Below are 57,671 nucleotides of genomic sequence, written 5' to 3' on the forward strand. Positions count from 1 at the left end.
GGGCCTCAAGCCCCCAATCCCTGCAATCTCAAATGCCGCCGCAACCGGAAAACTGACTCCTGCTCAATCGCTTAGAGCCTTGTTCACGGACGACTACTTCCGTCAGGTCCGCGCATCCGCCGGCGCCCGCTGCTTCAACAGCCGCGCGCACACGAAACCGAGCGCCACCATGATGGCGGCGCTCGCGAACAGGGTCGGCATCTTGCCGCCATGCTGCAGGCCAAGGCCATAGGCGAGCGGCCCGACCGTCTGCCCCATGAAGAAGAAGAACGAATGCAGCGACAGCGCGGTCGCGCGTGCCTCGACCGAGAGTTCGCTGGCAAACATCTGAAGGCAGCCATGGGCGATGTAGAAGCCCCATCCCATCACGACGAGATTGAGCGCCTGCACTTCCCAGCGCGGGCCGAAGGCGACGACAACGAGCTGCGAAGCGACCAGCGTCATGCCCGCGATCATCATGCCCTTCATGCCCAGCCATGGCAGCAGGCGCGACACAGTCAGTGTGTAGAACAAGCCGCCGACCGCAAAGCCCGCGATGACCATGCCCGCGATCGAGAACGAGGTCTGACCGAGCTCGAACAGGAACGAAGCGATGTAGGGAAACAGGCCGAGCACGCAACAGCCTTCGACGAACACGGCCGAATAGCACACGTAAGCATTTGGATTGGTGAAGATGGTGCGATAGCCCGCTTTCAGCGCCGACAGGCTCGTCTTCGGCGGATGCTTGACCTTGGCGCCACGAAAGCCGGCGGCAACCGCGATCGACGCAACGATCACGAGCGCGCCGAGCACCGCCAGCACGCCGCGCCAACCGAGGAAGTCGCCGATCAGCCCGGAGGCCGAGGCGCCGAGGAGATTGCCGGTCATCGCGCCGGCGAGCGTGCGGCTGATCGCGACCTGGCGTTTCTCCGGACCGACGAGATCGCTGGTCAGGCTGAGCGCCACCGGAAACACGCCGCCCGAGCCGATGCCGGCGAGGATACGGGTTGCGAACAGAACAGAGAACGAGCTCGAGAGCGCCCCCAGGATATTGGCAAGGCCGAGCAGCGCGAGGCAGCCGATCATCAGCCGCGTCTTGCCGAACAGATCGGCGGCGGCACCGACGATCGGCTGGATGATCGAGAAGGTGAAGGCGAACACCGCGGCAAAGCCCGCAGCCGTCGCGATACTGACGCCAAAATCCTCGGCGACGTGCGGCAGCACCGGATCGAGCGCGCGCGCGGAGAGCGCCGCGGCAAAGCTTGCACCGGAGATGACGTAGAGCGCGGCCGGCAGGCCGTGATCGTGCGCCCGCGCCTCGCCTTGCTGCATCAGCGCGGGTCGGCTTTGGTCGAATCCTTGGCGAGCGTGTCGAACGCCATCAGCCTTCGGATCAGCCCTTCGAACTCGCGCAGCGGCACCATGTTGGGTCCGTCGGACGGCGCGCTGTCGGGGTCGGGATGAGTCTCGATGAAGACACCGGCAACACCGACAGCGACGGCTGCGCGCGCGAGCACCGGCACGAATTCGCGCTCGCCTCCGGAAGACGTCCCCTTCCCGCCCGGCTGTTGCACCGAATGAGTGGCATCGAAGATCACGGGTGCGCCGGTGGTGCGCGCCAGGATCGGCAAGGCGCGCATGTCGGAGACCAGCGTGTTGTAGCCGAAGGACGCACCACGTTCGGTCACGAGCACGTTGGGATTGTTCGCGCTCGTGATCTTGGACACGACATTGGCCATGTCCCAGGGCGCGAGAAACTGGCCCTTCTTGACGTTGACGACCTTGCCGGTTGCGGCGGTCGCCAGCAGCAGATCGGTCTGGCGACACAGGAAGGCCGGGATCTGCAGGATGTCCACCGCTTGCGCCACCTCGGCGCACTGCGCGGCGTCGTGCACGTCAGTCAGGACCGGCAGGCCGAGCGACGATCGGATTTCGGCGAAGATCGGCAGCGACTGGGCAAGCCCGAGGCCACGCGCAGCCGACGCGCTGGTGCGATTGGCCTTGTCGAATGAGGTCTTGTAGACGAGGCCGATCTGCAGTCGCGCGGCGATCTCCTTCAGTGCGGAGGCCACCTCCAGCGCATGCTGGCGGCTTTCGAGCTGACACGGCCCGGCAATGATCGAGATCGGCAGATCATTGCCGAATTTGACCTTGCCAATGGTGACGACCGGCGCCGCTGACGTCGAAGAGCTCAAGGCAAATCCCTCGTTTCGGCGCGACCATAGCCGCGATGAAGGGCGGATCAACCCCATTCGGCCTAGGCTCCCAGAATATCAGGGTTGCGCCCAGGCTCCCGGCGACGCCCGAGCGCCGGCCGCCTCTACTTCACCGCCGAGAAGGCGGTCGGCGCCAGGATCTGGCTGACAATATTGCCGACAATCTGCCCGTCCGCCTCGCTCTCGGCGCGCCCTTTCATCCAGTCCGGATCGGTCATGAAGGCGGCCCACTTCTTCTCGCGCTCGGCGAGCGACTCCCAGGCCAGGAAATAGGTCAGCTCCTGGTTGGATTCACCGATCAGGGTCGTGAAAAACCCGGCCTGCCTGATGCCGTGCTTTTCCCACACCTTCAGCGTGACGGTCTCGAACCGCTTGAGCAGCGCCGGCAGGCGCCCGGGCACGCAGCGATAGATGCGCATTTCATAAATCATTCTTGTTCCTCCCTGATCAGGTCCGGGGGTTATAACGGCTGGCCCTGACGGTGTCTTGAGGCCCGCTCGGCCGCCCCCGGTGGCGTTCCGCGCATGGCTAGGGTCCGCTCAAAGTCCCCGTCCCGCAGCCGGTTCCCGCAATGCTGCCGCAATGATACGGCCGCTAGATTGGCGCGATTGAGGTTGAGGTGCGGATCATGCGGATTTTGCTCGTCGAGGACGAGGCCGAAATGGCGGACGCGCTGGCGTCGGCGCTGAAGCGCTACGACATGGTGGTGGACCACGCCCCCACGCTCGCGGAGGCGGAAGAGGCCATTTCTGCCGACGTCCACGCCGCCGTCCTGCTCGATCGCCAGCTTCCCGATGGCGACGGTCTCACCCTGATCCCGAAACTGCGGGCGCGCGCCGACGGCGTGCCGATCATCGTGTTGACGGCGCGCGGCGAACTCGCCGATCGTGTCGCCGGACTGGACTGCGGGGCGGATGATTATCTGTCAAAGCCGTTCGCGGTGGAGGAATTACTGGCGCGGCTGCGCGCCGTGCTGCGCCGGCCCGCCGGGATGCAGCCCGACATCATGCACGCCGGCCGCCTCGCTTTCGATTTCGGCCATCGCGAGGCAAGCATCGACGGGGCTCCCCTCGAGCTGCCGCGACGCGAGCTCCTCGTGCTGGAAGCCCTGGTCCGCCGCATGGGCCGAACCGTGCTGCGCTCGGCGCTGGAAGAAGCCGTCTACAGTTTCGACGACGAGATCCAGTCGAATGCGCTCGATACACACGTGTCGCGACTGCGCCGCAAACTCTCGGAAGCCGATGCGCGCGTGGAGATCCACGGCATCCGCGGCGTCGGCTATCTGCTGAAGAAGCTGCCATGAGCAAGCACCACGATCCCTATTGCCTGCGCTCGCGGCTGAGCTGGCGCCTGCTGTCGCTCCAGGCGGTGCTGCTCACGGCGCTCGTTGCCGTCATCGTCGGGGCGTTGAGCGCGTCGGGGTTCGCGATCGCCGGGCGCGACGAAGATCGCGTGATCGAAATCGTCCAGCGCGCGCTCGCGCGCGACGCGCAAGGCGACCTGGTCCTGCGGTCGACGACCGAGCTGAAACAGTTGCGCAGCGAGACTCCCGATCTCTGGTTCCTGGTCCGCGACAGGCAGGGACGTTCGCTCAGCGAAGGCGCCGTGCCGTCCGAGTTCGCCGCCATCGGCAGCAGTCTCGACCAGATCAGCCAGGCGCGGCTCGGCTGGCAGCTGTTCGAGGACGATCCGCGCAAGCCCCCGGCGCGGCTGAAGCGGGTCGACACCGACGCCGGCAATGTGCAAATCATCACGGCGACGCAAGGCAAGCTCACCGGCGCCAAGGCGTTGTTCATGACGTCGCTTGCATTGCTCGGCGTCGCCCTGCCCGGCCTGCTCCTCATGGGAACGGCGACGTTCATCGCGACGCCGATGATCGTGCGGCGCGCCTTTAGGGGGATCGATGCGACGGCCGACCAGGCGCGGCGCATCGACATCCATCAACGCGGCGCGCGGCTGTCGCTGGACCGGATTCCGCTGGAGGTCATGTCGCTCGTGACCGCGGTCAACGACGCGCTGGCGCGGCTAGACCAGGGCTATGCCCGCCACAAGCGCTTCGTCGCCGATGCCGCACACGAGTTGCGCACGCCAATTGCAATCCTGAACACGCGGCTGGAGTCGCTTCCGGCGGGGCCGGAGAAGACCCGGTTGCTGGAGGATTCCGCGCGGCTGGCTACGCTTGCCGAGCAACTGCTCGACATTCAGCGCCTCGACCGCTGCGGTCATCCCTTCACGCGCATCGACCTCGTCGCAATCGCGCAAAGTGCGGCCGCAGATCTCGCGCCGCTGGCCATTGCCGCCGGCTACGAGCTGGCGCTCGATGCCCCCTCCACGCCGGTCGAAACGATCGGCGATGCGGCGGCGCTGGAGCGCGCGCTGACCAACCTCGTGCAGAATGCGATCCAGCACGGCCCTCGCCGCGGCACCATCGGCATTCGTGTCACTAGGCCCGCGAGCATCGAGGTCACGGACGAAGGCGTCGGCATTCCGGCCGATCAGCGCGAACAGATATTCGAGCCGTTCTACCGGCTGACACCGCTCGATCGCGGTGCCGGCCTCGGCCTCAACATGGTGCGCGAGATCGTGCTCCTGCATGGCGGCCACATCTCGGTCGCGGACGGAGCGATCGGCGGCGCGTGCTTCAGGATTTCACTGCCGCCAGTCCGGGAGAATTGACGCAATCGGCACGCGGCACGCAATGCTGTCGCAATGCACGCAAGCGATTGTTCGGCCGCCTCACCTCTGACCTGCGAGGCGCAACCAAGATGCCGGAGTGCGCATGCCCAACGATTTCCTCTCGTTCTTCCTGTCATGGATGTCAGCCCCGCGTCGCGTCGGCGCGATCGCGCCGTCAGGCGCGGCGCTGGCCGATCTCATCACCCGCGAGATCACCGCATCGACCGGCCCTGTTCTCGAGCTCGGCCCCGGCACCGGCGCGTTCACCTACAAGCTGCTCAAACGCGGCGTGCGCCAGCAGGACCTCACGCTGGTCGAATACGGCTCCGACTTCATGAAGCTGCTACAGATGCGTTTCCCCAACGCGCGCGTCTTGTGGATGGATGCGGGGCGGCTGGCAGCGGAACGCCTCTATGACGGCGCACCCGTCGGCGCGGTCGTGAGCGGCCTGCCGCTGCTCAACATGTCGACGCGCAAGGTCGTCTCGATCGTCGGTGGCGCGTTCAGTCATGTCCGCCCCGGCGGCGCGTTCTACCAGTTCACCTACGGCATGAGTTGCCCGATCCCGCGGCCCGTGCTCGACCGGCTAGGCTTGCGCGCAAAGCTGGTGGATCGTGCCCTGCTGAACGTGCCGCCGGCCGCCGTCTACAAGCTGACGCGACGACCGCAGATGAAGCTCGTCACGGGATCGCTTGCGCCTGATACGTCAATGCCGGCTGCGCCGGAGCCGATGCTTCTCGCACGTGACTGCACCGCCACGCCCTGAGCCGCTTACACCAGGCGGCTCTGCACCATCGCCGCACGAATGAACGACGCGAACAGCGGATGCGGCTCGAAGGGGCGCGACTTCAGTTCGGGATGGAACTGGACGCCGATGAACCAGGGGTGATCCTCGTACTCGACGATCTCCGGCAGCACGCCGTCGGGCGACAGGCCCGAGAATTTCAGCCCGTGCTGCTCGAGGCGATCCTTGTAGGCGGTGTTGACCTCGTAGCGATGGCGGTGGCGCTCGGAAATCTCGGTCGCGCCGCCGTAGACCTCCGAGACGCGGCTGCCGCGATTGAGCGCCGCCGGATAGGCGCCCAAGCGCATCGTGCCGCCGAGATCGCCGGCGTTGGTGCGCTTCTCGAGCTCGTTGCCGCGCAGCCATTCCGTCATCAGGCCGACCAGGGGCTCCTTGGTCGGGCCGAACTCGGTGGAGTTGGCCTCCTCGATCCCGACGAGATTCCGAGCTGCCTCGATCACCGCCATCTGCATGCCGAAGCAGATGCCGAAATACGGCACGTCGCGCTCGCGCGCGAACTGGGCCGCTCGGATCTTGCCTTCGGCGCCCCGCTGGCCGAAGCCGCCGGGCACCAGAATGCCGTTGACGTGCTCGAGGAACGGCGCGGGATCTTCCTTCTCGAAGATCTCGCTTTCGATCCAGTCGAGATTTACCTTCACCTTGTTGGCGATGCCGCCATGCGAGAGCGCCTCGATCAGCGACTTGTACGCATCCTTCATGCCGGTATATTTGCCGACGATGGCGATGGTGACGTTGCCCTCGGGATTGCGGATGCGCTCGTTGATCTGCTGCCAGCTCCGCAGCTCCGGCGGAATCCGCGAGCCGATGCCGAAGGCGGCAAGCACTTCGTCGTCGAGGCCTGCGGCGTGGTAAGCCTGAGGGACAGCGTAGATGCTGTCGGCGTCGCGCGCCTCGATGACGGCGCTCTCGCGCACGTTACAGAACAGCCCGAGCTTGCGCCGTTCCTCCTTCGGGATCTCGCGATCGGTACGGCAGAGCAGGATGTCCGGCTGGATGCCGATCGAGCGCAGCTCCTTGACGGAGTGCTGCGTCGGCTTTGTCTTCAGCTCACCGGCGCTCGGGATGTAAGGCAGCAGCGTCAGATGAATGTAGATGGCGTGATCGCGCGGCAGCTCGTTCTTGAGCTGGCGGATCGCCTCGAAGAACGGCAGGCCCTCGATATCGCCGACGGTGCCACCGATCTCGACCAGCACGAAGTCGTAATCGTCGTTGCCGTCGAGGACGAAATCCTTGATGGCGTTGGTGACGTGCGGAACCACCTGGATGGTCGCGCCGAGATAATCGCCGCGCCGCTCCTTGGAGATGATGTCCTGGTAGATGCGCCCGGTCGTGATGTTGTCGGCCTTGGTCGCCGGGCGCCCGGTGAAGCGCTCATAGTGACCGAGATCGAGGTCGGTCTCCGCGCCGTCATCGGTCACGAACACTTCGCCGTGCTGATACGGCGACATCGTTCCGGGATCGAGGTTGAGATAGGGGTCGAGCTTGCGGAGGCGGACCTTGTAGCCCCGGGCTTGCAACAGGGCACCGAGTGCCGCTGAAGCCAGACCCTTGCCGAGCGAAGAAACCACGCCGCCGGTGATGAATATGTACCGCGCCATGGGGCTTAACCTCTAATCCCTCGAATTCGATTCGCCAAAGCGATTCGTATTCCGCCCCAAACATTTTGCGGGGCTGTGGGTGAGCCAGAACTAAGAGTGGTGACAGAGCCTTGATGGGGATTGTTGATGCAGGACGGTAGAAGCCGCCCTGCATGGCCCCCCTGCTTTATTGCGAACGCGGTACCTGCGGGCCGCTCGGTGCCGGAGCCTGCTGCTGCTCGTCGGCCTTCTTCAGCGAATCCAGGATGCCGCCCGAGGTCGGCGGAGCGATTGGTCCGCCACCGGCCGGCTGGGTCTGCGACGCCGGCGCGCCGATGATCGACGACGGCTTGCGGTCGTAGCCGGCATACCAGGACAGGAACAGGCTGGTGAGGAAGAAGCCAACGGCCAAAATTGCGGTGGTCCGCGTCAAAAGGTTCGCGGTGCCGCGGCTCGACATGAAGCCTGCGCCACCTCCCATGCCGAGGCCCCCGCCTTCCGACTTCTGGAGCAGGACGGCGCCGATCATGACGGTGACGATCATGAGGTGAATGACGATGACAACAGTCTGCATAGTGTCCTTCCGTCACAAGCCGACAGCGCCGAGACGGCGGCCAATCGTGCTTCGCGGGTTTTCCTGAAGTTGCGCGGTGTTACACGATCGGAGGGGGCATTGCCACCCCCGATCCGCCGGGTCCTAAGGTTTGGAGTTAGCTAGGGACAGCCCTGCGCAATCGCAAGGAAATCGGCCGCCTTCAGGCTGGCTCCGCCGACCAGTGCGCCATTGACGTTCTTCACGGCCATCAGCTCCGCCGCGTTCGACGGCTTGACCGAGCCGCCATAGAGGATGCGCATCCCGGCGCCGTCGGCCTTGAACCGGGAGGTCAGGAATTCCCGGATAAAGCCATGAATCTGCTCGACATCCCCCGAGGTCGGGGTCAGGCCAGTGCCGATCGCCCAGACCGGCTCATAGGCCACGACCAGATTGGCGGCAGTCGAGCCATCCGGCAGCGAGCCGTTGAGCTGACCGCGCAGGATATCGAGGGTCTGGCCCGCATCGCGCTGGCCCTGCGTCTCGCCGATGCAGACGATGGCAGTCACCCCGGCGCGCCAGGCGGCCTCAGCCTTCTGCCGGATCAAGGCATCGCCCTCGCCATGGTCGGCGCGGCGCTCGGAATGGCCGACGATGATCGCGGTCGCACCCGAATCCGCCAGCATTTCGGCGGCGATATCGCCGGTATGGGCGCCGGAGGCCTTGGGGTGGCAATCCTGGGCCCCCACCGCGACCTTCTTGCCGCGTGCCTTCTCGGCAAAGGCAGCGATCAGGGTCGCCGGCGGGCAAACCAGCAGGTCGGCTTTGCCGGCCACCTCTGCCGCGCCATTGAGCATGGCGTCGAATTCGGCAGTCGAGGCCTTCAGGCCGTTCATTTTCCAGTTGCCGGCGATCAGGGGGCGGATGGCATCGGTCATGTCAAATTCCAGCAAATTTCGGTTTGTTCATGCGCTAGCAGAGGTCCCGTGGCAGTTCCAGAGACCAGGGGCTTTTGACCGCAGGGATCGAAAGCCTGCTAGACCCGAGGTTGCGGGGGGAAAGCCACCACTTTATGATGATTGATCAATTTGGTGACGCGCTTTTGCGGAATCTGCATTAAGACGCGCTCCCGTTCCCCTCCTGCCAAACAAGTTGGACCAAATGCTTCGAGGAATGCGCAAGGCCTCATCAAACTGGCTCGGCAAGACCATTATGGCCGTTGTGATGGGCGTGCTGATCATCAGTTTCGGCGTTTGGGGCATTGCCGACATCTTCAAGGGTTTTGGGCAATCCACCGTGGCCAAGGTCGGCGGCACCGAGATTTCCCTGAACGAGTTCCGCCAGATTTACACCGATCGCCTCCAGCAGATCAGCCGCCAGTTCGGCCGGCCGCTGTCGCCTGAACAGGCGCGCGCCTTCGGCCTCGACCGTCAGGTGCTCCAGCAGACGATCGCGGAGGCCGCCCTCGACGAAGAGGCGCGCCGGCTCGGGCTCGGCCAGTCGGACGACCAGATCCGCCAGCTCATCATGAACGACCCGAACTTCAAGGGCGTCGGCGGCAACTTCGATCCGAACCGCTTCCAGTCCGTGATCCGCAATTTCGGCTACACCGAGCAGCGCTACGTCTCCGAGCAGCGCAAGGTCTCGCTGCGTCGGCAGATCACCGGCACAATCGGTGCCGGTATCGAGCCGCCGAAGGCGATGCTCGACGTGCTGACGCGCTTCCAGAACGAGCAGCGCGCCATTGAATTCGTCAGGCTCGACGCAGCCCAGGCAGGCACCATCGACGCGCCATCGCCCGAGGCGCTCGCCGCCTATTTCGAGGATCACAAGGTCCAGTTCCGCGCGCCCGAATATCGCAAGATCGCGTTCGTCGTGGTCTCGCCGGAGGAGATCGGCAAGTGGAGCGAGGTGTCGGACGAGGACGCCAAGAAAGCGTTCGAGCAGCGCAAGGATCGGCTCGGCACGCCGGAGAAGCGCCAGATCCAGCAGATCGTATTTCCCAACGCCGCCGAGGCGCAGGCCGCACGCGAGCGGCTCACCAGCGGGACGTCGTTCGAGGACCTCGGCAAGGAGCGCGGACTGAGCGCGTCCGACGTCGATCTCGGGCTCGTGACCAAATCCTCGCTCGATCCCGCAGTTGGAGACGCTGTCTTCGCGCTTCCCGCCGGTGAAATCAGCCAGCCCATCCAGGGCCGTCTCGGCACGTCGATCGTCAAGGTCGAAAAGATCGAGCCGGGCGTGGAGGCGAATTACGCGAGCGTTGCCGCCGACATCAAGCGCGAGATCGCCACCGAGCGCGCGCGCGTCAAGGTCGCCGATCTTCGCGACAAGATGGAAGACGAGCGCGGCGGCGGTGCCAGCGTGATCGACGCGGCGCAGAAGCTAGGCCTCACTGCCGTGACGATCGACGCCGTCGACCGTTCCGGCCGCGCCCCGAGCGGCCAGCCGGTCTCCGGCATTCCGCAGGGCCTCGACGTGGTGTCGCAGGCCTTCAACACCGATGTCGGCGTCGACAACGACTCGATCTCGTTCAAGGGCGGCTATGTCTGGTACGACGTGCTTGCCATCACGCCGTCGCGCGACCGCAATCTCGACGAGGTTCGCGACCAGGTCGAGGCGCGCTGGCGCCAGGACCAGATCGCGACCAAGCTGAAGGCCAAGGCGACCGAGATCGTGCAGAAGCTCGAATCAGGCGGCAAGCTCGCCGACGAAGCAGTCGCGATCGGCGCCAAGGTCGAGACCGCCAGCGGCTTCAAGCGCGACGACTCGCCCGCCAGCGTGCCCGCAACCGTCGTGTCGGCCGCCTTCCGCGTCGGCAAGGACGGCGTCGGGCAGACGGCAGTGACCGGCGGCACCGAGGTGATCGTGTTCCGCGTCACTGAGATCATCGATCCCACGGTCGATGCCGGGTCCGAGGCGATCAAGAAGCTGAAGGACACTCTCGACCGCGCGCAGACCGAGGAGCAGGTCGCTTCCTACGTCAACAAGCTTGAAACCGACATCGGGACCACCATTAATCAGGCCGCCTTCGCGCAGGTGACCGGCGCGAACCAGTGAGTTGAAAGCACGCGATGGACGACCTGAAATCGATCATTGGAAAAGTGGCGACCGGCGCCAGCCTGTCGCGTGACGAAGCGGCGTCCGCCTTCGACGCCCTGATGTCCGGCGAAGCCACGCCTTCGCAGATGGGCGGCCTCTTGATGGCGCTGCGGGTGCGCGGCGAGACCGTCGACGAGATCACCGGCGCGGTCATGGCAATGCGCTCCAAGATGCTGACCGTGGCGGCACCGCCCGAGGCCGTCGACATCGTCGGCACCGGCGGCGACGGCTCCGGCTCGGTCAACGTCTCGACCTGTGCCTCCTTCATCGTCTCGGGCACAGGCCTGCCGGTCGCCAAGCACGGCAACCGCGCGCTGTCGTCGCGCTCGGGCACCGCCGACGTGCTGGCCTCGCTCGGGGTGAAGATCGATCTGAGGCCCGAGCAGGTCGGTCGCTGCGTGCGCGAATGCGGCATCGGCTTCATGTTCGCCCCCGCCCATCATCCCGCCATGAAGAACGTCGGCCCGACCCGGGTGGAGCTTGCCACGCGCACGATTTTCAATCTGCTCGGGCCGCTGACCAACCCAGCCGGCGTGAAGCGGCAGATGGTCGGCGTGTTCTCCCGGCAATGGGTGCAGCCGCTGGCGCAAGTGCTCAAGAACCTCGGCTCCGAATCCGCCTGGGTCGTGCACGGTTCCGATGGCCTCGACGAGATCACCCTCACCGGTCCGACCTTCGTCTCCGCGCTCCACAATGGCGAGATCCGGAATTTCGAGGTGACACCGGAGGACGCGGGCCTGCCGCGCTGCGAGGCCGGTGCACTCAAAGGCGGCGACGCCGACGCCAACGCTATCGCCTTGCAGGGCGTGCTCGACGGCAAGCCGAGCCCCTACCGTGACGTCGCGCTGATCAACGCCGCTGCCGCATTGGTCGTGGCCGGGCGTGCCAGGGATCTCAAGGAAGGTGTCGTGATCGGCGCAAAATCACTCGACAGCGGAGCGGCGCGCGCGCGGCTGAAACATCTGATCGCGGTCTCTAACGACTGAGCCTGACATGTCGGACATCTTGACCAAGATCGAAGCCTACAAGCGCGAGGAAATCGCTGCGGCCAAGCGCGCGCAGCCGCTGTCGGCGGTGGAGGCGAAGGCCAGGGCGCAACCAGCACCGCGCGGCTTCCTGCGCGCGATCAGGGCCAAGCACGCCAATGGCGACTTCGCGCTGATCGCGGAGGTGAAGAAGGCCTCGCCGTCAAAGGGCCTGATCCGCGCCGATTTCGATCCGCCGTTGCTTGCCAGGGCCTATGAGGCCGGGGGCGCTGCCTGCCTGTCGGTGCTGACGGACACGCCCTCGTTCCAGGGCCATCTCGACTTCATGGTGGCGGGCCGCGCGGCAACGTCACTGCCGGTGCTGCGCAAGGATTTCATGTTCGACACTTATCAGGTGGCGGAGGCCCGCGCGCACGGCGCCGACTGCATCCTGATCATCATGGCGGCGCTCGGTGATGCCACGGCCAAAGAGCTCGAGGACGCCGCCATCGCCTATGGCATGGACGTACTGATCGAGATCCACGACCGCGCCGAGCTTGACCGCGCGCTGAAGCTGCGTTCGCCGATGATCGGCGTCAACAATCGCAATTTGCGCACCTTCGAAACCACGCTTGCGACCAGCGAAACATTGGCTCCGCTCATACCCGGGGATCGGCTGATGGTCGGCGAGAGCGGTATCTTCACGCCCGCCGATCTCGCCCGGCTCGAGCGCGTCGGCATGTCGACCTTCCTGGTCGGCGAGAGCCTGATGCGGCAAGCCGACGTTACCGCTGCGACGCGCACACTGCTGGCGCGCGAGACCGCGCGCGCCACAGGCACGAACTGATGGCGCGTCAGCCCGCAAAGGCCAAACCGACCAAGACCGGCCCTGCCCTCACCCATATCGGCGCTTCCGGCGAGGCGCGGATGGTTGACGTGTCGGACAAGCCCGCGAGCGAGCGGCTCGCGGTCGCGGAAGGACGCGTCGTCATGACCAGGGCGACGCTTGACCTGATCGTGTCCGGCAACGCCAAGAAGGGCGACGTGCTCGGCACCGCCCGCATCGCCGGCATCATGGCCGCCAAGCGCACCGCGGAGCTGATCCCGCTCTGCCATCCGCTCGCGCTGTCGAAGGTGACGGTCGAAATCGAGCCCGACGCAAAGCTGCCGGGCTGCCTCGTCCGCGCCAGCGTGAAGGTCACGGGACCGACCGGCGTCGAGATGGAAGCGCTCACCGCCGTCTCGGTCGCCTGCCTCACCATCTACGACATGATCAAGGCGGTGGAACGCGGCGTGCGCATCGAAGGCATCCATCTGGTCGAGAAGCTCGGCGGCAAGTCCGGCCATTACCGCGTCTGATTGCGGCTAATCTATTTCGCCTCGCGCTGCCGCTCGCGATAGGCACGCGTCTTCATCCGATTGCCGCACAGAGTCGACATGCACCACCGCCGCGTCGATGGCTTCGACCGATCGAAGAACACCCGCCGGCATTCCTCAGAGGCGCACATCTTCAGCCGGTCCAACGTTCCCACAAGCGTTGCGTTGTGCAACTCGATGGCGATAGCCGACAGGCCGGCGAGCGCATCGTCGCGTATCGCCGATAATACTGCGCCGCAGCCAACCCGCGCCTCCACCCGCAACGGAAACGCCGCGAGCGCGTCACCGAGCGCGCCGAGAACCTCCTTGTTCCGGCGCCGCTCGGCCGGCTCGCATTGCAGATAGGCGCGTAGCGCTTCGCGCAGCCGCAGCGCGGTCGCGAACATTGCGGGCGTGATGCGCCCGCCGCCGAGGCCGCGCTCCTGCATCCAGTCCGCGAGCTGCTTCATCCCGGCAAGTTCGTCGCTCTGCGGGTGCTCCACCCCGAAATGCGAGAAGTGGCGAACATCGAGCGTGTTGGCGAAATCGTAGATGTTCGCCAACGCGTCGGGAACCTGGAACTTGCGTGACTCTTTCGACATCGGAATACCCGGAGAATTGGAACACCAGTAAAACATATTTACCGGTTGACAGCAACAGACACCAGTATATTTATTATACAGGTGTCTGCATCTCATCGAAATCGAGCGAGGTTGCGATGACAAAATGGAGAACGCCATGGCCGAAGCCCCGCACTATCTCGAACTCATCGAGCTTGCTGCACGCCTCGAGGCGCGCGAAATCTCCGCGTTGGAGGTGACGCGCGCGCAACTCGACCGTATCGACGCCCTGGACCATGAACTCGGCAGCTACGTTCACGTGATGCCGGAAACGGCTATCGCCGAGGCGAAGGCCGCGGACGCTGAGATCGCAAATGGCCAGTATCGGGGCCCCCTGCATGGCGTGCCGATTGCGCTGAAGGATCTGTTTTGGACCAAGGGCATTCCGACGGCGGCCGGCACCACGCTTCATCGCGATTTCCGTCCTGGTGAAGATGCGACCGTCACGCGCAGGATCAGGGATGCAGGCGGTGTGGTGCTCGGCAAGTTGCAGCTCACCGAGGGCGCCTATTCCGATCACCACCCGCTGGTGACGCCACCGAGAAATCCATGGAATCCGGATTACTGGCCGGGTATCTCGTCCAGCGGCTCGGCGGTCGCGACGGCCGCCGGACTTTGCTTCGGCTCACTTGGCTCCGACACCGGTGGCTCGATCCGCTGGCCCTGCGCCGCCAACGGCCTGACCGGGCTGAAGCCGAGCTGGGGCCGCGTCAGCCGCCACGGCACGTTCGAGCTGGCCGCGACGCTCGACCATATCGGACCGATCGGCCGCAGCGCGGTCGATGCCGGCGTACTGCTTGGGGTCATCGCCGGACACGACCCGAACGACCCGACGTCGCTGCTCAATCCGGTGCCTGACTATCTTGCCGCGGCCGCACGGGACGTGCGGGGCCTGCGGATCGGTGTCGACGCTGCCTGGAACGGCGAGGACGTGGACGTTGCGACACAGCACGTGTTGGCGGATGCCATCGATGCTTTTCGTGCGCTTGGCGCCCACACCGTCAACGTCAGATTTCCCGACGTAGAACAGGCGATCGCCGACTGGACCCCTAATTGTGCGGTGGAAGCTGCGGTCGCGCACGAGGCGACCTATCCTGTCCGCAAGAATGAGTATGGCCCAATCCTCGGCTCGCTGCTCGAGGCTGGTCGCGCGCTCTCCGGTCTCGATTATCAGAAGATCCTGCTGCGGCGGCTGGCACTGCGCGGCCAGGTGACAGCACTGTTCGAGACCATCGACCTGCTGCTGATCCCGGTCCACCCTTTCGCGCCGTTGACGCTGGCCATGATCCGGACGCTCGGCGAGCAGCCGGATCTGATCGCGAAGCTGCAGCGCTACACCTGCCCGTTCGACATGACCGGTCATCCCACGATCACGCTACCAGGTGGTGCATCGGCGGACGGACTGCCGATCGCGTTCCAGCTTGTCGCCGCCCATCTCGACGAGGCCACGCTGGTTCGCGCTGGCGCTGCATTCCAGCGTGTCACGTCGTGGCATCGTCGCCATCCTTCCCTCACCTCGCGGAGGCAGCATTGACCATTCCATTCAATCCCGTAGGTCGAAGCATTTTCCACGGCTGGTTCGTGGTCGCGGCGGCATTTGCCGTGATGTTCGTCGGCTTTGGTTCTGTCTACACCTTCAGCGCATTTCTGGAGCCGCTCCAGCGCGATTTCGGCGCCTCCCGTGGTTCAATCTCGCTGGTGTTCTCGATTGCCGGCTTTCTGTACTTCGCTCTCGGACTCGTCAGCGGTCCCCTCGCCGACCGGCTCGGTTCGCGTCCACTGGCCGTAGCGGGCATGGTCCTAATGGCGGTTGGACTTGCGGCCGCGAGCGCTGCACGTTCCCTCGTGGAGGTCTATCTCGCCTACGGGCTCGGTGTCGGCCTCGGCGTCGGCTGCGCCTATGTTCCGGCAATCGGCGCGGTGCAACGCTGGTTCGTCAAGCGCCGCGGCTTTGCCTCTGGGCTCGCGGTGAGCGGCATCGGGCTCGGCACGCTGGCAATGCCGCCGCTCGCCTCCTTGCTGATCGCATCGATGGGCTGGCGCGGCGCCTATCTGGCGCTGGGCGCGATTGCGCTGGTGCTGGGCGGCGGGATGTCGATGCTCATCGAGAACGATCCGAAGGACCGCGGCCTCCGGCCCGACGGCGATCCGCCTTGCGACGCGGCGGACACGGTCAACGCCGGCGGCGCCTCGGTGCGCGAGGCGGTCCGGTCGACGCGTTTTGTCGCCCTTTACGCATCGTGTCTGGTCTGCTCGTTCGGCGCCTTCGTTCCATTCGTTCATCTCGTGCCTTACGCGCGCGACCACGGTGTCGCGGCGTCCTCTGCCGTGCTGCTGCTGGGCGTGATCGGGGCCGGCAGCACCGCTGGTCGCTTCTTTCTCGGCGCGATCGCCGACCGGATGGGCCGCGATCGCTCTCTGATCATGGTCATGATCGGAATGGCGTTCGCGATGGCGATCTGGGCCATTGCCGCTGATGTCCGGACCCTCGCCGCTTTTGCCTTCATTTACGGCGTGTTCTACGGCGGCTGGGTCGCGGTGCTGCCCGCCGTGGTCATGGACTATTTTGGCGGACGCAACGTCAGCGGAATCATCGGCATTCTCTACACCAGCGTGGCGTTCGGGACATTGGTTGGTCCGAGTGCGGCCGGCTTCGCCTACGACCTCAATCACAGCTATACTTTGCCGATCCTGATCAGCGCCGCCGCGAACATCGTCGCGGCACTGATCGTGTTGGCGATACTGGCGCGCAGCGAAACCCGGCCGATCAGCGCAACGACGCGCTGATCGCCCCGAATTTTGAATTGAGCTTGCTGCCCAGGCCGTTCACCACGGCAATGATCGCAAGCGCGATGCCGGCGGCGATCAGCGCGATGGTCGGCAGAAATTGTCCGGCCGCGCGGAAGCTTCCGACAATGCTGCACGTCTCGCGTCCCGCATATTGATTGCTTTTGCGAGCGTCCGTTCACGGCGCATTAACCCAGCTTGCTAACTTCGCCTCCACTCCGTTCCCGTAAACCGACGGATGTTCCCGGGGCCAAGAATTGACCCTGACGTGTGCACCACAACGATCGATCATGATGACGGGATTCGGCAGTCGCCTTTTTGACCAGGCCTTCGTGCGCAGCGGACCGATCCGCTGGCTGGTGGTGGGCGGCACGCTGCTGATCGCTGCGATCGCGGTCGGCGCGACCCTGATGGCGCAGAATTTCCGCGAACGTGCGCTGCGCAGCTCCGGCCGCGAGCTGGAAAACACCGTGCTGATGCTGGCCCATCATTTCGACCAGCAATTGCAGGATTTCGCAGTCATCCAGAAGGATTTCGTCGACTACGTCCGCGCGAGCGGCATCACCAGTGCGGCGGACTATCGCAAGCGCCTCGCCGGCCAGGACCTCCACCGGATGCTGCGCTCGAAGATCGATGCACTACCCCACATAGGCGGCCTCAATATCATCGATGCCGAAGGCAATTTGATCAATTCGTCGACGGCATGGCCGGCCCCGAACGTGAACGTTGCCGATCGCGCCTATTTTCGCACCTTCCGGTACGATCCCGATGCTCCCGACGTCCTGATCGAGCCACTCTACAGTCGCATCTCCGGCGCCTGGACCATGCTGATCGTGCGCAAGGTCGTCGGACCGAACGGCGAATTCTTGGGTGCGGTCGGACGCGGCATCGAGCCGGCAAATTTCGAAAAGTTCTTCGAGTCCGCCGTGCTCGGCGAAAGCACGACGATCTCGATGCTGCACCGGGACGGCACGATGCTCGCCCGTTATCCCCATTCCAGCGAATTGATGGGGCGGAATTTCAAGAACGGTCCGTTCGCGCATCAAAGGGTTTTCGGGCTCGACCATTTTGCCGGCCGCTTCATGAGCCCCGTCGACGGCGAGGACCGGCTGATTTCCTCACACGCCCTGCCTCACTTCCCGATCCTGATGATGGCCACCACGACGCGCGCGACGGCCCTGACGGACTGGCGCGAGCAGATCGGCATCCTGATCTCGGTCGCCGCCTCTTCCGCGCTCGCCATCGCGGGCGTGCTGATCGCGATCATACGCAAGCTCCTGGAGCAGCATCGTCTTTCGCGGGAACGGCTGACGCTGGAAAAGCAGCGTCTCGACCGCGCCGTCAACAACATGACCCAGGGCCTGCTGCTGTTCGACGCATCGCAGCAGCTCGTGATCTGCAATCAGCGCTACATCGAGATGTACGGGCTGTCGTCCGAAATCGTGAGACCCGGCTGCAGCTTCCACGATATCATTGCGCACCGCAGAGCCACCGGCTCGTTCACCGGCGATGTGGACCAGTATGTCGCACGGGTCCTGCGCGACGTCCACGTGCGCAATTCCATGGTAGTCGAGACCTCCGACGGTCGCTCGATCCAGATCGTCAACGAACCGCTCACGGACGGCGGCTGGGTCGCGACGCATGAGGACATCACGGAGCGCCGGCGTATCGAGGAGCGCATCACCCATCTCGCTCACTACGACGCGCTGACCGACCTGCCCAACCGCACCATGTTCCACGAGCATCTACGTCAGGAACTCGATCTCGTCGCCGGGGGCGAACAACTCGCGGTGCACTACATCGATATCGACGAGTTCAAGGGCGTCAACGACGCGCTCGGGCATCTCATCGGCGACGAGCTCCTGAAGTCAGTCGCGCAGAGCCTCCACCGGTGTGCGGGTCCGACAGACTTCGTGGCGCGCCTCGGCGGCGACGAATTTGCCATCATCCAGAGCGCGGTGACATCGCTGGATCAGGTCAACGAGCTCGTCGCGCGGGTGTTTGAGGCCATCCGCGCGCCGTTCGACTGCATGGGACATCATCTTGCCACCGACGCCAGCATCGGCATCGCGCTGGCGCCGCAACATGGAACGGCGCTGGACCAGATCCTGAAGAACGCGGATATGGCGATGTACGCCGCTAAAGCCGCCGGGCGCCGCACTTATCGCTTTTTCGAGCCTGAGATGGACGCCAAGATCCACGAGCGGCGGCAGCTCGAGATCGACCTGCGCCACGCCATCGCCCAAGGCGGGCTCGAAGGCGGCCTCGAGGTGTATTACCAGCCTTGCCTCAGCCTGAAGGACGACCGCATCACCGGCTGCGAGGCGCTGGTGCGCTGGCGCCATCCCGAACGCGGCATGGTCTCGCCGGCCGAGTTCATCCCGATCGCCGAGGACACCGGCCTGATCAACGAGATCGGCGAATGGGTGCTGGTGACCGCCTGCCGGGACGCAGCGAACTGGCCCGACGACGTCCGCCTCGCCGTCAACGTCTCGCCGGTGCAGTTCAAGAGCGGCACGCTGGCGCTGAAGATCATGGCAGCGCTTGCCGCCTCCAATTTGCCGGCAAGCCGGCTCGAGATTGAGATCACCGAGGCGGTGCTGATCCGCGACGACGACACCGCGCTTGCGATCCTGCATCAACTCCGCGCCATCGGCGTCCGCATCGCGCTCGACGATTTCGGCACCGGCTACTCCTCGCTGAGCTATCTGCACCGCTTCCCGTTCGACAAGATCAAGATCGACCGCTGCTTCGTCAACGACATCGCCGGCCCCGACGGCTCCTCCAGCATCGTGCAGGCGGTCGTCAATCTCGCGGCTGCCCGCCGCATGACCACCACGGCCGAGGGTGTCGAGACCGAGGAGCAGCAGCGGTTGCTGCGCGCGCTCGGCTGCTCCGAGATGCAGGGCTATCTGTTCAGCGCCGCAAAACCCGCCGACAAAGTGCTGGAGCTGTTCGCAGCTCATCGCAGCCGTCTCGCCCAGCGCGGCGGCAACGAAGGCCGCCGCCGGGAGGCAAGCTAGGGCCTGGACTCACACAGGCGCAATTGTCGGCTCGGGAGGCCAAGCAGAAACATCGGCGGACGGCCAAACGGCGGTGGCGCCCCTAGAAATTAAAGACCATTCGGTCTATATATCGGCAATGCCCCGCCAAACCCCTGTGCAGTTGCCCCGTGGCCGTCCCCGAAGTTTCGACATGGAATCCGCCGTCGAACGCGCGATGGATGTGTTCTGGTCCCGCGGCTATCACGCCACGGCGCTACCGGACCTTCTTCGTGCGACGAAGCTCTCGCGGGGCAGCCTCTACGCCGCTTTCGGCGACAAGCACTCGCTGTTCCTGCTTGCGCTTGATCGCTACATTGCCATTGCCTTGACACGGATGGATATCGAACTCGACCCCCGCAGGGAGCCGATCGACGGCCTAAGGGCCTACCTTGCCGGCTATGTTGACCGCAACAGCGGTGCCAATGGTCGGCGCGGATGCCTGTTGGTAGCCACAGCCATGGAACTGGCTGGCCGTGATGCCGAAATTGATCGTCGCATCGGGAGCTTTTTCAAAGCTATGGAGGCTCGGGTGGCTGGTGCACTTTCCCGTGCGAAGGCAGCGGGCAAGCTGGCCGATGGTGTCGAGCCTTCGAGTGCCGCCCGAATTCTCGTCTGTTTCGTCGAGGGCCTGCGGGTGGTCGGCAAAACGGCACCGACACGGATCATTTCGCAAGCCACCGTTGACGCTTTTCTCGACCGCTTCATCAGGTAGACAACCATGGACGTTTCCGCTGCTCGCACGCCTATATCTAGACCGAACGGTCTTGAAAAGAACGATACCATGTCCGGCTTCCAGATCGTCTGCGCGGTGGTCGTCCCCTTGCTCTGGGGTTATCAATTCGTGGCCATCAAAGTGGGCGTTATGGAGTTTCCACCCCTCTTCTTCCTCGCGCTGCGCTTCCTGGCCATCGCGCTGCTGCTTGTTCCCTTCGTCAAAAGGCCCGCACGTCAACAGTTTGGCCCGATCGCAGCGATTTCGTTTTTCCTTGGCGGACTGAACTTCGGGCTCTTCTATGTTGGCCTCGGCCTCGGCTCGGGAAGCATGTCGGCCGTCGCAATTCAACTCGCCACGCCCTTCACCGTCCTGCTGGCCTGGCCGCTGCTCGCGGAGCGGCCGTCTCTCACCACGTCCGCTGGAGTGGTGCTTGCATTTGTCGGCGTGGTCGTGCTGGCAGCGGGGCCCGGCCCGTCCGCAAACGCGCTTCCACTGCTGCTCGTGGTCGGGGCAGCCTTCGCATTCGCGGTGTCCAATGTCCTGACGAAACGCTACGGCCCTTTTGATCCCCTGATGTTGATGGGATGGTCCTCGCTGTTCACGGTGCCGCAGGTCATGTTGATGTCGCTGCTCCTTGAACATGGACAACTCGCGAGCCTCGTCACTGCAGATGGACGTGGTTGGCTGGCACTCGCCTATACGATTTTCATCGGGGGAATTGTCGGATTTGGCCTGTGGTTCTGGCTGATCGGGCGTTGCTCCATGGGTCGCGTCGCGCCCTTCGGTTTGCTGCTTCCGGTGTTCGCCTTGATGTCGAGCGTGTTGTTTCTTGGCGAACGCATGACCCCAATGTTGATGATCGGCGGGCTGCTCGCGATCTCCGGCGTCGCTGTCACTCAGCTAAGACCGAGCGCTCGACCAATTTGAACTTGGAAGTCGCGTCGTTGGCAGATTCTCAGCACGCGGCTGACCTTGTTAACGCAGCCGCTGGAGCTGCGGGTCCATCCCCGCGACGAAGTGCTGGTCGAGCGCGACCGCGCCCTGCGCTGGGCCGAGCGCGATGGCTGCTACGAGGCCACCCTTGCGGCCATGAATCCCAGCTGAGACGGCGTCCAAAACGAAATCGCCCGGGAGCGGTCAACCACGCCCGGGCGATCGATCTCTGGAACTGGCGAGGGCCTAGTTCGGCACCGCAGCCCTCGACGCCGGCTTGGCGGCCACCGCATTCGCGGTTTGGCCGTGCAGGAAGTCGTAGGCCGTATGCAGGGCCTTGTCGTCTTTCGCCTCCGGCGGGACATAGGACTGCGACCCGGTCTGCTCGGTGCCGTCGGCTGCCTGGAGATGACCGCGCATCTGGGACTCCGCCATGGTGTCCATCCGGCCCTTCAGCTCGGCCGGCACGTCCTGGAGGATCTCGATGTCGGGCGCGATGCCCTGGGCCTGGATCGAGCGGCCCGAGGGCGTGTAGTAGCGCGCCGTGGTCAGCGCCAGCGCGCCGTTGCCGGTGCCGAGCGGAATGATGGTCTGCACCGAGCCCTTGCCGAACGAGCGCGTGCCGATCAGCGTGGCGCGCTTGTGGTCATGCAGCGCGCCGGCCACGATCTCCGAGGCCGAGGCCGAGCCGCCATTGACGAGAACCACCAGCGGCTTGCCCTTGGTGAGGTCGCCTCCATGCGCCGTGAAGCGCTGGGTCTCTTCCGGATTGCGGCCGCGGGTCGAGACGACCTCGCCACGCTGCAGGAACGCGCTCGACACCGACACGGCCTGATCGAGCAGTCCGCCCGGATTGTTGCGCAGGTCCATCACATAGCCGACCAGCTTCTCCGGCGGAACGTCCTTGGAGATCGATGCGATCGCCTTCTTCAGGCCATCGGTCGTCTGCTCGTTGAACGAGGTGACGCGGATATAGCCGATGTCGCCGTTCTCGACGTGGAAGCGCACCGGGCGCACATGGATGATCTCGCGCTTGATCGCGACGTCGAGCGGGGCGTCGGCGCCCTTGCGCACGATCGTGAGCTTGGTCTGGGTCTCGACCGGCCCCTTCATCTTGTTGACGGCCTGCTCGAGCGTCATGCCCTGCACCGCATCGCCGTCGATCTTGCTGATGAGGTCGCCCGACATGATGCCGGCTTTAGACGCCGGCGTGTCGTCGATCGGCGAGACGACCTTGACGAGACCGTCCTCCATCGTGACCTCGATGCCGAGCCCGCCGAACTCGCCGGAGGTGGTCTCCTGCATCTCGGTCCAGGCCTTGTCGTTCATGTAGCGCGAGTGCGGATCGAGCGAGGTCACCATGCCGGTGATCGCGCCTTCGATCAGCTTGGCATTGTCAGGCTTCTCGACGTAGCTCGCCTTCACCCGCTCGAACACTTCGCCGAACAAATTGAGCTTGGAATAGGCGTCATCCGCGCTCGCTGCCGCCCGTGCCGCCCATACGCCGCCGTGCGGACTGGCTACCAGAAGGGTCAGACACGCTCCGGTGAGCGCGCCCAGTGGAAACAGCAGGGTTTTCCGCATGGATAGGCTGGCCTTTTTGCTTCGCGGTTCGGTGGGGCTGGGGAGCCGCCATGCAAATGGCGATCCAGCCTGCTTCTCACAATACCATTCTGGTTTCTTCAAGGCCGGGATGCCACGCCGGCGGGTACACCGTAAAAATCCCTTCGTCCGGACCTAAACTTTCGGCAACGTTGCAGGACCCGGTTGGTGCGCAGCGGGGGTCGGCCGGCCGGCCCACGCCTCGCTGCCATGCCATTTTAGGATGGTTTTGGCGCCCCGGACGGGTTAGGCGATGAGGGAAGGCTTCAAATTCTCGGGAGGATAACAATGAACGAAGCACCCCGCATCCAACCGGAAAGGAACGTCGAGCTCGGCGCCAGCACCGAGCCGTTCCAGAATCTGCATGAATTCGTCCGGAAAGCCCGCGCCAACCTCAACCAGAATGCCTGGGATTATATCGTCGGCGCGGCCGAGACCGAGACCACGATGCGTCGCAACCGCATGGCACTGGACGAGATCGCCTTTCGCCCGCGCGTGCTGCGCGATGTCCGCAAGGTCACCGGCTCGGTCGAGCAGTTCGGCCGCAAGATGCGCCTGCCGGTGGTACTCGCCCCCGTCGGCGCGCTTGAGATCTTCGATCCGGATGGTGCGGCGAGCGTGGCACGCGCCTGCGGCACTTTCGGTGCGGCGCACATGCTCAGTTCCGTGTCCGAGCCCGGCCTCGAGAAGACCGCCGAAGCTGCGCCCGACGCGCTGCGCCTCTACCAGCTCTATGTGCGCGGCGACGACGCCTTCGTTGCCGACGTCGTCAGCCGGGCCGAGAAGAACGCCTACGCCGCCTTCTGCCTGACCGTCGACACCGCTCACTACAGCCGTCGCGAACGTGACATCGCCAAGCGCTACGTTCGCGAGAGCCGCCTGCGCGCCACCGGCGGCGATTACCAGAAGGGTCTGGAGTGGCGGACGGTGAAGATGATCAAGGACAAGTTCAAGATCCCGCTGATCCTCAAGGGCATCGCGACGCCAGAGGATGCGCTGATCGCGATCGATCACGGCGTCGAATGGATTTACGTCTCCAACCATGGCGGCCGTCAGCTCGATCACGGTCGCGGCGCCATGCATGTGCTGCCCGAGATCGTCGATGCCGTGAACGGCCGCGCCAAGATCATGGTCGATGGCGGCGTCTGTCGCGGCACCGACATCGTCAAGGCGATCGCGGCGGGTGCCGACCTGGTCGGCATCGGCCGGCTACAATGCTGGGCGCTGGCGGCGGCCGGCGAATCCGGCGTGGCGCGCATGCTGGAGCTGCTCGAGGACGAAGTGCTGCGCTGCCTCGGCCTCTTGGGTGCGACGTCGTTCGCCGAGCTCGACAAATCCTGCCTGCACCAGGCGACCGCAACCAACGCGCCGAGTGTGTTCAGCGCGTTTCCGCTGTTCGACCACGAGCCATATCGATACTGAGTGAAAGGATGCAGGTGACATCGCTCTCTCCCGGCAGCGCGGATGCGCTCCTGTTCGATCTCGGCCGCGTGGTGCTCGATATCGATTTCTCCAGGGCAATCGCCTGCTGGGCGGGACATGCCGGCTGCAAGCCCGAAGCCATTGTAGCGCGCTATGTGCGGGACAGCGAAGCCTATCGGTTGCACGAGATGGGGAAGATCAGCGATGAGGATTATTTCGCCTCATTGCGAGCCTCGCTCGGAATCGGCATTTCGGACGCGCAGTTCCTGGAAGGCTGGAACGCGATCTTCGCCGGCGAAATGCCTGACATCGCCGAGCTGCTGCCGCGGGCAGCGAAGCAGATGCCGCTCTACGCTTTCTCCAACACCAACCGGCCGCACGTGGACCATTTCTCGAGGGAATATGCCGACCTCCTCGGCCATTTCCGCGAGCTGTATTTGTCGTCCAGCATCGGCTTGCGCAAACCGGATGCGGAGGCCTTCGACCACGTCGTTGCGGCGATCGGCGTGCCCGCCGGGCGCATCGTGTTCTTCGATGATCTTGCCGAAAACATCGAGGGAGCGCGGGCGCGCGGCTTGACGGCGGTGCATGTGACCTCGCCGCGTGACGTCGGGAACGCATTGAAGGCATTGGGCATTTGACGAGGAGTCGGTGTCGCGAAACCCACGGCGGCACCGCCCGCCGGGACCAATTTTGAGAAATTGAGGAACCCGATCACTTTGTGCATTTTTGTACAGAGTTCCGGGAACGGAATACCGCCTTCCGGACTCTTAGAGTCCGTTGGGACTTCTACGGACGGATGCATCATCGTGCTGGGCAAAACCTACCTCACCAAGCAGGCCTCTCTTCTTCTTGAATTCGCCAGGACAACTTCAGATTCGGACCTTTCCGCCAAGCTTGTGAGCAAGGCCGCCGACCTGAAATCCCAGGCCGATCCGCTGCCCGACAAAGACCAGGGAGCCAAGGCGCCCGACGTAACTCCCGGGCAGGCAGGGAGCTGATCGATGCAGCCCGGGGCGCTCGTCGTTCTCGCCTTGCCGTGATTTTCCTTGCCGTGATTTTCGTCGCTTCCATGGCCGCTCTCCTGCCGATTTGTCAGGTTCTTCGCATCATGCCGCGACGCGCTTGATCCTGCCTTCCGGAACAATGTGAAGCGGCGGGATGACTGTGCCCGCTCAGCGGTTTTTGCCTCTGCGCCCGCGCTCGGCTAGAAGACGTGCGGAACATTCGCCCGAACGTGCCGAGCAGGAGTTTTCGCCGTGGCCTTGATGCCGGTTTCCGACGCGCTTGCCGCGGTGCTGGCGGGTGCAGAGCCGCTGCCGGAAGAAATGATTTCCCTCGACGAGGCCCATCATCGCGTGCTCGCGCGTGACCTCGCGGCGCGGCGCACGCAGCCGCCGCAGGCGATGTCGGCGATGGACGGCTACGCGGTGCGCGCGGCCGATGCCGCGACGATCGATTCGGAGCTCACCGTGGTCGGCGAAGTCGCGGCGGGCCGACCGTTCGCCGGGACGATCGGCGCCGGCGAGGCCGTACGGATCTTCACCGGCGGCGTCGTTCCCGGTGGCGCGGACGCCGTCGTGATCCAGGAGGACACGGTCGCAGCCGGCAAGCGGATCATGATCAAGGAAGCCGCGATCGCCGGTCGGCACATCCGCCCCGCCGGCGTCGATTTCCGCGAGGGTGACGTGCTCCTGCGCAAGGGAAGCCGTGTCACCGAGCGCGACCTCGCGCTCGCTGCCGGGATGAATCATCCGCACCTTGTCGTTTTCAGGCGTCCAAAGGTCGCGATTCTCGCCACCGGCGACGAGCTGGTGATGCCAGGCACCACGCCAGGCCACGGCCAGATCGTCTATTCCAACGGCTACGCCCTGCACGCGCTCGCCCGCAGCGAAGGCGCCGAGACGATCGACCTCGGTATTGCCGCCGACACGCTGGAGGCGACCACCGCCGGCATCCGCCGCGCCCGCGAGAGCGGCGCCGACATCCTGATCACGACCGGCGGCGCATCGGTCGGCGACCACGATCTGGTCCAGCAGGCACTGCGGGACGAAGGCATCGCGATGGCGTTCTGGAAGATCGCGATGCGGCCAGGCAAGCCGATGATGCACGGGCGACTCGGCGCAATGGGTGTGATCGGCCTGCCGGGCAATCCCGTGTCGTCCTACGTGTGCGCTTTCCTGTTCATGGTGCCGCTGATTCGCGCCCTGTCGGGCCGTTCAGTGATTCACCATCGCCGCGAACGCGCCGTGCTCGGCCGCGGCGTCGGCGCCAACGACCAGCGCGAGGACTATCTGCGCGCGCATCTGGAGGAGCGTGACGATGGCACACGCGTCGTTCTTCCCGTCAATCATCAGGACTCTTCGCTGCTTGCGAATCTCGCTGCAGCACAGGTACTTCTCGTGCGCGCACCATTCGCGCCGAAGGCCGAAGCCGGCACGGCTTGCGAAGTGTTGCGGCTCCCCGTCTGAGCACCCCGCAACGCGCGTTCCGCGAACTTTGCTCTGTTCACGGTAAATTAAGCAGTTGCGGAACATGTATCGAACATATAGTGTCCGTTCATGATTTGTTTCGAGCATGTAGCGGCTTATTGCCGAATTCTGCGTCTCGGAATCGGACGACATCAACCGGGGGACTTTGGTCGAGATGTTAACGCGCAAACAATACGAGCTTCTGCGGTTCATCAGTGAACGTCTGAAGGAAAGCGGCGTGCCGCCCTCCTTCGACGAGATGAAGGATGCGCTCGATCTGCGCTCGAAGTCGGGCATCCATCGCCTGATCACGGCGCTCGAGGAGCGTGGCTTCATCCGACGCCTGCCCAACCGCGCCCGTGCGATTGAAGTCATCAAGCTGCCGGAGCTCCAGGCAGCCGCCGGCAGCCGCCGCGGCTTCACCCCCAGCGTCATCGAGGGCAATCTCGGCAAGGTGCGTGCGGGCTCCAGCCTGCCCGCGGACGAGGGCGAACGCCCCGTGGCGGTACCGGTGATGGGCCGCATCGCGGCCGGCACGCCGATCGAGGCGTTGCAGACACGCAGCCACACCATCAGCGTACCGCCCGACATGCTCGGCTCGGGCGAACATTACGCGCTGGAAGTGCGCGGTGATTCCATGGTTGATGCCGGCATCCTTGACGGCGACATGGCGCTGATTCAGCGCAACGAGAGCGCCGATACCGGCGACATCGTGGTGGCGCTGATCGACGACGAGGAAGCGACGCTGAAGCGCTTCCGCCGTCGCGGCGCCTCGATCGCGCTCGAGCCCGCCAACGCTGCCTATGAGGTCCGCATCCTGCCGCCCAATCGGGTGAAGATTCAGGGCAAGCTGATCGGGCTTTACCGGAAGTACTGATACCGGACGTACTTGATACCTGGAGAAGTTGGCGCCTCGCGCGCTTCCGATCGGCATCGCCGGTCAGAGATTGGAGCGGATCATCGTCCGCTCCGGCTGGATAGTCTTTCTGGTTCTGCACAGACTATCCGGCCCCTGCTCCGGCGCTGGCTACTCGCGACGCCCAAGAAGCAGCACCGAAACAGCACCGCTTCGCGGCTCGAGTGTGCGAGGAAACAGCGAGCAGCGATCGAGGTCGTTGCACCAGCCGGCAATATTCGCGCATGCGCCTCCCGAATGCATCGCAACTCTCTTTGTTCCTATTGAATTCGGGAAAGATAATGTGATCGCGGCTTGCGGAAACCAGCCGCAGATTTGCCCACAACCGAGCAGAGCTTTCGTGCTTCAACTCTGATAGAGGCCTGCGCCTCGATAAGAGACGTGGGTTGCTATCCCAGCATGAGGAGCACCCGATGTGTGACTACAGCCTGCATGCCGTCGCGTCGCGCCCCGCCGAAGTCGGCGAGACGATCGTCACGACAAATTTCCGCGGCACCTCGACGCGCGGCTTCGCCTCCGCAGCCGATCCGTCTGTTGCCGTCTGCCTGCTGCCGGGAACGGAGCTCGCCTTCGCAGACGACGTCCGCTACGACAATCGCTGGATCTGGACGCGGACCATCAATTCCCGCGTGGGCAAGTTCGGCAAGATCGATCCGCACGTTCCCGACCGCCATCATGACGCGATCGAATTCCCCGACGGCAAATTTGTGCTGGTGACGCAGCTCGTCGAAGGCCAGCGCGCGACCGTGCTGCAACTGCCTGTGACCCAGTCGGTCATCGAGCGCGAGCACAAGGCGCAGATCATCGCCGACAGGCAGCCGACCGTCACGCACCTGCCGATCGGCTGAAACAGCCGCCCTCCGGCTACGAGGTCGGAGGTCAGGATTGAATTGCCATCGCCGGCCGTGGCCGGCGAGATGGTGTGGTTTGCGCCAGCGAATCCGAGCGGACGCACCGACCCGCTGCGTTGCTCCGCACCATCAGATCAATCGTCGGCCTGCAAGTCGGTCTCCGCCGGCGTTGCGTCCTTGATGCGGGGCGCGGTCGCCTTCGGCGCAAGGCTGCCGTCGAAATCACCCTCGCCGGCGCCGACCGGCAACCAGGGGCGGCTCGTGCCTCTCGCCCTCACCGCCTGAACCACAAATCCGTCACCACGCTGCGTCAGCGCCAGTGCGCTCTGGCTGGCGAGCCGCTGCCGATCGACCACCATCGCCGCGCAATCGGGCGGCGCGGGACGCGTCGTCACCACCAGCGCGGCCCGACTGCAATCGTCGGCGAGAGCGTCGACCCGCAGTGCCAGCGCGACCAGCCTCCCGTCGATCAGTGGCGTCACGCAGCCGGATTCGTCACAGGACACGCCATCAGCCAGCGAGGCTCTGCCGGCATCGCGCGGATCGGCGTCGGCAGCGAGCCATTCCTTGAGCAGAAAGCTGTCCTTGCTGGTCCTGATCAGGTGCAGATATCCGTCCTTGCCCCGCACCGCGACGCTCGCGCCATCCCCGGCGATCAGGATGTCGGGCCTCCGCGCCGACAGTCCCCACAGGATCGCTGCCAGCAGCACCAGGGCGCCGGACCAGCGCAGCGGCGTCCGCAACAAGCCCAGCACGATGATTCCCAGGCTCGCCGCGATCAGCGGCCCGATCCCGAACGCCGCGATGCGGCCGACGGCACCCGGCAATGCTGCGACCCAGCGCGAGACCGCGACCATCCAGTCGATGCCGATCCCCATCAGCCACCAGAACACGCTGTCCAGCCCGAACGGTGCAGCAAGCAGCCCCAACAGCCCCGCCGGCATCACCAGCGCCGAGACCACCGGCATCGCGCCGAGATTGGCGAGCACGCCGAACGGCGTGACACGGTGGAAGTGGAAAGCGGCGTAGGGTGTGGTCGCAAGTCCCGCAATCAGCGAAGCCATGAACAGCATCGCGATCTCGCGGCCGCCCCACATCGCAATGCGTGCAGTCGCCGAATGGTCCGGCGAGGCAAACAAATTCGGCATGCCGATCTGCACCAGCGCCACCAGCCCGAGCGTTGCTGCAAACGACATCTGGAAGCTCGGATGCACCAGCGCTTCCGGCGCGACCGCGAGCACGATCAGCGCGGCGACAGCAAGCGTGCGGAAGGTGATGGCGCGGCGATCGACCATCACCGCGATCAGCACTACCGCGGTCATGAAGAACGACCTTTGCGTCGCGACCTCCGCGCCTGACAGCAGCAGGTAGAACGCAGCGGCGACCAGCGCGGCGGCGGCCGACCATTTCTTGATGGCGAAGCCGGCCGCCAGTCTGGGGATCAGAGCGAGCAGCGCGCGCACCGCGAAGAACACGACACCGGCAACGACCGCCATGTGATAACCGGAGATCGAGAGCACGTGGCCGAGGCCGGAGATGAACATCGCGTCGTTGACGGGCGTGGTGATCGCATCGCGCCGCCCGGTGAGCAGCGCGGTCGCGATCGCCCGGTTGTCGCCGTCGAGCGTCGCCCGGATGCGGGCATCGATCGCATCGCGCAGGCCTTGCATGAAGGCCGCGTAACGCAGCCGCAAGCCGGCGGTCTCAGGCGGCGCCGCCACCGTGATTGCGCCCATCGCGAAGCCGGAGGCGCCGATGCCCTGGAAGAACATGTCACGCGAAAAGTCGTAGCTGCCGGGCCGCACCGGCGCGAGCGGCGGCATCAGCCGCGCCTTCAGCTGAACGAAACTGCCGACCTCCGGCGCCGTGCCCTTGCGGACCGACAGGCGCACGCGCTCGAGCCTGACGTCGCTGCGCTGCGCCTCCATCGCGGTGACGCGCAGCACGAACCTGTCGGTACGCTCGCGGATGTCGCGGGCTTCGACGAAGCCCGACAACGATACCGAATAGAGCGACTTTGCCAGCACCGGGTGAGCGATGCGCGCCGTCTTCCAGGTCGCGACGGCAAAGCCGGCCGCGACCGCCGCGATCATGATGGCCGGGGCGAACAGCCGGCTCCGCCGCAACAGAGCCGCGCCAAGCAGGAGCGCGATGGCGGTCGTGGCTACGACCCACAGCACAGGTTCGTGATCTGCCGAGAAATAAAGCGCGATGCCGCAGCCAAACGCCACGGGCACCCACGGCAACAGCCGCCCGGCGCCAGCCTCGGCGCGCAGCCACGCGTCTCGGCCAGCGATGTCCAGAGGTCGAGGCCTGCAGGCGCGAGGCCGCCCGCGGACGCGGCGCGGCCCGCGGGCCACGTCCCCGCGATCCCCTGCGACCGTACCGGCCGGCCCGGCTCCGCCATTCCCTGCACTCGATGATACGCAACGAAGGCCGAAGCTACCGGAACGTGCAGGCGGGCGGATAGCGGTACGGATCAGGAACGAAAGGGCGCGACCGCTACTTTTCCTCTTCCATCGTCACCGCGACATCCGCCTTGGCCGACAGCCGGACCTTGTTGCCCTCGATGTCCGCGACGAGGCCCTTGTCGATGAAGTGATGATGCCCCTTGTGGCTGCCCTCGCCGCTGTCCTTCTTGGTCAGCTTGATGCGATTGCCTTCGACCTTGTCAACGGTGCCGATATGGACGCCGTCGGCGCCGATGACTTCCATGTGCTCTGCGATGTTCTGCATGGTGGGCTCCTTGTTGGACCCAGCCCAACGCGTGGGGCGCACGTTCGTTCTCTCTCGCGAGAATGACAATGCCGTGTGCCCCGCTGGTCAGATCAGCGGCGCCTGCGAGGAAGCATGGTGATTGACGATCTTCCAGTCGCCATCCTCGCGCACGATGACCCAGCTCATCTTGACCGAGAAATCGGGGCTTTCGCCGGCGAGATCGAACGAGATGGTTGCGGCCATATTGATGAGATCAGGAGCTGCCTGCGCCGCATACACCTCGGAGAAGACCGCGCTCGGCTTGCGCCAGCGCGGCAGGCCGTTGAAATAGTCTGCGACGCCATCCCTGCCCCGATAGAGCTTTGGGTTGGAGCCGAAGAAGAAGGCGTTCTTCGAATACAGAGACGAGAGTGCCGCGGCGTCGAGCGTTGCGAAGCCGGCGCTCCATTTGGCGATGATGGCGGAAACGACGGCGTCGGCTTCGCTGGTCATGGTCGTCCTCAGCCCTTGGCGACTTCCTTCGCGAACGTGTCGCGCAGACCGATGGTGCGCGAAAACACCGGCTTGCCCGGCGTCGAGTCCTTGTCGCGCACGAAATAGCCTTGGCGCTCGAACTGCATTACCTCGGTCGAATTGCCTTCCGCGACCGATGCCTCGACGCGCGCATCAGCGAGAATTTCGAGCGACTGCGGATTGAGGTCGGCCGCGAAATTCGAGGCGTCCGGGCTCGGGTTGGCAAACAGCTGGTTGTAGATGCGGATTTCCGCGGGCACGGATGTCGCCGCCGACAGCCAGTGCATGGTGGCCTTGACCTTGCGGCCATCGGGCGCGTTACCGCCTTTGGTCGCGGGATCGTAGGTGCAGCGCAGCTCCACCACCTCGCCGGCATCGTTCTTGATCACGCCGGTGCATTTGACGAAATAGGCGTAGCGCAGCCGCACCTCGTTGCCTGGCGACAGACGGAAGAACTTCTTCGGCGGGTTCTCCATGAAGTCGTCCTGCTCGATGTAGAGCTCACGGCCGAACGTGACCTTCCGGGTGCCGGCAGAGGGATCGTCCGGATGGTTGATCGCCTCGAGCTCCTCGGTCTGCCCTTCCGGATAATTCTCGATCACGACTTTTAGCGGCTTCAGCACCGCCATCCGCCGCTGTGACGTCCGGTTCAGCTCCTCGCGAATGCAGAACTCGAGCATGCCGACGTCGACGACGCTGTTGGCTTTCGCCACGCCAATGCGCTTGACGAATTCGCGAAGGGCGGCCGGCGGCACGCCGCGGCGGCGCATGCCCGCCATCGTCGGCATGCGCGGATCGTCCCAGCCCGCGACATGGCCCTCGCGGACGAGCTGGGTCAGCACGCGCTTGGACAGCAGCGTGTAGGTCAGGTTCAGCCGCGCGAATTCGTACTGGTGCGGCTTCGATGGCACCGGCAGCTTCTCGATGAACCAGTCGTAGAGCGGCCGGTGGTCCTCGAATTCCAGGGTGCAGATCGAGTGCGTGATACCCTCGATCGCGTCCGACTGGCCGTGCGCATAGTCGTAGCTCGGATAGATGCTCCACTTGGTCCCGGTGCGCGGATGGTGCGCATGCAGGATGCGGTACAGCACGGGGTCGCGCAGATTGATGTTGCCCGCACCCATGTCGATCTTGGCCCGCAGCACGCGCGCCCCATTCGGGAATTCGCCCGCCTTCATGCGGCGGAACAGGTCGAGGTTTTCATCCACGGTGCGATCGCGAAAGGGCGAGTTCTTGCCGGGCTCGGTCAGCGTGCCGCGCGCAAGACGGATCTCCTCCTGGGTCTGGTCGTCGACATAGGCGAGCCCGTCTCGGATCAGCTGCTCCGCCCATTCATAGAGGCGGTCGAAATAGTCCGAGGCGAAGAACAGGTTCTTGCCCCAGTCGAAGCCGAGCCAGCGCACGTCTGCCTGGATGGAATCGATATATTCCTGCTCTTCCTTGACCGGGTTGGTGTCGTCGAAGCGCAGATGGCAGCGGCCCGGAAACTCCTGGGCGATGCCGAAATTGAGCGCGATCGACTTGGCGTGGCCGATATGGAGATAGCCGTTCGGCTCCGGCGGGAACCGGGTCACGATCTCCTTGTATTTGGCCTGATCGAGGTCCGCCTGGATGATGTCACGAATGAAATCGCGCCCAACCTCGTTCGCCACCGGTTCTGTCATTACGAAAATCCTGTAGGGAAATCAGCGGCCCTTCTGCCAAATTCGAGCCCCTAGGCCAAGCCCCATGCCCACCGTCCGGTCAAACTTCGGCGATTCTGGCACGCACGCGCTCGATGAAGGCAGCCCGGGATGCCAAGGTGGAGCGATCCATATCGTAGTGCGCCAAATAGAACGACCGAACGCCGGATCCACACATCGGTTTCAGTGCCCTAAGCAACACCTTGCGGCCGGGGTCTTGCATGACGATCTGGCTCAACCACCACGGTGAGCCGTAGCTCGTCACAACGCCGAACAGGCGGATGTTGGTCAGCAGCGGCTTGATGCGCCCACCCTTCAGATCGTGGGCGAACGCCGTACCCGGCGCCCAGACCCGGTCGAAATAGCCCTTGAGCATGGCAGGCATCGAAAACCACCAATGCGGAAAGCAGAAGATAATGCCGTCGACGCGCCGTACGTGCTCGATGAGGCTCGCCACCGCGTCCTCTGCATAGGGGCCGTGATAGTAGCTGCGCCGCTCCGCCTCGGTCATCTCCGGGGAAAACCCCTCGCGGTAAAGGTCAGTCGCGATCACTTCGTGTCGAGTTTTCAGCGTCTCGACGATGGTATGGAACAGTGCATGGTTGTAACTGTCCGCGAGCGGATGGCTATGAACGACCTGGATTAGCATTGGCACAATCTCCCGCGCCTATGATACACGGTCGCCAATCAGCCACCTCCCTTATCCCGCGCGGTCAATGAACACCTCTCCCGTCGTCACCCGCTTTGCTCCCTCGCCGACCGGCTTCCTCCATATCGGGGGCGCGCGCACGGCCCTGTTCAACTGGCTCTATGCGAAGAAGCACGGCGGCAAGATGCTGCTCCGGATCGAGGATACCGACCGGGAGCGCTCCACCGAGGCGGCGATCGGCGCCATCCTCGACGGCCTGAAATGGCTGGAGCTCGGCTGGGATGGCGATGTCATCTACCAGTTCAGCCGCGCCGCCCGCCACCGCGAAGTCGCCGAGCAGCTGCTCGCCGAGGGCAAGGCCTATCGCTGCTACGCCACCGCCGAGGAGCTCACCGCGATGCGCGAGAAGGCGCGCGCAGAGGGGCGCACCCGCCTCTATGACGGCCTGTGGCGCGACCGCGATCCGGCGACGGCCCCAACCGACGTGAAGCCGACCATCCGGCTCCGCGCGCCCCAGACCGGCGAAACCGTGATCGAAGACCAGGTCCAGGGTCGCGTGGTCTGGCAGAACGAAAACCTCGACGATCTCGTCCTGCTGCGCGGCGATGGCAACCCGACCTACATGCTCGCAGTGGTGGTCGACGACCACGACATGGGCGTCACCCATGTCATCCGCGGCGACGACCATTTGATCAACGCGGCCCGCCAAAAGCAGATCTACGACGCGATGGGCTGGACGCTGCCGAGCATGTCTCACATCCCCCTGATCCATGGCCCGGACGGTTCAAAGCTCTCCAAGAGGCACGGCGCGCTCGGCGTCGATGCCTACCGCGCCATGGGATACCTCCCGGCCGCGCTCCGCAACTATCTCGTCCGGCTCGGCTGGAGCCATGGCGACCAGGAAATCTTCTCGACCGAGGAGATGATCGCAGCCTTCGACCTCGCCAGCGTCGGCCGCGCAGCAGCGCGCTTCGGTTTCGCCAAGCTGGAAAACCTCAACGGCCACTACATCCGCAATGCCGACGATCAATCACTCGTGAAGATGTTCGAGGACGTGCTCGACCACGTCGTGCCGAGCCGCGACGAGATTAAGGCCAAGTTAAACGACGCCACGCGCGCGCAGCTCCTGAAGGCCATGCCGGCCCTGAAGGAGCGCGCCAAGACGCTGATCGAGCTGATCGACAGCGCCTATTTCATCTTCGCCGACCGGCCGCTGGAGCTTGATCCAAAGGCGGCAGCGCTGCTGACCCCTGAGAACCGCAAGCTGATCGGCCAGCTTCATTCCGCGCTGGAGAAAGTCGAGACGTGGAGCGCGGCCAATGCGGAAGCCGCCCTGCGCGCCTATGCCGAGGAAAATAGTCTCAAGCTCGGCGCGGTCGCCCAGCCGCTGCGGGCGGCGCTGACCGGACGGACGACGTCGCCCGGCATATTCGAGGTCTTGGACGTCCTGGGACGCCAGGAAAGCCTGGGCCGGCTTAAAGATCAGGCCAAGGACTAGGCCAAGAATCGGGGCCAAGAACCAGGCTACGACGTAAGTCGACCATGCGTGGCGCCATCTTGCAGCGCACACAGCAATAATATACCCATCTCACCCGTACCTTCTGGAACATCCGGCCTGCCCCGCGATATCTCGTCGGGGCCTCCGGGTCCGGCCCGTTTCACCATACATCGGGGACCTCTGATGGACGCAAAACCAAGCAATAAGACCGCCACACTGACGGTCGGAAACAAGAATTTCGATCTTCCGATCCACAGCGGCAGCGTCGGGCCCGACGTCATCGATATCGGCAAGCTCTACGGCCAGTCCGGCCTGTTCACCTACGATCCCGGCTTCACCTCGACAGCGAGCTGCCAGTCCAAGATCACCTATATCGACGGTGACGCGGGCGTGCTGGAATACCGCGGCTATCCGATCGAGCAGCTCGCCGAGAACGGCGACTTCCTCGAGACCTGCTATCTGCTGCTGTTCGGGGAGCTTCCCACCGCCGCGCAGAAGAAGGATTTCGACGATCGCGTGATCCATCACACGATGGTGCACGAGCAGATGGCCCGCTTCTTCCAAGGCTTCCGCCGCGACGCCCATCCGATGGCGATCATGGTGGCGGCTGTCGGCGCGCTCGCCGCGTTCTATCACGACTCAACCGACATCAACGATCCGAAGCAACGCATGATCGCCTCCATGCGCATGATCGCCAAGATCCCGACGCTGGCTGCGATGGCCTACAAGTACACAGTCGGCCAGCCCTTCGTGTATCCGAAAAACTCGCTGAAGTTCGCCGAGAACTTCCTGCACATGTGCTTCGCCGTGCCGTGCGAGGAGTACAAGATCAACCCGGTGCTGGCTGACGCGCTGGACAAAATCTTCATCCTGCACGCCGACCACGAGCAGAACGCCTCGACCTCGACGGTGCGTATCGCCGGCTCCTCCGGCGCCAACCCGTTCGCCTGCATCGCCGCCGGCATCGCCTGCCTGTGGGGCCCGGCGCATGGCGGCGCCAACGAAGCAGCGCTGGCAATGCTCGCCGAGATCGGCTCGGTCGACAAGATCCCCGAATTCATCGCCAAGGTGAAGGACAAGAATTCTGAAGTCCGCCTGATGGGCTTCGGTCACCGCGTCTACAAGAACTACGATCCGCGCGCCAAGATCATGCAGAAGATGTGTCACGCCGTGCTCAAGGAGACCGGCCATGGCGACGATCCGATGCTGAAGGTGGCGCTCGAGCTCGAGAAGATCGCGCTCAGCGACCAGTACTTCATCGACCGCAAGCTCTACCCGAACGTCGACTTCTATTCGGGCATCACGCTGAAGGCGATGGGCTTCCCGGTCTCGATGTTCACCGTGCTGTTCGCGGTCGCCCGCACCGTCGGCTGGATCAGCCAGTGGAGCGAGATGATCGAGGATCCGCAGCAGAAGATCGGCCGTCCGCGCCAGCTCTACACCGGTGTCACCAAGCGCGACTACGTCGCGATCAACAACCGCAAGTAAGGTCGAGCCCATCACGGCTTTCGAAGCGGCGCCATCTCCGGATGGCGCCGTTTTTGTTTTGCGCCGACACAATCTTGCTGCCGCGCACAACAACAAGTCGGCGCAATGCGTCGGCGATCGCTTGACAGCCGAAATGCTCCGCGCGCATTCTTACACTAAGTAAGAATGACGACAGGGATGGAAATGCCGGAGCAGCCGAGAAGTCGGCGGCAGACGCGTGCTGCCATTTTGACTCATCTGCTTCAGTCAGGCGGGTCGTTTCGCCCGCCGCTGGCCAAGGCCGTGCGCCTGTCGGAAGCGAGCCTGTCGCGCATCCTGTTCGACCTGAGGGCCGAGGGCCTGATTGAGGAAGTGCGGCGCCCTGCCCCTTATGTCGGTGGCCCGACCGGCCTCGTGTCGCTCGATAAAGCGGTGGCGCTCGCGGCGTTTGAGCTGACCACCCAGCGGCTCAGCGTCGGCGTCGGGGGCCTGTCGGATGAGCTGCGCTATACCGGGCAAGTGCCGCTGCCGAAGACGCCGACCGTCGCGGCCGTAGGCCAGGCGTTTCGCGAGGCGATGACATTGCTGCGCGAGTGGACGCGGCGCCGACGCATCCCCCTCGCACAGATCGGTGTCTCCATTCCGGGTCTCAGCCGGCTGGGCGCGCCAAGCAATCCGATCATTCCCTGCGACATCGGGCGTATCAACGAGATGTTCGGCGAGGCGTTTGCCGGGGTGCCGGTCGAGTTCACCAATTCGGTCGTCGCGCACGCCATCTTTCACCGCTGCCGCACGGAGAATTATCCCTTCAGCGGCGCACATCTCTTCGTCTTCGTCGGCCAGGGCGTTGCGGGCACCTGGATGGATGATCCGGTCGAGGACGATGCCCTCCAGCCGGTCGAGCTCGGCCACATGGTGTTCGAAGCCGACGGACCAATTTGCCGCTGTGGTCATCATGGCTGCGTCGAGGCCTATACGTCGCTTCCCGCCCTGGCCGAGCTTCTTGGCGTCGCGGAAGCCGAGTTGCTTCAACTCGGCAGCGAATGGGTGACTGCGATACCGCTCTCGTCGCGCGTGCGGCAGGAATTGCGCCAGCGGCTGTTCCGGCTTGGACTTGCGATCGGCAACACGCTGAACGTGAAGCCATGCAAGGGCGTCGCGATCAGCGGCTGGCCGTCGCTCCTCGCCGAGGACGATCGCAACGCGCTCGTCGAGGGGATCGACGCCTGTCTGTTGGGCGGCCGCAATCACGCGCAAGTGTCGCTCGCTTTCGTACCGCCGTCGAATGGCAACGATCCGCGAGCGGCGCTGGCATTCGCGGCTTTCTGTCTCGCTTGCCGCGGCGGCATGCCGGCCGCATCGATCGAGGCCGCCTGAGATATCTGATGCCGCGCTGCTCTCGCGCGAAAGAGTTCACACCGGGAGGAACTTGCCATGCCGATCACGACAACAAGGCGCCAACTGCTCGCCGGATCCGCTGCTGCCCTTGCGCTGCCGGCCTTTGCCCGCGCGCAAGGCGCGATCAAGCCGCGTCTGACTGCGATCTCGCAATGGTCCGCAGGCAGCGATGGGGCCGCCATCACGGCGCTCGGCAAGAAGTTCGAAGAGAAAGGCGGGGTTTGGCAGCACTCGCCCGTCCCCGGCTTCACCACCGAGATGATGAACAAGCTGCGTGCCCAGATCATGGCCGGCGATCCACCGGCCTGCTCGCAGCTCAAAGGCCCCGAGATTGCGGCCTGGTCGAAGATTGCCCCAACCGTCGATCTCGATGCCGTCGTCGCTGCCGCCGGCTACGAAAAGGTTGTCGCGCCTGACCTTGCAAAATTGCACAAACCGGGAGGCAAGTGGATTGCACTGCCGTTGCAGATCTACAGCACCAACATGCTGTTTCTTTCCAAACGCGCGATGGACAAGGCCAAGGCTGACAAGGTCCCCGTCACATGGGCTGAGTTCAACGACCTCGCTGAGAAGATGAAAGCAGGCGGAGTCCCCTATCCCATCGCCAACGGTGGCACCCGCCCGGACGACGGCCAGAAATTCGAGGCCGCTTTGGCAGGCATCAGTCCCGCCGCATACCGCGCAGCCATCATGAATCTCGACAAGAAGGCCCTGGAGGGCCCCGAGATAAAGGATGCCTTCGTACAGGTGCGCAAGATTGCCGACTGGATGGACCCCAACGTCGGCGCCCAGCACTTTTCGACCAACCTGAAGCGCTTTGTCGAGGGCGACATGGGCATGATGATCATGGGCGGGTGGGCGCAGGGCGTCTTGCGCAACGCCGGCTTTAAGTTCGAGGACTTCATGATCGCTCCGGGCCCGAGCGACAACAGCAAGCCGGTCTTCCTGTTGAATGCCGATGCCTTCATATTCTGGCAGCGCAAGGAGGCAGATCTGCAGGCCGGCCAGACGCTGATGGCCCAGCTCGTGATGGATCCAGCGATCCAGACCATGTATTCGCAGATCACGGGATCGATCCCCGTGCGCACCGATGTCGATCTGTCGGGCGAGGGCTGGTCGGACGGTCAACGGCGGACCGCGGCAGCCCTGAAAGACGCGATCGCCAGCAATCAGGCCGTCCTCAGTCTTGCGCACAACATGGCGCAGGAAAACGGGATGACCGCAGCGATGATCGACGTGATCACGGAGTACGTGAAGAACAAGACGATCAAGCCTGAGCAAGCGGCCATACGCCTCGCCGAGGCCGTCGAGAGCTCACGTTGACGATCGCCGTCTCGACAACACCGGGCCGGCCGGCGGCCTCTGACTGGGTACGCCGGCTGCCCGAATATTTGACGATCTGGGTGCCGCTGCTGATGTCCGCCGCGCACCTCATTGCGTTTACGCTGTGGACGATCTGGATATCGTTCACACCGTCCACTCTGGTCCCGGTCTCGGGCTGGGTCGGTTTGCGCAACTATTCTGCGGTTGCAGCATCGCGGAACTGGCAGATTGCCTTGGACAATCTGCTGCTGTTTGGCAGCGCCTTCGTGTTGCTGAGCCTGGCGTCCGGCCTCATCCTTGCGATCCTGCTCGACCAGCGTATTCGCGGCGAGAACCTGCTGCGGTCGATCTTCCTCTATCCTCTGGCGGTGTCATTCGTGGTCACCGGCACGGTCTGGAGTTGGTTGCTCAATCCCGGCCTCGGGATCCAGAAGCTGGTTCGCGACCTAGGCTGGATCTCGTTCCGGTTCGACTGGCTGATCGACCGCGACATGGCCATCTGGACCATTGTCATCGCCGCGATCTGGCAATCTTCCGGTTTTGCCATGGCGCTGTTCCTGGCCGGCCTCCGCTCCGTCGACGCCGACCTGATCAAGGCCGCGCAAATCGACGGCGCCGGACCGATCCGAATGTACCGGCGCGTCATCCTGCCGACCCTTTGGCCGATGACCATCACCGTCATCGTCATCCAGCTGCAGTTCGCGATTTCGACCTTCGACCTCGTCCGCGCACTCACCAACGGCGGTCCCGGGATCGCCACCCAGCTGCCGGCCCTCGTCGTCTACGACCTCATGTTCCAGCGCAGCCTGCTCGGACGGGGAGCGGCGGCGGCAGTGCTCATGTTGCTCATTCTTCTTGCGGTCTTGCTGCCCTATGCAGCGTGGCGTTACGTCCAGCGGCGGCGGGCGATCCATGCGTGAGCGAACCTTCGCGCCAGGCCGGATCCTGATCTATCTCGTCGTCTCGCTGGTCGCTGCGGCGTGGCTCGCGCCATTGGCCGTCGTCGTGCTGAACTCGCTCCGTAGCAACGAGGAGATCGCGCAGGCCTCGATGATCGGCTGGCCGAAACAATGGGCATGGAGCAATTACGCCACCGCCTGGAGCGGTTTCTGCGTCGCCGAGACCTGCGCCGGCATCCGGCCGTACATGCTGAACTCCGCGCTGGTCACGATTCCCGCGACGATTTTCTCGACCCTGCTCGGTGCTGTCGCCGGTTACGCCATTTCGCTCTGGCGCTTTCGCGGCGATAGCTGGATCTACGGCATCGTGACTCTCGGCCTCTTCCTTCCCCAGCAGATGCGCCTGCTTCCCTGGACCATCGTGTTGCGCGATACGGGCCTGATGAACACACTCACGGGCCTGGTCGTGATCCACACGATCCAGGGACTCTCCTTTACCGTCTTGTTCTGCCGAAACTACTACACTGCGATCCCGCCGGATTTGATAAGAGCTGCGCGCATCGATGGCGCAGGGTTCTTTCGTATTTTCTGGCGCATCATCCTGCCGCTCTCGCCGCCTATTCTGGTCGTCACCGTGATCTGGCAGTTCACGCATATCTGGAACGAGTTTCTCTACGGCGTGACATTCACGACCGGTCAGCAGCAGCCGGTCACCGCCGCGCTGATCGCGCTATCCGCCGCGGTCGCCGACATTCCGCAGCATGGCGTGCAAAGCGCGGCGGTGATGATCGCCGCCCTGCCGACCCTGCTGATCTATCTGATCGGCGGCAAGTATTTCGTGCGCGGCCTCACCGCCGGCGCCGTGAAATGATCGGATCGTCATGGCAGCCCTAAGCATTCGCGCCCTGTCCAAGCGTTACGCCAATCTGGAGGTGCTGAAGGGCATCGATCTCGACATCGAGAGCGGTGAATTCACCGTGCTCGTCGGCCCATCCGGCTGCGGCAAGTCTACGCTGCTCAACATCATCGCCGGGCTCGACCTCCCGAGCTCAGGCACCGTGGAAATCGGCGGACGTGTCGTCAACGACATTCCGCCGAAGGACCGCGACATCGCCATGGTGTTCCAGTCCTACGCGCTCTATCCGTCGATGACGGTGCGCCAGAACATCACCTTCGGCATGGAATGCCGCCACGTAGCGAAGGCGGAGCAGGAAAAGGCGCTGGCGAATGTGGCAAGGCTGCTCCAGATCGAGCCGCTACTCGGCCGCAAGCCGTCGCAGCTCTCCGGCGGCCAGCGCCAGCGTGTGGCGATGGGCCGGGCGCTGGTGCGCGATCCCCTGCTCTTCCTGTTCGACGAGCCGCTCTCCAACCTCGACGCCAAGCTGCGTGTCGAGATGCGAATGGAAATCAAGCGTCTGCACCAGCGCATCGGCGCCACCATCGTCTATGTCACCCACGACCAGATCGAGGCGATGACGATGGCGACGCGCATCGCCGTGATGCATCGAGGCGTGGTGCAGCAGTTTGCCGATCCGGACACCGTGTATCGCTATCCCGCCAATCTGTTCGTGGCCCGTTTCATGGGTTCGCCGCCGATGAACACGATGCCGGCACGGCTGGAGGCTGACGCCAGCGGGCCGGTGGTCGTGATCGGCGCGGGACGGCCGGACGAGGTCCGCCTCCGCCTTGGCCAATATGATGCGGCGGCCCCCTTTGTCGGCCGAGACGTGGTGGTCGGGATCAGGCCGGAATGCATCGCCGAGGGCAGCCGCGTATTTTCCGCCGATCCGCCCGTCGTCGTCAACGCGCCGGTGGAGATGGTCGAGCCGACGGGAGCCGAAACGATCGTGCTGCTGCGGCTTGGCGGCGAGCCTGCGCTGGCGCGCATCACGCCGGATATCCGCCCCACACCGGGCGCCGCCGCCCCGTTCGCGCTCGACACCCGCCGCATCTGCCTGTTCGACCCCGAGACGGAGCGACTGATCGCATGACAAGAACGAGCTATGCCGGTCTTAGGGATCGCGTGGTGTTGATCACCGGTGGCGCCAGCGGCATCGGTGCCGCCTTCGTGCGGTCGTTCGCGGCGCAAGGGGCTCGTGTCGCGTTCCTGGATCTCGATGAGGCAGCCGGCCGGGCGCTGGTCGCGGATGTAAAGGCCGCGGCTGGGACCGCGCCCTTGTTCGTGCCGTGCGATCTGCTCGACATCGACGCCTTGCGCGACGCTATGGCGCAGGTTCAGGGATCGCTTGGCGATGCCGCGGTTCTCGTCAACAACGCCGCTAACGATCAACGCCAGGTACTGGCCGAGGTAACCTCGGCCGAGTTCGACTGGATGATCGGCGTCAACCTCAAGCACGTCTTCTTTGCAGCGCAAGCGGTGGTGCCGCAGATGCAGGCGCGCGGCGGCGGTTCGATCATCAACATGTCGTCGATTGCCTGGATGCGCGGCGCGCCGGGGCTGCCGGTCTACGCCGCGGCGAAGGCCGCGATTGTCGGCTTCACCAACTCCCTGGCCCGGTCGCTCGGGCCCGACCGCATCCGCGTTAATGCGATAGCGCCGGGGATGGTGATCACGGAGCGTCAGCGCCGGCTGTGGTACCCGGACGACCAGGCGATCGCCGAGCTGCGCACGCGTCAGGCCATTCCCGACGCGGTGACGCCTGAGGACATCGCCAACATGGCGCTGTTCCTCGCCTCCGACGACAGCCAGCGCATCACGCGCCAATGTTTTCAGGTCGACGCTGGTCTCGGCTAGAGCGTGTACTGACACACCCGAGCTCCCTCATAGAGGTCCGCTCCGTATCCGATAGCAGTCGGGTTGGCGTATCTCACCTTGGGTCCGAGTTGGGCCACAGGAAGACTAATGCAAGACAACATGATGGCTTGAGCGGAAATCTGGCCTATACTCGCTAGAGCCGCCGAGTTGGCGACGTCGCGGCGGCCCCGGAAGGCTTTGCGCGTCAGGGATATGGGCCCAGACGAGTGGTGGAAGGCATTGGGGATTACCGCAAAACAGATGGTGGCTCGCCGCCCGCTCGCAAGCGGCGCAGACGTTCTTTTGACATTCGCAGTGGCACTCGCCTATTTTCTCACCGCGCGGCTGAGCCTTGCATTGCTGGACCCGGCCGATGGTGTTGCCCTATTCTGGCCAGCGGGGGGGGTGGCTTCGGGGATTTTGATCGCGCTTGGTCCTGCGGCACAGCTGCCTGTCGTGCTCGGAGTGGTCGCTGCAACGATTGCGGCTAACCTGCTAGGCGATCGCAACATCTGGAGTTCGTTGTTCTTTGCTGTCACGAACTCCGGTGAAGTCGTCATCATCGCGGGCCTGATCCACCGCTTTTGTGGATCTCCATTCGAGTTGAATGAACTGCGCAGCGTACTTGCGCTATTTGCCGCGACCGGTATTGCAGCGAGCCTTTCCGGCCTTGGTGGTACGGCAGTATTTGCGCTGTTTCACGGGTCGGCTGCGTCCCCGGCGGTGATCTGGCTTCACTGGGTTTCATCTGCCGCAACAGGGACGATTGCGGTGACGCCGCTCGCAATTGGCCTGGCGTCGCTAGCGCGCGCTCCCCCGCCGCGGGGGGAAGTTGCGGAGGGCGTTCTTGCGCTCGGCGTGGTGTCTCTCATATGCGCGCTGCTGGCTTTCTTGCGCAATGAGCCCTGGACTGCGGTGCTGGCGGTCAGCGCACTTTGTCCACTTCTGCTCTGGATCGCGGCTCGCCTTCGTTCAGCGTTCACGGCGATTGCCACGTTCTTATGCTCGACTACGGTCGTCTGGACGACAATCTTCACCATCGGCATTTTCGGGGACGCACGTCTGTCGATCGAAGATCGTGTGCTGACTGCTCAAGCTACCATTCTGGCGATCACATTAGGTGCTCTTGTTCTTGCTGCCCTGTTTAGCGAGCGGAGGCTTCACCATCACGCCATTCTGGAAAGGGAGTCCCGATTGCAGGGCGCTTTAGAAGCGGCAGAATTAGCCGATCGCGCCAAATCGAGCTTTCTTGCTGCGGCAAGCCATGACATGCGCCAGCCATTGCAGACCCTGAAGCTTCTGCAGGCAGCGCTTGAATCGCTCCATTCAAGCGGTGAAGCGCACGATCTTGTCGCTGACATTCGGAAATCGCTGGATACCATGACCAGCATCCTCTCCAGCCTGCTCGATGTGAACAAGCTGGAATCCGGAAAACTGCGTCCATCCGTGAGTGAGTTTTCTCTAGTTGAAATTTTCGAGCCGCTCGCTAGAGACTTCGCCGCGTCTGTGCAGGAAAGAGGACTCCGACTGCGCGTTGCACGTTCCGGGCTCATCGTCCGCAGCGACAGCCGAATGCTTGCGGAGATGATCCGCAACCTCTTATCAAATGCAGTCCGATACACTGACCGGGGACAAATTTTGCTTGGATGCCGACGAGTCGGTGACAAGGTTCGCATCGAAGTGTGGGACAGCGGAATCGGTATCACCGAAGATCAACTTCCGCACATATTCGATGAGTACTACCAGGGGACTGATGGCGCGGAACGGGGCGGATTTGGGCTGGGCCTCGCGATCGTAAGGCGGCTTGGAGAAATGCTGGATCACAAGGTCGAGGTGCGTTCTATCGCAGGGAGGGGCACACGGTTTTTCATCGAGGTTCCGCGCGCTCGATCCGGCGCCAATGCGCCAGAAGCGGCGTCGCTGGTGCCCCCTTGCAGTGGTGCCTTCCTGGGCAGCGTTCTCGCGATAGAGGACGAGGCGTCCCTGCGATCGGCGCTGCAGAGATCGTTGAAGGCAAGAGGGATTGACGCCACCGTTATCGCAACGGCGAGCGAAGCCTTGACCCTGATCAAAGAGCAGGGTCTGCGCCCGGATGTACTGCTGTGTGACTACAACCTTCGTGGCTCATCGGATGGCATCGAGACCATTAAGAGCCTGCGTGTCGCCCTTGGCTTGAACCTACCGGCCGTCGTGATGACGGGCGACATCAGGTCGCAAACGATGAAATTGATCTCCGCGCAAGGTCTCACTGTCCTGATCAAGCCCTTCTCGGCCGACGAACTGCTGGACGCTCTGAGAGGCCAGGAGAAGCTATTAACCACTGCGAGGACATCATCCCATTCAGTTGCTGGGCTACCGCAGCGCCATTGATATTAAGAATTTGGATATCCGCGATGTCCGTTCAGGGGCACGAGTCCTCGACCGGCTGCGCGAGGCAGGTCAGCCCTGGCGCCACAAGGAGACACCGACCTCAATTCTTATGTGGCTTCAAGCTCGGATTAACGCCTCTTTGCCAAATCGGATAGCGAGGGTTTGAATGCTGGAATGGCTGGATCCAAGCGGACTAGGGCCGCTTGTGAGTACACGTCCTAGCTAGCCCGCCTGCCCTTTCGCATCGTCGCCAGCACGATGTCGGCGGCGAGCACGCTCGGCGATTTGTTGCCGGTCGACATGATCGTATCGAGCTGGGCGAACGCTTCCACCTGCTGCCGGCGCAGTGGTGAATCGGTCAGAAGCTCCGAGAGCGCGGGCGCCAGCTTCTCCGGCGTGCAGTCTTCCTGCAGGAACTCCGGGATGACATCCTTGCCGATCACGAGATTGGCGAGGATCACCGAAGAGACGCGGATCGCGCGGCGCAGGATGAAGGCTTCGATCGCACCGACGCGATAGGCCGTCACCATCGGGATGCCCGATAGCGCGAGCTCCAGCGTCACCGTGCCGGATTTTGCCAGGGCCGCGCGCGCGATGCGGAAGGCGGCGCGCTTCTCGTTCTCGCCGACCACGATCTGAGGCTTGACCGGCCAGTTCGCGATGCCTTCGCGAATACTGGCTTCGAGATGCGGCATGGTCGGCAGCATCAGTTCGAACGCGCGGCCGTCCGTCTGCAATCGGCCGAGCGTCGCGCCGAACACGTCGAGATGGTGCCTGATCTCGCTGCGGCGGCTGCCGGGCAATACCAGCAACACCGGCGGCTCGCCGCCGCGACGCGCCTGCTCGTCGGCGTTCGGCCGCAACGAGGGCAATTGCTCGATCAGGGGATGGCCGACATAGCTGCATGGCGGACCGCCGAGCTTGCGATATTCCTCCGGCTCGAACGGCAACAGGCCGAGCACATGGTCGACATAGCCGAGCATGGTCCGCGCCCGCCCCGGCCGCCAGGCCCAGAGCTGCGGCGAGACGTAGTCGACGATCGGGATCGCCGGATTGCGCGCCCGCACGCGGCGGGCGACACGGTGGGTGAAGTCGGGGCTGTCGATGATGACGAGCGCGTCCGGCGCGGCTTCGGTCACGGCCTCCGCGGTCTCGCGGATCAGCCGCAGGATCTTCGGCAGTTGCTGCACGACCGCGGCGAAGCCCACGATCGAGAGCTGCTCGATCGGAAACAGCGTCTCCAGCCCCTGGCGCGCCATGGTGTGGCCGCCGACGCCCACGAACTGCACGCCGTCGCCGAGGCGCTGGCGCAGCACCTTCATCAAGGCGCTGCCGAGCCGGTCGCCGGATTCCTCCGTGGCGATCAGGAAGATCTTGCGCTTGGGATCGCGGCCTTGCATCACGCCGGCAGGCCGATGACGAAGAGATATTTGGCGTCGGCGAGCGCGATCATTGCCTGCGGCTCGGCGGCGATGGTGTTGCCCGCGACGACGGCAATGCCTGCGAGCCCTGCGGCGGCGACACCCTCGAGAGTGCGCGGGCCGATCGTCGGCAGGTCGAAGCGCAGATCCTGCCCGCTCTTTGGGACCTTCACCAGCACGCCCCGCCCGGTGGCGGCGCGGATGCGGCCCTCTTCGCGCAGCCGTGCCACCCGCGCGAGCAGCGCATCGGTGCCCTCGATGTCCTCGACCGCCACCACATGGCCGTCGATCACGACCGCAGCCTGGCCGATGTCGAACGGACCGAGCGCGGTCAGCACCGCGCGTCCGCGCTCGATGTCGGTCTTGCCGGTGTCGCTCGGCCAGGCGCGGCTGATGCAGCCCTCGGGCATCAAGAGCTCGGGCGCGACATCCTTGATGCCGACCATGCGAAAGCCGCCCTGCTCGAGAATGCGTCCGACGCCGGACAACAAATGATCGTCGCCGCCGCGGAAGGCGCGGATGACATTGCCGAGCAGCCGGAGCGTCGTGAAGTCGACCCGGACCTCGGAGAGCGAAGGCCGTACCAGCGTGCCGATGAAGATCAGGTCGCGGCAGCCCTCCTCGCGAAACAGCCGCATGGCACGGCCGAGCTGGCCGACCGAGATCCAGCGATGGCGGAAGTTTTCCACCCGTGCCGGATCACAGGCGCCCCGAAGGGGAAACAACACCGGCGTGATGCCGCGGGCGGCGAGCGATTCGGCAACCGCGAACGGCATCGCGCCGCCGCCAGCGACCACGCCGACCGGCGATGAAATCTCCGAAGCCGCCGATGTCATGCCCGGGGCCATCCCATCATCACTTCGCGATGGCGGGAAGACAGAGCGGGCGCTTGCCCTTGCCGATGAAGTCGAGGATTTCGGCGATCGCCGGATCTTCACCGGCGAGCGGCCGCGCCGCCTCCAGGCGTTCGGCAAAGGTCGCGGGACCATGGAAAAGTTTCTGGTAGAACGCGCGTACGGTCGCAAGCCGCTGCTTGGTGAACTTGCGCCGCTTCATGCCGATCAGGTTGAGGCTCTCAAGCACCGCATATTGGCCGTTGACCAGCCCGTACGGGATGACGTCGTCGCGCACGCCGCAGACACCGCCAACCATCACATAGGGGCCGATGCGGGTGAACTGATGCACTGCGGACAGGCCGCCGATATAGACGGCGTCACCGATCTCGCAATGGCCGCCAAGCGTCGCCGAGGTTGCGAAGATCACGTTGTTGCCGACCATGCAGTCATGCCCGACATGACTGTTGTTCATGAAATAGCAGTCGTTGCCGACGCGCGTCAGGCCACCGCCCTTGATGGTGCCGACATTCATGGTCGCGCCTTCGCGGATGGTGCAGCCCGAGCCGACCTCAAGCTTCGTAGGCTCGCCCTTGTAGCTGAGATCCTGGGGCGCCCCGCCCAGCACCGCGAACGGCGAGATCACGCAGCCATCTCCGATCGAGGTGTGGCCGATGACGGTGACCTGTCCGATCAGCTTGCAGTTGCTGCCGATCACGACATGCGCACCGATGATGCAATAGGGTCCGATCTCGGTGCCCTCGCCGATCACGGCGCCGTCCGCGATCCGTGCGGTGGGATCAATCTTACTCATCAAGCAATCTGACTCATCAAGAAGGTCTGATTAGGTGTTGAAGTCGCTCGGTTTTCCGCTGGTTAGCGCGACTATGCCCGATCTGTCCAGTGACGTATGATCTCTCCGTGTTTCAGGTGCCGGATGAGGCAGCCTTCCCGGTTCGTCAACAAGTTCACGCGGAGCTTCAGGTATCGTGGTCAGGGCCCTGGCACTTCTATTCGCACAGCTCGCGGCCGCGCCGATCGTATCCGAGACGATCGAGACCGCCGAACACCGCCTCGTCGATCTCAAGACATACGAATGCCGCGACATTACCCGCAGCACAGTGCTTCAGCGGGTCTGTTACGACCGTGCGCAGCAGGCCCTCATCGTGGCTGTGGATGGCGTTTATGACGGCTATTGCGGCGTGCCGGTCGACACGGTCGAGCGCCTGCTGGGCGCACCGTCCATGGGAAAGTTCTTCAACCAGAACATCAAGCGCGAGGTCAGCGGCGGCCGGTACGCTTGTCCTGCACGCGAGCGTATCCAGAGAAGTTGATCCCGCTCAGTCGGTCAGCATGGCGCCGACGTCGGCCTCCGCAACCACCTGGCCATTGACCTTGGCGTCGCCGTGAAACCACCACATGGCTTTGCGGCGGCCGATCGAGCGCATGTGATATTCGATGGTATCGCCGGGCAGCACCGGCTTGCGGAACTTGCACTTGTCGATGGTCAGGAAATAGACCGCGCGCGGCTTGTCGGTGCCCTCGACCGATTTGATGCCGATCACACCGGCAGTCTGCGCCATCGCTTCGATCATCATGACGCCGGGGTAGACCGGGCGATCGGGAAAATGGCCCTGGAACGGCGGTTCGTTGAAGGTGACGTTCTTGATGCCGATGCCGCTGTAATCGGTGCGGATGTTGATCACGCGATCGATCAGCAGCATCGGAAAACGGTGCGGGAGCGTTTGCAGGATCATGTTGATGTCCACAAGCTCGAACCTGACCGGTGCTTCGTCCGTCACTCCCGTTCCTCCTGCTTCGGATCGGCCTTGCTGTCGCGCGCCAGGCGCTCGACCGCCAAAATTTCCTTGAACCACTGCCGGGTCGGCTTGGCAAAAAACCCGCCCCAGCGTCCGTTGGGAGGAACGTCGTCCTTGACGCCGCTCATGGCAGTGACCTGAGCTCCATCCCCGATCTTGACGTGATTGTTGATGCCCACCTTCGCTCCCAGCGCCACGTTGTCGCCGAGGGTGAGGCTGCCGGCAAGGCCGATCTGGGCTGCCAGCAGGCAGTGCCGGCCAATGGTCACATTGTGGCCGATCTGGACCTGATTGTCGATTTTGGTCCCCTCGCCGATCACGGTGTCGCGCAAGGACCCGCGATCAATGGTGGTGCCGGCGCCGACCTCCACGTTGTTCTGAATCAGCACGCGGCCGGTCTGGGGCACTTTCAGGTGGCCCTCGGGGCCGAAGAAGATGAAGCCGTAGCCGTCCTGGCCGATGGAGCAGCCGGGATGGATCAGCACATCGTTGCCGATCAGCGCGCACTGGATGGCGGTGCGTGCGCCGACATTGCAGTCCCGGCCGATCTTGACGCCCGGGCCGATCACGGCCCCCACACCGATCACCGTGCCACTGCCGATCTCCACGTCAGGACCGATCACGGCCAGGGGATCGACGATCACGCCGTCCTCAAGCCTGGCGGTGGGGTCGATGATGGCCGACGTCGCGATGCCGTCGTTGCCGGTCCAGGATTGCGGCCGGAGCGCGTCGCCGTGCCACTCCCGCGCGATCCTGACGAAGGCGCGGAACGGCTGTGGCGCCCGCAGCACGGCGACGTGCGCGGGCACCCGGGCCTCGAAGCGTGGGCTCACCAGGCAAGCACCGGCCTTGGTCGCCTTGAGCTCATCGGCATATTTGAGATTGTCGAAGAACGTCAGGTGCATCGGGCCGGCTTCGTCGAGCGAAGCAAGACCCCTGATGATTTGGCCGCCCCTGGCGGGATCGACCAGCTCCGCCTTGGTCAGCGTGGCTATGTCGGCCAGCGCTGAGGCGGGCGGCTGTGTGAAGAAGGTCGGCTGCGCCATTCCACCCCGTCGCGGTCCGGCTTCGGCATGAAGCGGCCAAGCCGCATCATGCCTCATCTCCTGGATTGGCACGATCCCTTTCGGAAACGGGATCCCGTGGTCCGGATCGTGCCGTGCTGTTCGAATTAGAAAGAGGTGCCGCCGCCGAACCGGAACTCCTGCGTACGGTCGTACTTGCCCTTGGTCAGCGGCACGGCGTAGTCGAAGCGCAGCGGACCGAACGGCGAGGCCCAGATCAAGCCGACGCCGACCGACGACCGGACCGCATTGCCGTTGTCATACACCAGGCCGGTGCAGGTTCCAGCCGAAGCTGGATTGACGGTCGACGGCGTGCAGCTCGAGTTCTTGGTCGTGGTCATTTCGTTGGTCACCGACCATGTCGTCGGGCCCTGATAGTCGAACAGCCCGCCAGCGTCGGCGTAGACGGCGCCCTTCAGACCCACTTCCTTGGGCAGGAACCAGAACGGCATCTGCAATTCGAGCGAAGCACCCCAATATTTGGTGCCGCCAAGCGCGTCCTGCGTACCGAAGGGGTTCAAATCGCGCGGTCCGATGCCGTTCGGGGCAAAGCCGCGGACGAGGTTCGGGCCCATCTGGAAGTGATCGAGCATGCGCAGATCGCTGCCCATCTTGTTCAGCATGCCGCCCTGGATGCGAGCGAGGCCGACGATATCGGACACCAGCGGAGTGTAGTACTTCGCGTCCACCACAGTCTTCAGGTAGGAGACGTCGCCGCCGACACCGGCGAAGTCCTGCCGGAAATCGACCAGCAGACCGTCGGTGGGGTTCTTGTTATTGTCGAGCGTGTTGTAGGACAGCGAATAGCCGAGCGCCGAGGTCAGGGTCTTGCCGTTGGCAAGTTCCTTGCGCACCGGCAGCGAGGCTTCACCGTCGCTGTAGCAGCCGAGGCCGTTGGTGGAGCTCAGGTCGATGCCATTTGCATTGGCGAAGGCCGGGCTCGGATTGAAAGCCGCCGAACCCACATTGTTGTTACAGTTCGCCAGGTAGGACGGCAGCGTGATTTCCTGCCGGTAGATCGAGTAGCGCACCTGCAGCGACAGATCTTCACGCAGCGAGAATCCGAGCCGCGGCGAGAAGCCGAGCGTCTTGGTGCCGTAGGAGATGTAGCTGTTGGACTTCTGCTCACGCTGATAGAGGTCGAGACCCAGCGCGACCCGGTAATCGAGCAAATAGGGTTCGACGAACGACAGCGAGTAGCCGCGGGCATACTGGCCGTAGGTCACCGCCGCCTTGGCGAACAGGCCGCGGCCGAGCAAATTGCGTTCGGACACCGAGACTTCGGCCAGCGCGCCGTCGGTGGTGGAGTAACCACCCGAGACCGAGAAATCGCCGGTCGATTTCTCTTCCATGTCCACGAGCAGGATCACGCGGTCGCTCGACGAGCCGGGCTCCGTCGTGATCTTCACGCTCTTGAAATAGTCGAGGTTCTTCAAGCGGCGCTCGGCACGGTCGACCAGCGCGCGGTTGTAGGCATCACCCTCGGAGACGTCGAACTCGCGACGAATCACGTAGTCGCGCGTGCGGGTGTTGCCGCGCAAGTTGATGCGCTCGATATAGGTGCGCGGGCCCTCGTCGATGTTGAACACGACCGACACGGTGTGCGCCTCGAAGTTGCGGTCGCCGCCGGGACGGACCACGGCGAACGCATAACCGCGCCGCGAGGCTTCGATCTGCATCTCCTCGACCGATTTCTCGACCGATTCGACGTTGTAGAGGGAGCCGACATTGACGCGCGAATAGTTGCGCATCGAGGTGGGATCGAAGTTCGGAATGCTGGAGCGGAAGTCGATCGAGCCGACCCGGTATTGGGAGCCTTCCTCGATCTTGAAGGTAACGTTGAAGCCCTTCTTCTCCGGATCGTATTCGGTGAGCGCGGCCACGACCTGGACGTCGGCGAAACCGTTCTTGAGATAGAAGCGGCGGATCAGGTCGCGGTCGGCCTCGACGCGATCGGGATCGTAGATGTCGCTGCTGGCGAGGAAGCTCAGCAGGTTCGATTCGTGCGTCTTGATGACGTCGCGCAGGCGGTACGACGAGTACGCGTTGTTGCCGACGAACTCGATCGACTTGACGCCGGTCTTGGCGCCCTCCTCGACCGTGAAGACGAGATCGACGCGGTTGTTCGGCTGCTCGATGACTTCAGGCGTGACGCGGACGTCGTAGCGGCCGGAACGGCGATAGATTTCGGCGATTCGCAGCGTGTCGGACTGCACCATGGCGCGGGAGAAGGTGCCGCGCGCCTTGGACTGGACTTCACCAGTGAGCTGCTCGTCCTTGATCTTCTTGTTGCCCTCGAAGGCAATGCGGCCGATCACCGGGTTTTCCACCACGGAGACGACGATCTGGCCACCGGCACCGCGGTTGATCCTGACGTCCTGGAACAGGCCGGTCTCGATCAACGCCTTGAGGCCGTCGTCGATAGCGCCTTGATCGAGGCGACCGCCGGGACCCGGCTTGAAATAGGAGCGGATCGTCTCCACCTCGACCCTGCGATTTCCTTCAACGGAAATCGACTGCACGGTCTGAGCAAGCGCAGACGAAGACACAAAGGCAGCCCCAACCGGGGCAAGCACCGGCGCGCCGAACATGATCAGGGTTGCGAGCAAGCCCCCCCGGAGTCGCAGTCCAAACTTCATTGCGCAACGCGCCCTTATCATTCCGTACCAGACCCAACCCCGGTCTGGAGATTCCCCAAGTTCAAGCCGCTTGTAGACAATTTCACCGACGCCGCAAACGGTCGAGCGCGCCGTAATTTCATTTTCATTCCAAGACGTTGCCCAAGAGCAACGCCCGACAACGCCACAAAAAAGCCCCTATCAGGATGAGGCCATCCGGAGGATGTCGTTATAGGTCGCAAACACCATCAACATCAGCACCAAGCCGAGCCCGATTCGGAACCCCATCTCCTGAGTCCGCTCGGACAGGGGCCGACCACGGGCGACCTCCGCCGCATAGAACATAAGGTGACCGCCATCGAGCAGCGGGATCGGGAACAGATTCAACAGACCGATCGACACCGACAGCACCGCGCAGAGGTTGATCACGAACTGGAACCCGGCGCTGGCCGCCTGCCCCGACATCTTGGCAATGCCGAGCACGCCGCTGACCTCGTTCGGATTGCCGTTCCCCACGAACAACGAGCCCAGGAACTTGAAGGTGCTGGTGATGATGAACCAGACCTGTTCAACCCCGATCTTGAGCGCTTCGCCGACGCCGACCGGCGAAGTCGAGACCTCTCCGGCCTGAGACTTGTGCTCGATGCCGAGCACGCCGAGACGGTGGCTGTTGCCGAAGGGATCCTTGCGCTCGAGCAGCGCCGGCGTCGCGGTCAGCGACACGATGGTGCCGTCCCTCTTGACCTGGAAGGCAAGCGGCGAACCGGCATTCATCGCAACCATGCGCTGCATATCGGCAAAGCTTTCGATCGGCTTGCCATCGATCTGGACGACGACGTCGCCGATCTTGAAGCCGGCTGCCGCCGCAGCACCGTCGGCGACGACACCGTCGACGCGCGCGATCGTGCTCGGCTTGCCGTAATACAGCGCCATGCCGGCGAAGATCAGCGCGCCCAGGATGAAATTGGCGATCGGTCCGGCGGCAACGATGGCGGCGCGCGGGCCGACCTTCTTATGATGGAAGCTGCCGGCGCGCTCCTCGGCCGTCATGGCCGCAAGCTTCTCGGACGACGGCGTCGAAGCCTCGCTCTCGTCGCCGAAGAACTTGACGTAGCCGCCGAGCGGGATCGCCGAGATCTTCCACCGGGTGCCATGACGGTCGTTGAAGCCGACCAGCTCAGGTCCGAAACCGAGCGAAAAAGTTAACACGCGAACGCCTGCCCAGCGCGCGACCAGGAAATGGCCGAGCTCATGGAAGAACACGACGATAGTCAGGACGAACAGGAAGGGAACCGCGTAGCCGAGGAGCCCATGGCTCAACGTATTGAAACTATGGACGAAAAAGTCAATCATCGAATTCCCTCATCCAGCGCCGCAAGGCCCTGGCCCCGAACCATCTAGGATGCCTTTAAGGCAATTTGAGGCAATAGGGCGGCAGCCCTATTTCGCGCAACATGGTCAACAGCGATTGCATCGTCCGCTGACGTCAGCGGGGCCTGGTTCCCGCCACGAACCCAGTCGTCCAGCGTCGCCTCAACCAGCCGGGCAATCGCGCCGAACCGGATCTTGCCCGCGATGAAGGCCGCGACCGCGACCTCGTTGGCGGCGTTGTAGACGGTGGTCGCCCCCTTCCCGGTCCGGAGCGAATCGAAGGCCAGGCGCAGGCCGGGGAAGCGCTCGAAATCCGGCGCCTCGAAGGTCAATTGGCCGATCTTGGCCAGATCGAGCTTGGCGGCGGGACCCTTGATGCGGTCGGGCCAGCCGAGGCAATGCGCGATCGGCGTGCGCATGTCGGGTGCGCCGAGCTGGGCCACGACCGAGCGATCGGAGAACTCGACCATGCCGTGGATGATTGACTGCGGATGAACGAGGACGTCGATCTCGTCGGGCGAGAGCGCGAACAGATAGGAAGCCTCGATCACCTCGAGCCCTTTGTTCATCATCGAGGCGGAATCGATCGTGATCTTCTGGCCCATGCTCCAGTTCGGATGCTTCAGGGCTTGCTCGAGTGTCGCCTGCTCGATGTCGGCAGGCTTCCAGGTCCGGAACGGGCCGCCGGAGGCCGTGATGATGACACGGACGAGCTCGTCGCGATTGCCCGAGGCGAGTGCCTGGAACAGCGCATTGTGCTCGGAATCCGCAGGCAGGATGCAGGCGCCCGCTTTCGCCGCGCGCTGCATAAAGAAATCGCCGGCGCAGACGAGACATTCCTTGTTCGCAAGCGCGACATGCGCGCCGCGGTCGACCGCCGCCAGTGCCGGCTTCAGCCCGGCCGCGCCACTCACGGCGGCCATCACCCAATCGGCCGGACGCGCGCCGGCCTCGATCACTGCGCTTTCACCGGCGCCGCATTCGGTGCCGGTGCCCGCGAGCGCGGCCTTGAGCTCGGCAAATTTTGAGGTGTCGGCGATCGCGACGAAGCGCGCCGAAAACTCCTTGGCGAGCTTTGCCAGCGCTTCGACATTGCTGTTCGCCGTCAGCGCCTCGACACGGTAGCGCTCGGGAGAGGCGCGCAGCAGATCCATCGTGCTGTCGCCGATCGAGCCGGTGGCGCCGAGAACCGTGACGCTGCGGACGGTCGATGCCGCAGCCTTGTTGTTACGCAATGGAACCGCGCTCATATGTTCACCAAACCATAAGACCGCTTCCGGCGCTATGCACACCATGGCGAAGGAAGCCGATAATCCATGCCACCAGGATGGCAGCGACAAAACCGTCCAGACGGTCCAATAGGCCGCCGTGGCCGGGAATTAAGTGACTGGAATCCTTGACATCGAAGCGCCGCTTGACCGCGGATTCGAACAGATCGCCGCAGGCCGACACGACCGACAGCACCGCGGCGACGAGCAGCAATGGAACTATCTTTCCAAGCCCGCAAGCGGCAAAGCCGGCCGCGACCAAAAGGCTTGCGGCAAAGCCGCCGAGCGCCCCTGCCCAGGTCTTCTTCGGGCTGACGCGCGGCCACAGCTTCGGTCCGCCAATGCCGCGGCCGGCGAAATAGCCGCCGATATCGGTCGCCCACACCACGAGCAGCACGAACATCAGCGCGGCGAAGCCGTTCACGAGATCCTTCCGCAGCAGGATCGAGGCCAGTAGCGCCGCCGACGCATAGGCGAATCCGGAGGCCGCCCAGACGAACTTGCCCCGCGCGATCACCGTCACGATCGCCCCGCCAATCAAGCCGGTGATGATTGCGGTCTTCAGCGCGCCGAAGGCAACGCACAAGCCCATCGTGGCGATGACGATCGTTCCCGCCCCGGTCAGCGCGGTCGAGCCTGCGCCCACCACCATCAGCCATTCCGCGAACAGTCCGATCGACACCAGGGTGACGAGAAGCGCCCACAGCCAGCCGCCGGCATAAGCGAGCGCAATGGCGAGCGGCGCCAGCACCAGCGCTGCGAGGATTCGCATCACGAGATTGCTCGGGGCAGGCTGAGAGCCGGCCGGTGCGGAGTCGGGTTCGCTCACGAGGCGGTTTTCGCGACCAGGCCGCCGAAACGGCGCTCGCGCCTGGCGAATTCGGCGATTGCGCCTTCCAGCGCCGCCTTGTCGAAATCGGGCCAGTGAATCGGCACGAAGACGAGCTCGCTATAGGCGGCCTGCCACATCAGGAAGTTCGACAGCCGCTGCTCGCCACTGGTGCGGATGATGAGATCGGGGTCGGGAATGTCGGGCGCGTCGAGATGCGCCCCCAATGTCTCGGCATCGATCGTGTCGGGATTGCGCCGGCCCTCGGCGACTTCGCGCGCGAGCTTCTGCGCCGCCTTCGCGATCTCGTGCCGCGAGCCGTAATTGAAGGCGACGACGAGCGTGAGGCGCGTGTTATCGCGCGTCAGCTCCTCCGCCTCGTTGAGAAGCGCGCAGATGTCGCCCTCCAGCCCCTCCCGCTCGCCGATGATACGTACCCTGACGCCGTCGCGATGCAGGCTCGCCAGATCATTGCGGATGAAGCGGCGCAACAGGCCGAACAGATCGCCGATCTCGCTCGCCGGGCGCGACCAGTTTTCCGAGCTGAAGGAGAAGATGGTGAGATAGCGGATGCCAAGCTCATGCGACGCGCGAACCACGCGGCGC

The 57,671-nt window shown here is 64.2% G+C and carries 52 protein-coding genes and 1 pseudogene (1 of these 53 running past the window's edge); 29 read left to right on the top strand and 24 right to left on the bottom strand.

What is annotated here, in order from left to right:
* Positions 1-102: 102 nt before the first annotated feature.
* The 3 genes from ABIB80_RS25785 to ABIB80_RS25795 form a co-directional block, all read right to left on the bottom strand.
* Entirely contained in the window at positions 103-1,311 is a 1,209-nt protein-coding gene (locus ABIB80_RS25785) for an MFS transporter (protein ID WP_007590609.1), read from the bottom strand.
* A complete protein-coding gene (gene kdsA / locus ABIB80_RS25790; RefSeq protein ID WP_035992609.1) occupies positions 1,311-2,174 on the bottom strand; it encodes a 3-deoxy-8-phosphooctulonate synthase in 864 nt (287 codons plus the stop codon). Before kdsA ends, ABIB80_RS25785 begins: the two co-directional genes overlap by 1 nt.
* A gap of 125 nt (positions 2,175-2,299) precedes the next feature.
* On the bottom strand, positions 2,300-2,626 hold the full coding sequence (locus tag ABIB80_RS25795; protein ID WP_007590607.1) for an NIPSNAP family protein: 327 nt from the start codon (positions 2,624-2,626) through the stop codon (positions 2,300-2,302).
* Positions 2,627-2,823: 197 nt separating this feature from the next.
* Between ABIB80_RS25795 and ABIB80_RS25800 the strand changes: the two genes are divergently transcribed.
* From ABIB80_RS25800 to ABIB80_RS25810, 3 genes are all read left to right on the top strand, one after another.
* Positions 2,824-3,498, top strand: coding sequence for a response regulator transcription factor (locus tag ABIB80_RS25800; RefSeq protein ID WP_007590606.1), 675 nt, complete (start codon positions 2,824-2,826; stop codon positions 3,496-3,498).
* On the top strand, positions 3,495-4,871 hold the full coding sequence (locus ABIB80_RS25805; RefSeq protein ID WP_354128685.1) for a sensor histidine kinase: 1,377 nt from the start codon (positions 3,495-3,497) through the stop codon (positions 4,869-4,871). Before ABIB80_RS25800 ends, ABIB80_RS25805 begins: the two co-directional genes overlap by 4 nt.
* A gap of 103 nt (positions 4,872-4,974) precedes the next feature.
* Positions 4,975-5,637, top strand: coding sequence for a class I SAM-dependent methyltransferase (locus tag ABIB80_RS25810; RefSeq protein WP_219682174.1), 663 nt, complete (start codon positions 4,975-4,977; stop codon positions 5,635-5,637).
* A 5-nt stretch (positions 5,638-5,642) separates the two neighbouring features.
* Here the strand turns inward: ABIB80_RS25810 and pyrG are convergent, their stop codons facing one another.
* The 3 genes from pyrG to tpiA form a co-directional block, all read right to left on the bottom strand.
* Positions 5,643-7,274 carry a CTP synthase gene (pyrG, locus tag ABIB80_RS25815; RefSeq protein WP_007590604.1) on the bottom strand — a complete coding sequence of 544 codons (1,632 nt, stop codon included), beginning with the start codon at positions 7,272-7,274 and terminating at the stop codon, positions 5,643-5,645.
* Positions 7,275-7,440: 166 nt separating this feature from the next.
* On the bottom strand, positions 7,441-7,827 hold the full coding sequence (gene secG / locus ABIB80_RS25820; protein ID WP_007590603.1) for a preprotein translocase subunit SecG: 387 nt from the start codon (positions 7,825-7,827) through the stop codon (positions 7,441-7,443).
* Between the two features lie 140 nt (positions 7,828-7,967).
* Positions 7,968-8,723 carry a triose-phosphate isomerase gene (gene tpiA, locus ABIB80_RS25825; protein ID WP_007590602.1) on the bottom strand — a complete coding sequence of 252 codons (756 nt, stop codon included), beginning with the start codon at positions 8,721-8,723 and terminating at the stop codon, positions 7,968-7,970.
* Positions 8,724-8,946: 223 nt separating this feature from the next.
* Between tpiA and ABIB80_RS25830 the strand changes: the two genes are divergently transcribed.
* Genes ABIB80_RS25830 through moaC form a run of 4 tightly spaced genes read left to right on the top strand, consistent with a single transcriptional unit; the run spans position 8,947 to position 13,211 of the window.
* Positions 8,947-10,845, top strand: coding sequence for a peptidylprolyl isomerase (locus tag ABIB80_RS25830; RefSeq protein ID WP_354128686.1), 1,899 nt, complete (start codon positions 8,947-8,949; stop codon positions 10,843-10,845).
* A 14-nt stretch (positions 10,846-10,859) separates the two neighbouring features.
* Positions 10,860-11,873 (top strand): anthranilate phosphoribosyltransferase, encoded by a 1,014-nt coding sequence (gene trpD / locus ABIB80_RS25835; protein WP_007590600.1) that lies wholly within the window; start codon positions 10,860-10,862, stop codon positions 11,871-11,873.
* A gap of 7 nt (positions 11,874-11,880) precedes the next feature.
* On the top strand, positions 11,881-12,699 hold the full coding sequence (trpC, locus tag ABIB80_RS25840; RefSeq protein ID WP_007590599.1) for an indole-3-glycerol phosphate synthase TrpC: 819 nt from the start codon (positions 11,881-11,883) through the stop codon (positions 12,697-12,699).
* On the top strand, positions 12,699-13,211 hold the full coding sequence (moaC, locus tag ABIB80_RS25845) for a cyclic pyranopterin monophosphate synthase MoaC (RefSeq protein WP_007590598.1): 513 nt from the start codon (positions 12,699-12,701) through the stop codon (positions 13,209-13,211). Before trpC ends, moaC begins: the two co-directional genes overlap by 1 nt.
* A gap of 11 nt (positions 13,212-13,222) precedes the next feature.
* On the opposite strand, the gene ABIB80_RS25850 is transcribed toward moaC, so the two are convergent.
* Complete coding sequence (locus ABIB80_RS25850) at positions 13,223-13,948, bottom strand: CGNR zinc finger domain-containing protein (RefSeq protein ID WP_354128687.1); 726 nt, start codon at positions 13,946-13,948, stop codon at positions 13,223-13,225.
* Between ABIB80_RS25850 and ABIB80_RS25855 the strand changes: the two genes are divergently transcribed.
* Both ABIB80_RS25855 and ABIB80_RS25860 read left to right on the top strand, forming a co-directional pair.
* Positions 13,947-15,362 carry an amidase gene (locus tag ABIB80_RS25855; RefSeq protein WP_007590595.1) on the top strand — a complete coding sequence of 472 codons (1,416 nt, stop codon included), beginning with the start codon at positions 13,947-13,949 and terminating at the stop codon, positions 15,360-15,362. The two genes, ABIB80_RS25850 and ABIB80_RS25855, sit on opposite strands and share 2 nt — an antisense overlap.
* Positions 15,359-16,615: an MFS transporter gene (locus ABIB80_RS25860; protein ID WP_007590594.1), complete on the top strand. Its 1,257-nt coding sequence runs from the start codon at positions 15,359-15,361 to the stop codon at positions 16,613-16,615. The genes ABIB80_RS25855 and ABIB80_RS25860 overlap by 4 nt, the downstream gene beginning before the upstream one ends.
* On the opposite strand, the gene ABIB80_RS25865 is transcribed toward ABIB80_RS25860, so the two are convergent.
* Positions 16,596-16,712 (bottom strand): Flp family type IVb pilin, encoded by a 117-nt coding sequence (locus tag ABIB80_RS25865; RefSeq protein ID WP_245286067.1) that lies wholly within the window; start codon positions 16,710-16,712, stop codon positions 16,596-16,598. The two genes, ABIB80_RS25860 and ABIB80_RS25865, sit on opposite strands and share 20 nt — an antisense overlap.
* 193 nt (positions 16,713-16,905) lie before the next feature.
* On the opposite strand from ABIB80_RS25865, the gene ABIB80_RS25870 reads away from it, so the two are divergent.
* The 4 genes from ABIB80_RS25870 to ABIB80_RS25885 all read left to right on the top strand — a co-directional run bounded on the left by ABIB80_RS25870 (position 16,906) and on the right by ABIB80_RS25885 (position 21,478).
* Positions 16,906-19,638, top strand: coding sequence for a bifunctional diguanylate cyclase/phosphodiesterase (locus tag ABIB80_RS25870; RefSeq protein WP_354128688.1), 2,733 nt, complete (start codon positions 16,906-16,908; stop codon positions 19,636-19,638).
* A gap of 172 nt (positions 19,639-19,810) precedes the next feature.
* A complete protein-coding gene (locus ABIB80_RS25875) occupies positions 19,811-20,371 on the top strand; it encodes a TetR/AcrR family transcriptional regulator (RefSeq protein ID WP_245285849.1) in 561 nt (186 codons plus the stop codon).
* 69 nt (positions 20,372-20,440) lie between these two features.
* Positions 20,441-21,301, top strand: coding sequence for a DMT family transporter (locus tag ABIB80_RS25880; RefSeq protein ID WP_035992605.1), 861 nt, complete (start codon positions 20,441-20,443; stop codon positions 21,299-21,301).
* A 45-nt stretch (positions 21,302-21,346) separates the two neighbouring features.
* Positions 21,347-21,478, top strand: coding sequence for a hypothetical protein (locus ABIB80_RS25885; RefSeq protein WP_256375787.1), 132 nt, complete (start codon positions 21,347-21,349; stop codon positions 21,476-21,478).
* A gap of 75 nt (positions 21,479-21,553) precedes the next feature.
* On the opposite strand, the gene ABIB80_RS25890 is transcribed toward ABIB80_RS25885, so the two are convergent.
* Entirely contained in the window at positions 21,554-22,891 is a 1,338-nt protein-coding gene (locus tag ABIB80_RS25890; RefSeq protein WP_007590590.1) for a S41 family peptidase, read from the bottom strand.
* Between the two features lie 306 nt (positions 22,892-23,197).
* On the opposite strand from ABIB80_RS25890, the gene ABIB80_RS25895 reads away from it, so the two are divergent.
* The 6 genes from ABIB80_RS25895 (at position 23,198) to ABIB80_RS25920 (ending at position 28,566) form a co-directional block, all read left to right on the top strand.
* Positions 23,198-24,331, top strand: coding sequence for an alpha-hydroxy acid oxidase (locus ABIB80_RS25895; RefSeq protein ID WP_354128689.1), 1,134 nt, complete (start codon positions 23,198-23,200; stop codon positions 24,329-24,331).
* Between the two features lie 8 nt (positions 24,332-24,339).
* On the top strand, positions 24,340-24,972 hold the full coding sequence (locus ABIB80_RS25900; RefSeq protein ID WP_007590587.1) for an HAD family hydrolase: 633 nt from the start codon (positions 24,340-24,342) through the stop codon (positions 24,970-24,972).
* Between the two features lie 168 nt (positions 24,973-25,140).
* The gene (locus tag ABIB80_RS25905) at positions 25,141-25,332 is read left to right on the top strand and encodes a hypothetical protein (RefSeq protein ID WP_007590586.1); all 192 of its coding nucleotides are present in this window, start codon (positions 25,141-25,143) and stop codon (positions 25,330-25,332) included.
* A gap of 258 nt (positions 25,333-25,590) precedes the next feature.
* A complete protein-coding gene (locus ABIB80_RS25910; protein WP_219682183.1) occupies positions 25,591-26,802 on the top strand; it encodes a molybdopterin molybdotransferase MoeA in 1,212 nt (403 codons plus the stop codon).
* Positions 26,803-26,977: 175 nt separating this feature from the next.
* On the top strand, positions 26,978-27,679 hold the full coding sequence (lexA, locus tag ABIB80_RS25915) for a transcriptional repressor LexA (RefSeq protein ID WP_007590583.1): 702 nt from the start codon (positions 26,978-26,980) through the stop codon (positions 27,677-27,679).
* Positions 27,680-28,131: 452 nt separating this feature from the next.
* Positions 28,132-28,566 carry a hypothetical protein gene (locus tag ABIB80_RS25920; RefSeq protein WP_007590582.1) on the top strand — a complete coding sequence of 145 codons (435 nt, stop codon included), beginning with the start codon at positions 28,132-28,134 and terminating at the stop codon, positions 28,564-28,566.
* A gap of 137 nt (positions 28,567-28,703) precedes the next feature.
* On the opposite strand, the pseudogene ABIB80_RS25925 reads toward ABIB80_RS25920, so the two are convergent.
* The 5 genes and pseudogenes from ABIB80_RS25925 to ABIB80_RS25945 form a co-directional block, all read right to left on the bottom strand.
* Positions 28,704-30,976 (bottom strand): annotated as a pseudogene (locus tag ABIB80_RS25925) (ComEC/Rec2 family competence protein).
* 95 nt (positions 30,977-31,071) lie between these two features.
* Entirely contained in the window at positions 31,072-31,305 is a 234-nt protein-coding gene (locus ABIB80_RS25930) for a DUF2171 domain-containing protein (RefSeq protein WP_007610829.1), read from the bottom strand.
* A gap of 87 nt (positions 31,306-31,392) precedes the next feature.
* Positions 31,393-31,779: a YybH family protein gene (locus ABIB80_RS25935; RefSeq protein WP_354128690.1), complete on the bottom strand. Its 387-nt coding sequence runs from the start codon at positions 31,777-31,779 to the stop codon at positions 31,393-31,395.
* 8 nt (positions 31,780-31,787) lie between these two features.
* Positions 31,788-33,464 (bottom strand): glutamine--tRNA ligase/YqeY domain fusion protein, encoded by a 1,677-nt coding sequence (locus ABIB80_RS25940; protein ID WP_354128691.1) that lies wholly within the window; start codon positions 33,462-33,464, stop codon positions 31,788-31,790.
* A gap of 79 nt (positions 33,465-33,543) precedes the next feature.
* A complete protein-coding gene (locus ABIB80_RS25945) occupies positions 33,544-34,131 on the bottom strand; it encodes an NAD(P)H-dependent oxidoreductase (protein WP_354128692.1) in 588 nt (195 codons plus the stop codon).
* Between the two features lie 67 nt (positions 34,132-34,198).
* On the opposite strand from ABIB80_RS25945, the gene gltX reads away from it, so the two are divergent.
* The 9 genes from gltX to ABIB80_RS25990 all read left to right on the top strand — a co-directional run bounded on the left by gltX (position 34,199) and on the right by ABIB80_RS25990 (position 45,841).
* A complete protein-coding gene (gene gltX / locus ABIB80_RS25950) occupies positions 34,199-35,629 on the top strand; it encodes a glutamate--tRNA ligase (RefSeq protein ID WP_354128693.1) in 1,431 nt (476 codons plus the stop codon).
* A gap of 183 nt (positions 35,630-35,812) precedes the next feature.
* Positions 35,813-37,117, top strand: coding sequence for a citrate synthase (gene gltA, locus ABIB80_RS25955; RefSeq protein WP_007603656.1), 1,305 nt, complete (start codon positions 35,813-35,815; stop codon positions 37,115-37,117).
* 177 nt (positions 37,118-37,294) lie between these two features.
* Complete coding sequence (locus tag ABIB80_RS25960; protein ID WP_354128710.1) at positions 37,295-38,473, top strand: ROK family transcriptional regulator; 1,179 nt, start codon at positions 37,295-37,297, stop codon at positions 38,471-38,473.
* Positions 38,474-38,530: 57 nt separating this feature from the next.
* On the top strand, positions 38,531-39,817 hold the full coding sequence (locus ABIB80_RS25965; protein WP_007603651.1) for an ABC transporter substrate-binding protein: 1,287 nt from the start codon (positions 38,531-38,533) through the stop codon (positions 39,815-39,817).
* Complete coding sequence (locus ABIB80_RS25970; RefSeq protein WP_354128694.1) at positions 39,814-40,737, top strand: carbohydrate ABC transporter permease; 924 nt, start codon at positions 39,814-39,816, stop codon at positions 40,735-40,737. The genes ABIB80_RS25965 and ABIB80_RS25970 overlap by 4 nt, the downstream gene beginning before the upstream one ends.
* Complete coding sequence (locus ABIB80_RS25975) at positions 40,730-41,587, top strand: carbohydrate ABC transporter permease (protein ID WP_219682188.1); 858 nt, start codon at positions 40,730-40,732, stop codon at positions 41,585-41,587. The genes ABIB80_RS25970 and ABIB80_RS25975 overlap by 8 nt, the downstream gene beginning before the upstream one ends.
* Positions 41,588-41,597: 10 nt before the next feature.
* Complete coding sequence (locus tag ABIB80_RS25980) at positions 41,598-42,707, top strand: ABC transporter ATP-binding protein (RefSeq protein WP_219682189.1); 1,110 nt, start codon at positions 41,598-41,600, stop codon at positions 42,705-42,707.
* The gene (locus ABIB80_RS25985) at positions 42,704-43,471 is read left to right on the top strand and encodes an SDR family NAD(P)-dependent oxidoreductase (protein WP_219682190.1); all 768 of its coding nucleotides are present in this window, start codon (positions 42,704-42,706) and stop codon (positions 43,469-43,471) included. Before ABIB80_RS25980 ends, ABIB80_RS25985 begins: the two co-directional genes overlap by 4 nt.
* Positions 43,472-43,711: 240 nt before the next feature.
* Complete coding sequence (locus ABIB80_RS25990) at positions 43,712-45,841, top strand: sensor histidine kinase (protein WP_219682191.1); 2,130 nt, start codon at positions 43,712-43,714, stop codon at positions 45,839-45,841.
* A 218-nt stretch (positions 45,842-46,059) separates the two neighbouring features.
* On the opposite strand, the gene lpxB is transcribed toward ABIB80_RS25990, so the two are convergent.
* From lpxB to lpxA, 3 genes are read right to left on the bottom strand one after another with little or no spacing between them, the layout of a single operon-like run.
* The gene (gene lpxB / locus ABIB80_RS25995) at positions 46,060-47,244 is read right to left on the bottom strand and encodes a lipid-A-disaccharide synthase (protein WP_088941263.1); all 1,185 of its coding nucleotides are present in this window, start codon (positions 47,242-47,244) and stop codon (positions 46,060-46,062) included.
* Positions 47,241-48,098, bottom strand: a complete 858-nt coding sequence (locus ABIB80_RS26000; protein ID WP_007603641.1) for an LpxI family protein — start codon at positions 48,096-48,098, stop codon at positions 47,241-47,243. The genes lpxB and ABIB80_RS26000 overlap by 4 nt, the downstream gene beginning before the upstream one ends.
* Positions 48,099-48,117: 19 nt before the next feature.
* Complete coding sequence (lpxA, locus tag ABIB80_RS26005) at positions 48,118-48,909, bottom strand: acyl-ACP--UDP-N-acetylglucosamine O-acyltransferase (RefSeq protein WP_007603640.1); 792 nt, start codon at positions 48,907-48,909, stop codon at positions 48,118-48,120.
* 175 nt (positions 48,910-49,084) lie between these two features.
* Between lpxA and ABIB80_RS26010 the strand changes: the two genes are divergently transcribed.
* Positions 49,085-49,429 carry a KTSC domain-containing protein gene (locus tag ABIB80_RS26010; protein WP_007603639.1) on the top strand — a complete coding sequence of 115 codons (345 nt, stop codon included), beginning with the start codon at positions 49,085-49,087 and terminating at the stop codon, positions 49,427-49,429.
* Between the two features lie 6 nt (positions 49,430-49,435).
* On the opposite strand, the gene fabZ is transcribed toward ABIB80_RS26010, so the two are convergent.
* The 7 genes from fabZ to ABIB80_RS26045 form a co-directional block, all read right to left on the bottom strand.
* Positions 49,436-49,852, bottom strand: coding sequence for a 3-hydroxyacyl-ACP dehydratase FabZ (gene fabZ / locus ABIB80_RS26015; protein ID WP_051058562.1), 417 nt, complete (start codon positions 49,850-49,852; stop codon positions 49,436-49,438).
* A gap of 41 nt (positions 49,853-49,893) precedes the next feature.
* Positions 49,894-50,961 (bottom strand): UDP-3-O-(3-hydroxymyristoyl)glucosamine N-acyltransferase, encoded by a 1,068-nt coding sequence (gene lpxD / locus ABIB80_RS26020; RefSeq protein ID WP_007603634.1) that lies wholly within the window; start codon positions 50,959-50,961, stop codon positions 49,894-49,896.
* 125 nt (positions 50,962-51,086) lie between these two features.
* Positions 51,087-53,618, bottom strand: coding sequence for an outer membrane protein assembly factor BamA (gene bamA / locus ABIB80_RS26025; RefSeq protein WP_007603633.1), 2,532 nt, complete (start codon positions 53,616-53,618; stop codon positions 51,087-51,089).
* 180 nt (positions 53,619-53,798) lie between these two features.
* Positions 53,799-54,950, bottom strand: coding sequence for an RIP metalloprotease RseP (rseP, locus tag ABIB80_RS26030; RefSeq protein ID WP_106945001.1), 1,152 nt, complete (start codon positions 54,948-54,950; stop codon positions 53,799-53,801).
* 44 nt (positions 54,951-54,994) lie between these two features.
* A complete protein-coding gene (gene dxr / locus ABIB80_RS26035) occupies positions 54,995-56,218 on the bottom strand; it encodes a 1-deoxy-D-xylulose-5-phosphate reductoisomerase (RefSeq protein WP_219682195.1) in 1,224 nt (407 codons plus the stop codon).
* Between the two features lie 4 nt (positions 56,219-56,222).
* The gene (locus ABIB80_RS26040; RefSeq protein WP_219682196.1) at positions 56,223-57,065 is read right to left on the bottom strand and encodes a phosphatidate cytidylyltransferase; all 843 of its coding nucleotides are present in this window, start codon (positions 57,063-57,065) and stop codon (positions 56,223-56,225) included.
* Positions 57,062-57,671, bottom strand: the 3' portion of a protein-coding gene (locus ABIB80_RS26045) for an isoprenyl transferase (RefSeq protein ID WP_219682197.1). 149 nt of this gene lie beyond the right edge of the window; 610 of the gene's 759 nt are visible here — the last part of the coding sequence; its start codon lies beyond the right edge, outside the window — the gene reads right to left on this strand; it ends in the stop codon at positions 57,062-57,064. Before ABIB80_RS26045 ends, ABIB80_RS26040 begins: the two co-directional genes overlap by 4 nt.

Origin of the sequence: Bradyrhizobium sp. i1.15.2, from assembly GCF_040548425.1 — a bacterium.
Classification (GTDB): domain Bacteria; phylum Pseudomonadota; class Alphaproteobacteria; order Rhizobiales; family Xanthobacteraceae; genus Bradyrhizobium; species Bradyrhizobium canariense.

Coding starts and splice junctions, on each gene's coding strand:
- ABIB80_RS25785 (WP_007590609.1), bottom strand. CDS start 1,311: ATGCAGCAAGGCGAGGCGCGGGCGCACGATCACGGCCTGCCGGCCGCG.
- ABIB80_RS25795 (WP_007590607.1), bottom strand. CDS start 2,626: ATGATTTATGAAATGCGCATCTATCGCTGCGTGCCCGGGCGCCTGCCG.
- ABIB80_RS25800 (WP_007590606.1), top strand. CDS start 2,824: ATGCGGATTTTGCTCGTCGAGGACGAGGCCGAAATGGCGGACGCGCTG.
- ABIB80_RS25805 (WP_354128685.1), top strand. CDS start 3,495: ATGAGCAAGCACCACGATCCCTATTGCCTGCGCTCGCGGCTGAGCTGG.
- ABIB80_RS25810 (WP_219682174.1), top strand. CDS start 4,975: ATGCCCAACGATTTCCTCTCGTTCTTCCTGTCATGGATGTCAGCCCCG.
- pyrG (WP_007590604.1), bottom strand. CDS start 7,274: ATGGCGCGGTACATATTCATCACCGGCGGCGTGGTTTCTTCGCTCGGC.
- secG (WP_007590603.1), bottom strand. CDS start 7,827: ATGCAGACTGTTGTCATCGTCATTCACCTCATGATCGTCACCGTCATG.
- tpiA (WP_007590602.1), bottom strand. CDS start 8,723: ATGACCGATGCCATCCGCCCCCTGATCGCCGGCAACTGGAAAATGAAC.
- ABIB80_RS25830 (WP_354128686.1), top strand. CDS start 8,947: ATGCTTCGAGGAATGCGCAAGGCCTCATCAAACTGGCTCGGCAAGACC.
- trpD (WP_007590600.1), top strand. CDS start 10,860: ATGGACGACCTGAAATCGATCATTGGAAAAGTGGCGACCGGCGCCAGC.
- trpC (WP_007590599.1), top strand. CDS start 11,881: ATGTCGGACATCTTGACCAAGATCGAAGCCTACAAGCGCGAGGAAATC.
- moaC (WP_007590598.1), top strand. CDS start 12,699: ATGGCGCGTCAGCCCGCAAAGGCCAAACCGACCAAGACCGGCCCTGCC.
- ABIB80_RS25855 (WP_007590595.1), top strand. CDS start 13,947: ATGGCCGAAGCCCCGCACTATCTCGAACTCATCGAGCTTGCTGCACGC.
- ABIB80_RS25850 (WP_354128687.1), bottom strand. CDS start 13,948: ATGGCGTTCTCCATTTTGTCATCGCAACCTCGCTCGATTTCGATGAGA.
- ABIB80_RS25870 (WP_354128688.1), top strand. CDS start 16,906: ATGATGACGGGATTCGGCAGTCGCCTTTTTGACCAGGCCTTCGTGCGC.
- ABIB80_RS25875 (WP_245285849.1), top strand. CDS start 19,811: ATGGAATCCGCCGTCGAACGCGCGATGGATGTGTTCTGGTCCCGCGGC.
- ABIB80_RS25880 (WP_035992605.1), top strand. CDS start 20,441: ATGTCCGGCTTCCAGATCGTCTGCGCGGTGGTCGTCCCCTTGCTCTGG.
- ABIB80_RS25890 (WP_007590590.1), bottom strand. CDS start 22,891: ATGCGGAAAACCCTGCTGTTTCCACTGGGCGCGCTCACCGGAGCGTGT.
- ABIB80_RS25895 (WP_354128689.1), top strand. CDS start 23,198: ATGAACGAAGCACCCCGCATCCAACCGGAAAGGAACGTCGAGCTCGGC.
- ABIB80_RS25900 (WP_007590587.1), top strand. CDS start 24,340: ATGCAGGTGACATCGCTCTCTCCCGGCAGCGCGGATGCGCTCCTGTTC.
- lexA (WP_007590583.1), top strand. CDS start 26,978: ATGTTAACGCGCAAACAATACGAGCTTCTGCGGTTCATCAGTGAACGT.
- ABIB80_RS25920 (WP_007590582.1), top strand. CDS start 28,132: ATGTGTGACTACAGCCTGCATGCCGTCGCGTCGCGCCCCGCCGAAGTC.
- ABIB80_RS25930 (WP_007610829.1), bottom strand. CDS start 31,305: ATGCAGAACATCGCAGAGCACATGGAAGTCATCGGCGCCGACGGCGTC.
- ABIB80_RS25935 (WP_354128690.1), bottom strand. CDS start 31,779: ATGACCAGCGAAGCCGACGCCGTCGTTTCCGCCATCATCGCCAAATGG.
- ABIB80_RS25940 (WP_354128691.1), bottom strand. CDS start 33,464: ATGACAGAACCGGTGGCGAACGAGGTTGGGCGCGATTTCATTCGTGAC.
- ABIB80_RS25945 (WP_354128692.1), bottom strand. CDS start 34,131: ATGCTAATCCAGGTCGTTCATAGCCATCCGCTCGCGGACAGTTACAAC.
- gltX (WP_354128693.1), top strand. CDS start 34,199: ATGAACACCTCTCCCGTCGTCACCCGCTTTGCTCCCTCGCCGACCGGC.
- gltA (WP_007603656.1), top strand. CDS start 35,813: ATGGACGCAAAACCAAGCAATAAGACCGCCACACTGACGGTCGGAAAC.
- ABIB80_RS25960 (WP_354128710.1), top strand. CDS start 37,295: ATGGAAATGCCGGAGCAGCCGAGAAGTCGGCGGCAGACGCGTGCTGCC.
- ABIB80_RS25965 (WP_007603651.1), top strand. CDS start 38,531: ATGCCGATCACGACAACAAGGCGCCAACTGCTCGCCGGATCCGCTGCT.
- ABIB80_RS25975 (WP_219682188.1), top strand. CDS start 40,730: ATGCGTGAGCGAACCTTCGCGCCAGGCCGGATCCTGATCTATCTCGTC.
- ABIB80_RS25980 (WP_219682189.1), top strand. CDS start 41,598: ATGGCAGCCCTAAGCATTCGCGCCCTGTCCAAGCGTTACGCCAATCTG.
- ABIB80_RS25985 (WP_219682190.1), top strand. CDS start 42,704: ATGACAAGAACGAGCTATGCCGGTCTTAGGGATCGCGTGGTGTTGATC.
- ABIB80_RS26000 (WP_007603641.1), bottom strand. CDS start 48,098: ATGACATCGGCGGCTTCGGAGATTTCATCGCCGGTCGGCGTGGTCGCT.
- lpxA (WP_007603640.1), bottom strand. CDS start 48,909: ATGAGTAAGATTGATCCCACCGCACGGATCGCGGACGGCGCCGTGATC.
- fabZ (WP_051058562.1), bottom strand. CDS start 49,852: ATGATCCTGCAAACGCTCCCGCACCGTTTTCCGATGCTGCTGATCGAT.
- lpxD (WP_007603634.1), bottom strand. CDS start 50,961: ATGGCGCAGCCGACCTTCTTCACACAGCCGCCCGCCTCAGCGCTGGCC.
- bamA (WP_007603633.1), bottom strand. CDS start 53,618: ATGAAGTTTGGACTGCGACTCCGGGGGGGCTTGCTCGCAACCCTGATC.
- rseP (WP_106945001.1), bottom strand. CDS start 54,950: ATGATTGACTTTTTCGTCCATAGTTTCAATACGTTGAGCCATGGGCTC.
- dxr (WP_219682195.1), bottom strand. CDS start 56,218: ATGAGCGCGGTTCCATTGCGTAACAACAAGGCTGCGGCATCGACCGTC.